This window comes from Candidatus Villigracilis affinis (genome assembly GCF_016705895.1).
In the GTDB taxonomy this organism is placed as follows: domain Bacteria; phylum Chloroflexota; class Anaerolineae; order Anaerolineales; family Villigracilaceae; genus Villigracilis; species Villigracilis affinis.
Map to the genome: position 1 here is coordinate 1 of NZ_JADJKT010000018.1, position 57,671 is coordinate 57,671.

Sequence of the window (57,671 nt, forward strand, 5' to 3'; positions counted from 1 at the left end):
AGTGACAATCTCATCGCGGCTCATGGGTCCCAGTTTTTGTTGCTCATGCTGTATTTCATCCCGGTCAATATGTACCGATCCTGTTTGCTTGAACGTCAGCAAGTGCAGTCCCATCATCATCAGCGACGCTGCAATACCGGGGACAGCCATATACTTTGCCCAATCCAGCCAGCTCACGCTTAATCCGCTGAAGCCAACGGTGGCAATATTTAACGTCGAGTCGCCAGTCAATAAGATTGTAGAAGTGGCAGTGGTGGCGACAAAAACGGAAAGTCCCAGCGACGCTGCGTCTACTTTGTTCATCCTGGCCCTTTGGATGATGGCGCGTATGAGTGACATCATCAACAGCGCTCGCGGAAAAGGGTGCGGGATGAGAAAACTCAACACGAAGCCGAGTACATAGGTCAAGATAATTAGGCTGCGATATGAAGTAGCATAACGAATCATAAAGAAATACGCCACACGTTGCGCCAATCCTGATTTGGTAACGGCGGCTGCGATCAGAAATGCGCTAATAATGAGCCACATCAACGGCAGAGACCAGATATGGAAAACTACATCCGGTTCAGCCAAACCAAGCAACAAATAGCCTAACAGCATAAGCAGTGTTGAATATGCCGGGGGTACAACATTGAATACCCACCATATCACCGTAAAAAGGGTGACGACAAGCATTTTGCGCCCCGCTAGACTCAGGTCACCGGGAAGCGGCACGAACCACAAGCTGATCGCCAATAAAATGGAGAGGGCCACTCCAATCAGTTTGCGATCCAAATGAAAACCGCGCAAAAAATCCACGCTACGGGCGAAGAATTGAGTCAAGGAAGTCCAACACTTTCTTTACGTTTTGTGGGGTTTCAAATGCAAGGTCAGCATGTCGGGCAGTGGGAAGAAGTTCCAGTGTCACTTTGTCAGCGCCAATCACATCCACCAGTCTGGCAGCCATATTGACTGACTGCTGGTGAGGCACAATATCATCATGTGTTCCGTGTTGAATGAAGAATGGCGGCGCAATGGAGCGGATATAAGTTTCGGGGTTTGCATTGTGTACCAGTTCTGGAATTTTAGTGATCTGCGCACCAAGCAAAAGAGACTCAGGAGAGTTCGCGCTGTTGTGCAAAAATTCCTCTGGCGGCGCAAAACCTGATTCAGTCAATTGCTCATCCATTTTGAGAAAATCTGTCGGACCGAACCAATCCACCACCGCTTGAACATGGCTGGGTTGTTCAGGATTACCCAACGATAGATCTTCCAACTCAGTTGCCCATGCAGAGACGCCCATCATCAGCGAGAGGTAGCCGCCTGCGGATCCACCCCAGGTTGCAATGCGCTGCGGGTCGAATAAATAATTTTTGGCATTCGCGCGAATCCAGCGGATGGCTGCTTTGACATCATGGATCAATGCAGGGAATTTCGCTTCATTGCTCATACGGTAATTAACGCCAACTAAAACATAGTCGTGCTTTAAGCACTCAAGCATGGGAGTCAGTTGAATATCGCGCTTATCGCCGCCCATGAATGCTCCTCCATGAATGGAGATGATCACAGGAAACGGTCCATCGCCTTCTTCGGGCCAATAGACATCCAGCTTTTGAGTTGGGGAAGAATCAGCGTATGCAAGATCAAACATCTTGCGCTTTATATGATCGGTCTTGGCTGGTGGAATTTCAAATGGCAGCGCATAATGTGGTTCGCTCATGGTATATACCTCGATCATTTTATTTACATTGTTATGAAGTGAAAGCTGCGGAAAAACTCAAAATTTTATGCAGCCACTTTCGCGACTGTTTCTTTAGCCTTGCGGTTTTTCTGATAGACATCAAAGGCGACTGCGATCAAAAGAACAGAGCCTTTTACCACTGTTTGCGAAAAATCAGGGAAGGTGGCCAATTGCATAGCATTGTTCAGCACACCAATGATAATGATACCAACCATCAAACCAAAAACGTTGCCTTCACCGCCCTTGAAGCTGACGCCACCCAAAAGTGCAGCAGTGAGGCAGTCAAATTCGAGGCCCTGACCGGTAATGGTCTGGCCGGCAAATACTCTTGACAGCAGCAGAACCGTTGTGATCGATGAGATAAAACCGCAGATCATGAACAAAAGTACTTTCATTCCATTGATATTTACACCTGCAAGGCGGGCTGCCTCTTCATTGCCACCCAACGCAAATACCCGTCGACCAAAGTAAGTCCTGGTCAAGATGAAAGACCCGATCAATGCCACAACGACCATGACGATGACAGGTACAGGGATTCCCCAAACATATCCCTGGCCGAACCAGCGGAAGGAATCAGGGAAACCCATGATATTCCTTGATTGATTGATGATGTAGCCCATGCCCTTAAATATTGCGGAGGTACCCAAAGTAATAATCAGCGGGTGGATCTTTAGTTTAATGCAGAGGAACCCATTGATCGCACCCAACCCGGTTCCGACAAGCAGAATCAGGGGAATTGCGACTGCAGGCTGCAGCTTCCAATCAACCATCATGATTGCCAAAAGGACATTACTAAACACGATCTGGGAGCCGATGGAGAGATCAATACCGCCACTGATCATCACAAACATAAGGCCGACAGCGCTAATTCCTGAAAAGGATACCTGGCGAATCAAGGTCCGAAGATTTCCAAAAGTCATAAAATTTGGAGCCACAAACGAGAAAAGAACCAACAAAAAGACCAGGATCAGAAAAGGCACATTCTTTTTCATGATCGATCCTAATTGACCGCCAAAGTTATTGAAAAAAGTAGATTGATTGTTCATCACTTATTCCTCCAAAAGTTAATGGATCCCCGATGCGAGGTCGAGAAGATAATGCTGATTGAAATTCTCTTTTTGGACTTCTCCAGCCAATTCACCCTCACATAAGACAATGATCCGGTCCGACATACCCAATAATTCTTCCATATCAGAAGAGATCATCAAAATTGCAATTCCATTCTCAGCCAATTCAGTCATCAGATGATAAATTTCCTGTTTGGCACCAACGTCAATTCCGCGGGTGGGTTCATCAAAGATCAATATGTCAGACTCGGCTGCCAAAGATTTGGCAAGCACCACTTTTTGTTGATTACCACCGCTCAGATTGATCACCTGCTGTAATAAGCTGGGAGTTTTAATATTAATACGTTCTTTGTATTTCTGCGCGATCTCATCTTCCTTTTTCGTATTAACCACACCATAATTTGAGATCCGTCGAATGATCGGGAAGCTAATGTTCCATTTGACAGCCATCTCAAGGAACAGCCCCTGGCCCTTGCGATCTTCTGTCAACAATCCAATTTTATGTTGAATTGCATCCAATGGAGAATGTATATTGGCAGGACGTCCGTTGATCAAGATCTCACCGCTTTCCATTGGAGCAGCGCCAAAGAGAAGTTGAGCCAATTCTGTTCGACCGGCACCAACCAATCCGGAGATTCCTAATATTTCACCCTTGCGGACTGAAAATGAGATATTTCGATCGCCATTCCCGGTGAGGTTTTTTACTTCCAAAGCAACTTCACCAGGTGACTTTTTCCGTTGAGGATAACTTTCCTTTAATTCACGTCCAACCATCAGCGTGATCAATTCCTGGCGGTTGGTCTCTGTCGTGTTTTTTGTGGTTACGTAAGCCCCATCACGCATGACACTCACACGATCAGAGATGCGGAAGACTTCTTCCAAACGATGTGAAATATAAATAATTGTCACACCTTTTTGTTTTAACTGGTTAATGATCTTGAACATCAACTCTACTTCTGAAACACTTAATGGAGCAGAGGGTTCGTCCATGATCAATATTTTCACATTCTTCGAGACTGCTTTAGCGATTTCAATGATCTGTTGCTCAGCAATGGATAGATCCTGCACCAGGATACGTGGATCAATTTTTACCCCAAACTGGTCCAGCACCTTGACTGCCTTTTTCTCAATTTCCCTGGCGTTAAATAATGCCGATTTTTCACTTCTTTCACACAAATAAATGTTCTCAGCACATGACAAGGTGGGAACTAAATTGAATTCCTGATAGATCACTTCAACACCAAGGCTCCTGGAAAGCGAAGGTGTCATCTTGGAATATTCATGTCCATTGATTTTAATAAATCCTGAATCGATATCGATAGCTCCTGCCACCGCTTTAATCAACGTCGATTTACCGGCGCCGTTCTCACCTAACAAGGCATGCACCTCACCTTCTTGAAAACTGATCGAGACATTGTTCAGAGCCAGAACACCGGGATATCTTTTGGTGATATTTTCCAGGGATAATACAACCTTGGCATCCATTCGTTTTCACCTCTATCTATGAATGAAGGGCCCCCTACCCTTCATCTTATTTACAAAATGCTTCTTGTTACGGTGCGAGCGTGGTGAAATCGCAGTTGATCGGTTCCAATGCATCATTGATGATATTGGGATATTCGACACCTTGCAGCATCTTCTTGATCTGTTCGTAGGTAGCTACATCAAGAGCGGTTCCACCGATGGCGACAAAACCCTTGTAAGGATCTGCGCAGCTAGTGACGGTTGGGATCATGGAAGGATCCATATCGCCTGCGAAAACGCCGTATTCAGAAATGTCAACGCCTGGCAGCGCCTTGATGGCATTGGCAATACCCTGAGCATGGGCAGCGGATTGGCCGATGAACACTTTGATGTTTGGATTCGCGGTTAATGCATTCTCAGCGGCAGCCTGACCGGCAGGAATGCTGTCCGTTGAAATATCAACATGTGCGACAAGTTTGACCTTGGGGCAGATGTCAGTGATCGTGGAATAACCCTGATCGCGCAAATGCATGCCAACGGAGGAACTCGCGCCACCAATAATGGCGGTTTCAACACTGCCATCGGCAGCAGTTGGGTACCTGGCTTCAATGAAATCGCAAGCCATCTTGGCGACCTTTTGGCCGTCTTCGAGTTGGCTGGTGTGCATAATGGCATCAAAGGGCGCCAGTTTTTGAGGAGGAACACCCATGATCATAATTCCAGCGGCCTTGGCTTCTTCAATAGCTGGCAGCAGCTGATCAATTTCTCCAGCGGCCATGACATACATGAAATCAACTTTCATGGAAATACAGTTCTCGATCTGATCGAACTGTTGGTTCAAACCACCTTCATCAGCGCCGTAGACATTCACAGTCACGCCATCTGCCTTGAATTGTTCTGTAACGGAAGTGGCAACACCGTTCAAAAAAGGATTGGCGAGTGAAGGGATGATATAGCAGACTACTTTGCCATTGATATCAAAGGGTGCTCCGGATTTTGCAGGAACCATGGAAACAACTGTGTCCTCAGCAGGGGCTTCGGTTGCGGCGGACGCATCGGTAGTAACTGCATCAGCAGCGGGCGCAGCGGTCGGGGCAACAGACTTGGCGCCGCAGGCTGTCAACATGATGCTCGCAATCATGAAAACTGCCAGAAGGATGGAAAGTGACTTTTTCATTTGGTTCTTCTCCTTGTTCATTTGAGGGTGATTATGACCATTCAGTTTTTGGTCGTTGTGCCAAGCATACGTTTTCAGTTACGTTAAAGCAATTCAATTTTTGATACAATGTATTCCAAAATGGAATAGGTGCATGAGGTTAATAATATGGAAATGAAAGTGGTTAATTTCTTTCTGACAGTAGCAGAGCTCGGTAGTTTTTCTGCTGCTGCTGATCATCTTTACATTTCGCAATCCTCCCTTTCCAAACAGATCATAGCGTTGGAAAAAGAATTAGGGGTAACGCTTTTTGATCGCAGCAAACGTAGCATTGCACTCACCGAAGCGGGGAAAACATTTAGAAAGCACGCTTATCAGATTAATGAAGAATACAAAGTGATGCTTACTAATCTCAAGGAATACAAGCGCGCGCCCTCACTCTCCATTGTTGCAATTCCGGTAATTGCCCAATATGGAATCACTTCGTATATTGCTCAATTCCAGAGCACTTATCCCAACATCCAGCTTGTAATGGAGGAGCGCGAAGCTTCAACTATTTTGCCCGCATTGAGCGCTCATCAATTTGATCTTGCCTTTATACGCAACAACTATCTTGATATGATGCATTATGAATTACTCGAAGTAAATAGTGATAAGTTCGTGGTTGCGTTGTCTACCAAACATCATTTGGCTGCGCGAACCTCAATCTCCCTGCCTGAACTCACCAACGAAAACTTCATCATGTTCGACAAAGGCACCATTGTCCATGAGCTGGCGGTGGAAGCTTGCCGCAAAGCTGGTTTTGAGCCACGTAACTTTTATGCCAGCCTGCGTGTGGAGAGTATTCTCGGGCTGGTTGCATCCCAGTCTGGTGTTGCACTTATTATGGAAAAAAATTTTCAATATCATAAGCATCCGGATGTGATTGCAATCCCCCTCGTAGAAATTATAGAAAGCAAAATCGTTCTGGCTTACCCGAAAGAAAAAAAACTCTCTGCCCAGGCAAATAATTTTTGGGAGTTTATTCGGGATTATCCGCGATAAAGTGAAGTCAGATACTACATAACATATGGCAGTATGGTGTCAGAAGATGTGAGATAAAAAATAATAGACTGTCTTGACCGATTTATGTTTATGCAGTAACGATATGAGTTGTAAGATCGCGGGTTCATAAAAAGATGGAACTCGCGGTGCGTAATTTTTTTTCACCCCTGTTTTTACGCAAAAATTGGCAAAAAGACAACAAAAAACCGCCTTTTTAGGGCGGTTTTTTCATAAACTCTTGGCGGTCCCGACGGGGAAAGAACCCGTGAAGTGTAACTATTTACCTACTGACTATGAGTTGATTTTGCGTCTCTTTAGGTGCTTTTCCTGTAAAGACTTGCTGATTTTACGTACGGCACTGAGACTGTCAAGCAATTGATGGGGGATTTTGTTAAAGTCGAGACAAATATCCACTCATGTCCACTCGTGTTCAAGAGGAACACTTTTATTACAGGCGAGACGAATACACCCTTGATCCATAAACCTTGTCTAAAAACTTCAGCAATAGATTGGCGAAATTCCCGTCAAAAACTTGGCGGATGAATTAAGTAGCCAGCACAGGTTAAGGAATACACGGCATACTTCAATCAAGAACGACCGCATCAGGGGATTGAACAGCGGATCCCCGATCGGTATGATCAGACAAGATCAAAGCCAACGAAAGGACAGGTCACATCGAAGGCAATCCTTGGGGGACTGCATCATAGCTATTCGCGTGCGACATATCTGAACTGACCTATATCTTTGCAAGTTAAGAAGTAAACGAACAAGGGTGAATACTGTTATCGAAGATCAAGATATGAAATCAAATTGTATTTTGCTGCTTGTGATCGGCCTGTTTTCCTAAAAACGATCGTCCAAATGACCCCAGTGTGTATTCAGAAGATAAACCGAGCCCACCTTGGGTGAAAAGGGGAAATTGACTGACGAAATTTCTGCCTAAAATTCCAAAAAAATCAGATGGATGAGTCAAGTAGCCAGCACAGGCACGCGCGAACACAGCCTCTTTTCCGAAAACTCTCCGAGATAATCAAAAAAGCACAAGCCAAATACCTGTGCCTTTTTGATTCAAACTTATACCGTTTCATATTTCTTCAACCCGTCACGTGCGATCTCTGCCAGTTCTTTCAATGGATGGAGCATTGCCAGCGCGTAGAACACAAACGCAATGCCATAGACAATTCCCTCGGCAGTTCCGCTGAAGATGCTGACCCAAACGAGGACGCTGCCAAGGTTTGCGGTGACCAGGCTGCCCCAGCATCCGCCTAACTGCGGCTTCTCATCTTTTAGGAAGAAGCGGCGGGCAATGTATGGGATGAGGGCAATGCCAAATTGCAGCACCCAGCCATAAATTAAGGCTTGAGGCGCGGTTGATTCGATGGGGCCTGCTTCAAGGATGCCGAGCAGCAAAAATGGTGCCATCATCACGGGCAGCAAAATCCAAATATAGGAAGAGACGAGATGCCATCCGCCCGCGCTGTTCAGGTTTCCGCTTTGCTTTAAGGTGCGGATCATCGACACGAGCAGCACAACGGTGGCAGAGATGTGCAAGACCAAACCCGCCACGGTGGGAGGTAGACTTCCGCCCAGCCACGGGCCAAGGACAAGCCCGAACGCGCCGAGGGTCATACCCCAGAAAATGTATGCGGTTGCATTTTTTGAGGCGAGCGGTTTGCCAGTGACCATTGGGATAAAGTCCACGAGCAAGCCAGCAAAGACCAGTGACATGAAGCCCCATGAGTTAGCATGGATGTGCGCTTCAAGCGGCACCTTGATGTACAGCGCATCGCTCCAGTTGAGGAACAAGCCTGTGCCGATGATGATACCGACCATCAGATAAAAAATACCCGTGATATAAAACTTGAGGCTGACGGGCGCATCGCCGCCGCGAATGTTCCAGAGTTGAAGCATCAGCAAGAGTGCAGCAATAAAGATCAGCGTGCCGCCTGTGAAGATCATCGGGTGGTTCATGCCGCCAAAGCCTGCCACCAACGCCACCAGACCCGCATTGAGCGTGAGCCAAATATCCCAGCGCATGGATGGGCGTACTTTTTTGGAAAGCGAAGCCGTGAGCAATGGCAGCAAACCAAAGACCACCTGCGAGAGAATCCCCAATGTAATGAAGTGAACACGAACCCAGCGCAAGGCAGGGAAGGCGCTAAAAACGCTCATGCTGACGAGTGAAGCATCTGCCGCCGCAAGCAAGGCGACGAAGGTATAAAGCAAAGTAGTGAGTAAGTATGGGATTGGCATTTTTATCCTTTGGTTTCGTTTTTCATTTGTACCACTGCCACGCCCAGCAACACCGTGGCAAGGAATATCGAAAGACCGCCGACCAGCACAAAGTAATAAGGCAAGCCCAGGTACACTTCGCCTAAAATGCCAAGCGGCATGAGCAAGCCCGCCAGCGCCAGCCACGAAGCCCATTTGGCGAGGTTGTCTTTCAATTGCAGTTTCATCAGCAAAAAGCCGAAGACAATGTTAAGCAGCGAGAACAGATTACCATGCACATGCGCGAGCCGTGCTTCAAAATGGACGCCCGTGTTGTAGGATTCGATCCAGGCTTCCTTGCCGGGGGCAAAATCCCGCAGGTAGATCAAGACAAAGCCATAGATCATGAAGGATGCCATCACCCACAGTCCCACGCCGATATTCCACTTGCCAATAGTTGTTTTCATTTTTTCTCCTTTGTAATTATTTTCCGTACCACATGCGGGCGAGCAGGTTATCTTTCAGCATGAATTGATGATAGAGCGCTGCGCCGACATGTAAAAAGACGAGCAGCAATAAAGCAGGCACAATGAAGCCGTGCAACATCCGCGCCGTGAAATCGAAGAAGTCTGCGGGAAGCGGGGAGCTTGAGCTGCCGAAAACAATTGGCACCAGCCCAGCCTGCATCGAAAGAGACATGCCGCTGACCGCCGTCAGAAAGACTAGCAGATACAAGGCATAATGTACCAACTTGCCGATCCGATCGAAGAAGGCATTGCCCGCTGTGGCATGTTCAGGTTTGGGGAGTTTCATGCGTGTGATGAAACGAGTCACGATCACAACCAGTGAGAAAATCCCAACACTCATGTGCAATGCCAGCGACATGAGTTTGTTCGCATCATTCGGCAGCCCGCTCATGGATTTGCCCATCACGAACGCGGCAACTACCAGAAGCACAACCAGCCAATGCAGTGTCACTTGTATGGGATGATATTTTTTAGGGGATGTTTTTGTCATGTTGTTCTCCTTGAAAACTTATTTTGTCTTTTGCGCCGAAGCACGAATCATTGCAAGAATGACCAGCCAGACTGCGAGCCGAAAAATCATTGCCAAAAGGCTTTGAGTTGCCACAACATCACGAAATGCCAGCAACAACAAAACAGTTGCACCCGCATGGACTCCGAAGAAGATCAGCGCAGAAGCCCTCGCATGGCGGCTCTCCCTCCAAAGCAAAATAGCTGGAATGAAAACCGTCAGCGCGCCCATCACAAAGTTATAAACAGGCAGCCAGCCCAGCACAGAGTAGCCGGGATTCCAGCCGCGCATTGCCATGCCGCCCGCAAAGATCGAGAGAGCGCCAACCACAAAAGCAAGCACGCCTGCGGTTTTCAGTTTGGAGATCACGCTTCACCCTTCGCGCCCAAAAACACCACGCGCGTTTTTGCGTTCATGCCACGTTTCGCGCCGCTTGGCACCACCACCGTCACGCCAGGTTTGATCGCAAAAGTTTCATCGCCCACCGTCATCAAACCTTCGCCTTCGAGAAAGTGATACATCGCCGCCTCGCCAGGGTGAACGGGAATTTGCCCGCCTGCCTCCAGCCCAACGACCAGTGACTTGAACTTTGGCGTGTCAATTAAAAACTGCGGCTTGGGTCCATCTGCCGCAAAGACCGCTTTTGATTTTATTTCTGCAAAATAAATTTGACTTGTCTCAGACATATCGTCTCCTTTGATATGCCTGACTTTACTGGAAACCCCCGATTCATACCCCGACTTTTGTCGGGTTTTTCAACCCAATCTTATTCCGCTCTGAATCATTGTCCGTTTCGCCAAACCAACAGCATTCCATAAACCCATCGCCGAAAAATCCCCATTACAATCAGTTTACTTCATAAAATTGGACATATACTGAAGTTACTTCTTATCAATACAATGGATAAACCATGAATCGTAAACCACGTAGCCATATTACGACCTCCCATCACTCAGAATTGGCTGTACTTATTGAACTAATTTCGACGACTCATACATGGCCCGATACACAGAATGTCTTATTCACGGCATTGGAACAAGCTGCAAAACTAGTGAGGGCGGATGGGGCGGAATGCCATCTGGTCAATCTCTCTGGAGAGTTACAATTCACAACACAGTACGATCTGGATCCTGACTTCATGTCTGGCTCTTTGGAGATTAGGTTTCCCCCTGGAACAGGCATTCCTGGTCTGGTATATGCAAGCCAAAGGGCTTTCTTCATCCCTGATATCGAAACCGAAGAAAATTATCAACGGCAGCACTTGGCACAGCAAGCGCGCTATTGCTCTCTGATTTGTATCCCGCTTTCCGGCATGGATTCACTTCTGGGTACATTCATACTGTATTTTAAAAAAGGCATCCAACCAGCTGCGGGTCTCCAAGAAACACTTACCGCCATCGGAAAACAGCTGGGCATTTCAATTGAGCGGGCGCGCCTCTTTCAGCAAACGACAGAACAATTAAAAGAGTTACAGATCCTACAGACCGTGGCAAATGCCTTGAATCGTTCCGCCAACATTCAAGAAGCTTTGGAACGAAGTTTGGAGGCAGTCATCACTGCCATGAACATGCGCTGCGGCTGGGTCGTATTGTTGGATAGCTTCCAAAAAAACCGGCTGGCAGCATCTTACAATCTGCCGCCTGAATTGGATCCTGCCGACTGGTCCGCCATGCGGACCCATTGTCATTGTATTGAGTTACTCCAACTTGGAAAACTGGATGCTGCCATAAAAATTGTTGAATGCCAACAGCTGAAGAGAGTGACAAGTCCCGATTACCCATACCATTCCCACGCCAGTATTCCCATCCGTGCCGGAACCATGCTTTTGGGGAATCTCAATATTGTGCCTCCATCCGGTTCCGCCATTACGATTGAAAATTATCGACTCTTCAATTCCGTTGGTGATCAGATTGGTGTGGCGATAGAACGCGCCCGCCTGTATGAGCAGGCAAAGGAACAGCGTACTCACGAACAGCAAATCCTGCTAGCGCATGGGCAAATGCTCCTGGGAGAACACAATCTGCAAACCCTCCTAGACCAGACCATAAAAGTAGTGTCTGAAGTGTTGCAGGTTGAATATGCGGTGCTGGCTTTGGTTGCCCTGGATGGCAAAATATATTCCTTGAAAACTGGTTTGGGCTTCCCGATCCAAAAAATACAAGCGGCTGTTGACATTCCTCTTGCCGGGAATTCCGCAATATCCCAGTCGATCCGCGCGAAAATACCCGTCGTTATTTCAGATATAAATCTGGAAAAAAGATTGAAAACATACACAGCAGGTCACAATATAAAACTAACATCATCATTGATCGTTCCAATGTTGATAGGCGAAGAAGCTCTTGGCGGTATCGCTGTGTATTCGCAATCGCCGCGACAATGGGGTGAGGATGAAATTCGCCTGCTCTCCCTGCTTGCCAACCAGACAGCCATTGCAATTGAAAATACCCGCTTACTCGAAGCTGAACACACTGCCCGCAGCCATGCAGAAATTCTGCATAGGCAAACAATACAACAGGCTCAGGATCTTATCCTCGCGTATGATACAACCATCGAAGGCTGGTCTCGCGCGCTCGATCTGCGCGACAAAGAGACCGAAGAACATACCCTGCGCGTCACAAACCTGACCCTGAAATTGGCGCGAGCGTTCGGAGTAAACGACGCCGAAATAAAACATATACGGCATGGTGCATTGCTCCATGATATTGGAAAAATGGGCATACCCGATATTATTCTGCGTAAATCAGGAACATTAAATGATGAAGAATGGTCAATGATGCGCCAGCACCCGCAACTTGCCTACGAAATGCTGTTTCCTATTGCTTATTTATTGCCCGCGCTGGATATTCCCTATTGTCATCATGAAAAATGGGATGGCACTGGGTATCCGCGCGGACTACAAGGGGAGGAAATTCCATTGGCAGCGCGTATCTTTGCGGTAGTTGATGTCTTTGACGCGCTGACCAGTGATCGTCCATATCGTCCTGCATGGTCAACGAAAAAAGCCATCAAGCATATCCGTCAACAGGCTGGCTCGCATTTTGACCCAAAAGTTGTGGATGTGTTTTTAAGATTGATCGGAAAGAAATAACAGGTGTTGCGCTTTGCCCGAAGCAATTTCCAATGAATTGGATATGAACTGACACCCATCCCCGCCTCATACCTCGACTGTTATCTGGTTTCTGAACCCAATCTTTATCCATCCCGAAGCATTGCCCGCTCCGCCAAACCTGCGCGATCCAAAATACGGATGTGTTGTTTATCCACCTCGATCAACCTCGCCTTTGTCAACTCACGGATGACACGGCTCAAAACGTCTGGCACAGTCCCAAGACGAGCGGCAAGTTCAGTCTGATTTGTCCAACGGCGGCGTTCGATCGTATCTCCTTCAACAGATTCCAGCAAAAGTTTGGCGAAGCGCGCCTCCACCGTTTTCAACGATAAGTCCGCAGCGAGCGTGACTAACTCGATAATTTTGTCCGCCATGTTCTCGATGATATGCAACGCGGTCTGCGGATGTGCCAGCACAACTTCCTCCAATGACTGGCGGGGAATCAACCAGATACCCGATTCCTCTAATGCCATTGCCGTCGCGGGATTAGGTCGCTTTGCCAGCACGCCGATTTCATTGAATACTTCGCCCGCGTCGATGAACCGTAACACCTGCTCGCGCCCATCGGGGGAAGTCTTCAACACTTTCAACGAACCATATTGCAAATAAAACAAATTTGACTCAACATCCCCTTCCCAGAACACTACCGCTTCAGACGGAAAAACTTTCCATATTGCGCTCTCTGCCAGGCGCTCAAGCGACTCGTCGTCCAGTCCACGCAGGAAGTCAAAGGCTTGGAGTCTTTTGAAGAGAATGCCGGCTTGAGGGGAGTTTTCATTCATTACGAATCTTCCATTCCATCGCGATGCGAAAATTCATGTATATCTCGCAGTGTTGATACTACAACACGCCATGAGGTTTGACACGCCGCCACAATCCGGCGGCAAAAACGATTCCGGCGCCGACTTCGAAGACGCGTCCAGTCAGAAGTGCAATGGGAAACCAAAATTGAAGAATGCCGATTAATATTCCCACATTGATCAATGCAAACGATATCCAGATCAATGGTTTGTTTCCCCTTGATTGACCAATGCTAAAGCGAGGAAAAACCCAAAATGCGACACCCATTGCCAGTTGAACAAGCCAGCCCACCAGCAGAAATTCCATGTGCAGAGGGAATAGATACCAAACGGGCGAATAGAAAGAAATTCCCTTTTGGGCAAGTAGCAGCGCGCCAAATAAGAACCCCAATAAAAGATAGAGCAATGAAGCACGTATGAACCAGACACTTAATCGCGGCATTACTTTTCCTTGACACGTCCCCAACTGTTGGCCACAAACAACAATCCTGCCATGAATTGGATTACTGCTGAAATTACCAGTAGCCATCCGCCGAATGGATTGGGTTGCATAGATTGAATGGGTTCAGCAATCGCTCGCACGAGAAGACCGATATTGAGCAGTGCATACGTCCACCAGCCAAGCGCTTCACTGCCGCGCGGTTTTTCGACCGAATGTTTTGGAAACATCCAAAAGGTCACGCCAAAGATCAATTGCGTCAGCCAGCCAAAGACAAGCAAATGAATGTACACTGGAAATAGACCATTCGTCATGCCCGATGCCAATAGAATGCCAAGTACGAGCGCGAATGCGAGACAGATCATGGCGGTTTTGATAAAAATACGCGTGAGCAATGGCATGGTTATTTTCCTGAGACACTCTTGCGAAGAGAATAGACCGTCATGCCGATGAATAGCAGGATCGCAACCTCGTTCAACAATCCGCCCCACATGCGCAGGGTGTGCATGTTTGCATAATCGGCAATGACACGCAACGCAAGTGATACGTGCAACAAAATCAAATGGATGTAAAACGCAGGCTGGAAATTGATTGGCACGCCGAGAATGGCGGGAAAGATAATGGGGGCGTGACCGAAGATCATGGAGATGACGAATCCGACAAAAACCGCATGAAGAACCGCATCGTATCTTGGACCTGCAACCTGCGCGCCAAACCCCAGGCTTAATCCTCCGCTGATGCCGAGCCAGAGAAAGCCGAACGCGAGACACCAGGCAATGTAACGTGTGAGCGGAAGTTTATGCCGAACATTGCGCCAGGCAATATCATTACGCAGCGACCAAAGTGGGATAAGAAGCAAGCCCAACCCACTAAGGCGTGTGCCAAGTTGCAGGTTGAACAGGGCGAGGATAATGCCTGCCAGAAAAACAGTAACGATGAAGCCAAATAGAATCTGTTGCATTTGTGTAGGACGCAGAACGCGGCTTAGTTCGAGTCTTTCGCCTGCAATGGTCAGCACGAGGAATGCCATCCAGAAAAAGACGACTTGATAGATTTGCCAGCCGAACATCCACAAAAGATTTCCTGTCAGCCACGCAACTGCGCCGAGGAACATGGTGATGGTATGCAATGCAAATTCACGGCGGACGATTTCCGTCAGAATGGCAACTCCGCCGAGGCTGGCGAGCGTTAGGAGGATCACGCCAAAGGGTAGATTTGGAAAAATGATGGCGACCAGCCAACCCAGTCCAGAAAGAAGCGGGGGCAGGTACATCCACTTTTGTTTCATCGCCACGGCACGTTCTAAGGTGATGAGAGTCCCTAAAAATCCAGAGATCATCACGGGACCATGCAGCATGGCAAGTGACGGGGTAAGGGAAGGCAGCTGCCAGCCAAGGCGCATGAGTCCCGCCCATAGCGCAGCGAGCAAACCAAGGATGGCAAGGATGAGAAATGGCAGAGGGTGACGGTTGGGAAATGCTTTCATGGGGTTATTCTACCCCGTGTTTTTGAGCTATTTTCAGGATTGGCGATGTGTCAAGCCTGAGGGGTATAATTTCAAGGCAATGATGTACCAAAAAGGATTTACATGTTGAAGAGTCTTCAAGGCAGGTTAGGCGCCTTGTTTTTTGCTTTTGTTCTGCTTGTGCTTACTTCGGTGGGCGCAACTTTTTGGGGTGTAAAGACTCAGCAGAAGGACGCTCTTATCATTAACCTTGCAGGGCGACAGCGGATGCTCATTCAACTGATGGTCAGGCTTGCAGGCGATGAGTTGGAGAATGGGGCGGCGAGTGCAATGATGATGGATGCCGAGAATACATTCGAGCAGACGCTCATGGCGCTTGAACATGGCGGGTCAACACTCTATTTGCCAGATAATTTTGTCTTGATCCCTGAAACGAATAATCTTGAGATATTGGAAGCTTTACGCGATGTGCGCCAAAGCTGGGGGAAATTCCGCACAACGATTGATGCAGTGGAAGCCATGCCGGCGGCTGAGATTGGTTATTCTGCAGCTATTGAAGAACTTGAAACACAATCTACAATTCTTGCCCGCCAGACGGATACGGTTGTGCAATTGTATGAAGCAGACTCAACTGCAAAATTGAATCTGTTACGCAATATTCAATTGGGATTTTTATTTTTTGCACTGATGTTGCTTGCCGGTGGGGCATGGGTAACACGTCAATCTTTGCTTAAGCCGCTGGCTGAGTTGGGGGTGGCCGCTGCACACTTGGGTGGAAATGATTTGGAAACGCCCGTGCAGGTGCAGGGTCCCGAAGAGATAAGGAAGTTATCTCAATCATTTGATGGGATGCGCCTTGGGTTGAAATCTGCCCAGCGGGAGTTGATTGACTTGAATAATACGCTGGAGAAAAGGGTCTTTCAACGCACGCGGGAATTGGAAGCGCTCAATGTCGTCAGCCAGGAAATTACTTCGCGCCTTGATATTCAGCAGGTCTTAAGTTCAGTGACGGGGAAAACCAGCGAACTATTGAATGGGGATATTTCGTTTTTGTGTTTGTTGGATGCCAGTGAGCCTTTGCTTAAACTTCAAACTTTTAGCGGGGCCAGGGATGCAGCCGTTGGCGATACAACCATCATAAAAAAACATGACCTAACGGAAACCATTATAAACAGCAGTAAGGCAGTGGTATGCGGCATTGATACCTGCCGTGAAGGCTGTGCGATTCTTTCTAAAAAATATCGCCGCAGTCATATGGCGGCTCCCTTGCGGAGCAATGATCAGATCATTGGCGCGTTATGTGTGGGCAGTACCAGCACGCAAAAGTTTAGTGATGAATCCATTGATCTGCTCACCAAACTTGCAAATACCGCCGCAATTGCCCTTGAAAATGCCCGTTTATATGAGCAGGCAGAGCGAATTGCCACCCTTGAGGAGCGCCGCCGTATCGCGGCGGACATGCACGATGGGTTGGGGCAGACCTTTAGTTATCTGGGATTGATGACCGACCAGGTGGTTGAATTGCTTTCCAACGGAAAAAATCAGGCTGCACTGGAAAGGTTGCATCTGACTCGGGAGACTATTGAAAAAGCCACAGGTAATGTACGCAAAGCCATTAATCGGCTGATGGATGAAAATCCGATCAACTCTGATCTTTGCGGACAATTGCAGGATGTGGCAAAGGAGTTTTCTGCCCAACATAATGCCATCATCGAGTGGCGGTGTGATGTCGTATCTCCATGCAATTGTCCACCTCATGTAAACGAACAGGTTATTCATGTGGCGCGTGAAGCGTTAACTAATGCAATTACTCATGCTCATCCAACCCGGATCATTGTGCAATTTACTAAAAGAGATCATGCTCATGAGTTGCTGGTTGCAGACAACGGAAAAGGGTTTGACTCTTCCCAACCCAGTCCAAATGGACATTTTGGCTTGCAGATCATGAAAGCAAGAGCGATGCAAATCGATGGACATCTTGAGGTCAAGTCAATGTCTGAGACAGGGACGCAGATTGTTTTATCATTCCCTTCGAGCAGTAAGGATTAAATTTCAGATGAAGAAAATTCGCGTAATGCTGGTAGACGATCATGCTTTGTTCCGCGAAGGGCTGGCTGTAATCATTGGATCTCAGCCTGATATGGAGGTTGTGGGGAATGCGAACGATGGATTGGAAGCAGTTATTAAATCACAAGAGTTGAAACCAGACCTGATCCTGATGGATATTCAAATGTCAACTATGGATGGGTTGGAGGCAACCCGCCAGATCAAACAGCTTCTCCCTGATACAACCATTGTAGTGCTCACCGTCCGTGATGATGATGAAAAATTGTTCGAGGCGTTAAAAAGCGGCGCACAGGGATATTTGTTGAAAGACATCCGTTCGCATAAGATGGTCGAAATGCTGCATAACGCCATAAATGGTGAAGCCGCCATCACACCATCACTGGCAGGGCGGGTTCTTGCCGAATTTCGGCGCATGAGTTTGAATCAAAAAAGCGATACTGATCTTCCAAACGAAGATAACTCGTTAACCGATCGTGAATTGGAGGTTCTATCTCTGGTCGCAAAAGGCGCGTCAGACAGGGATGTGGCCGAGAAGCTAACCGTGAGTCTAAATACAGTGAAGACTCACATCCGCAATATCCTTTCCAAGCTGCGGGTAAATTCCCGCAGGGAGGCTGCCAAGCTGGCACAAAGCAAAGGCTTGTTGTAATTTTAAAGAACTAATTCTTTTTTTAAAAAAGAGTGATGTAAAAATCACTCTTTTTTCATTCCAATTGTTACATATAACAAATACGCTAATCGGGGTAATTACAGTAACATGAGCGCTGAAATCTTATGCTTTTGTATCTATCTTTCATGAGGAGAATCGCCATGTCCGACAAGAAAAAGGAAGAACCGCAACACCCAGGTCAAAAGATTTTTGACAACATCTGGCTGTTGTTTTTGCTGTCCTTGCTGATCAGTACCTTGCTCTACAACGTGTGGGGAATTATCGACCTGTTAAATGTGCCACTGGCCCCATATTAAGAAACTGGAGAATGGATTATGTTAGCACCTGAAAAAAATTGGTGGAAACCCATGGGCCGTATGGAAAAGAGCTGGCTCACCGTTGCATTTGTCTGGTGTATCTTTCTTACGTTAATGATGCCCCTTTGGTATTTCTTTGGCAAGCAAAACGTACCCACTGAAACCTACAGAACCACACCCGCCGATTATGGAGCGAAGGTAAATGCTTTCGTGGAGCAATACACTATCGGCAAGGATGAAGCGAGTGGATTCCCCATCGTCGCGGCTCCTCCCGGCAGCGATGTTTATATCCGCGCCAGTACCTGGCAATGGTATCCGATCTTGCAGCTTGAAGAAGGACAGGAATATCGCCTGCACATCTCATCCATGGATTTGCAGCACGGGTTTTCTCTTCAGCCGGTCAATATCAATCTTCAGGTTATTCCTGGGTATGACTATGTCGCAACCATTACGCCCACCAGCTCGGGTGAATTCACCATCGTTTGCAATGAATACTGCTTTGTCGGCCATCACACAATGGTTGGTAAAGTGATCGTGAAATAGGAGATACAAATATGGCATCACTTGCACCTACAACTGCATGGACAAATGGCGCAAAGGACGACTATCGCGACTGCCCGGTAACCACCCTCAAAGTGGATATGCACACCGAACGCCTCATCATCGCCAATGCGGTGATGGCTGTCGTTTGTCTGGCGCTTGGCGGCATTGCTGCATTGTTGATCGCGCTCACCCGCTGGCAGGCGATTCATCTTCTCCCTGCGGCATGGTTCTACCGCCTGCTCACACTGCACGGCATTGACATGTTGATCGCGTGGATCGTTTTCTTTGAAATGGCTGGTCTGCATTTCGGCTCCACCATTCTTCTCAATGCGCGGCACGCGGCCCCCAAACTTGCCTGGACAGGTTTTATCATGATGACCGTTGGCGGTTTGATGGCGAATGCCGTTGTCTTGATCGACCCGAACTCCAATGTCATGTTCTCTGCCTATGTTCCGCTCAAGGCACATCCACTTTTTTACCTCAGCTATATTCTGTTTGCTGTCGGCGCGTTGATCACAGTCATTACCTTCTTCATCAATATCGTGGTCGCCAAACGCGAAGGACGTTTTTCAGGCTCCCTGCCTTTGGTGGTCTTTGGTTTGATGACCGCCGCCATTTTGGCAACTTACACCCTGCTTGAAGGCGCCGCCGCAATTGTGCCAGCCTTCTTCTGGTCACTGGGCATTCTCAAAACCTACGACCCCGGAATCTATCGCAACTTCTTCTGGGGTTTCGGACATCCCGCGCAGCAGGTCAATCTTGCGGCGATGGTTTCCATCTGGTACGCGCTCGCGCAAATGACCGTTGGCATTCGTCCGGTTAACGAAAAGTTCTCGCGCCTTGCCTTCATCTTGTATCTGTTCTTCATCAATCTTGGTTCAGCGCATCACCTGCTGGTTGACCCCGGTCTTTCATTTGCATGGAAAGCAGTCAACACATCCTACGCGATGTACCTCGCGGTGCTTGGTTCCATGATGCACGCCTTCTCCATCCCTGCCGCTTTGGAAATTGCCCTGCGCTCCAAAGGCTATAGAAAAGGTTTGTTCGGATGGCTTCGCAACGCTCCGTGGGCTGAGCCTGGTTTCAGTTCATTGGTTCTTTCCATGTTCCTCTTTGGCTGGATCGGCGGCGTGACTGGCGTAACTATCGGTACCGAACAGATCAACATGCTCGTTCATAACACCCTGCGCCTGCCCGGTCACTTCCATGCGACCGTGGTCAGCGGCACAACCCTTGCCTTCATGGGCTTCACCTATTACGTCATTCCGCTCATCTTCCGCAAGGAACTCAAGCTCAAGAATTGGGCAAAATGGCAGCCTTATGTTTTCGGCACCGGCATGTTGTTGACCTCAATGGGCATGATCGTCAGCGGTTTGCAAGGCGTTGCCCGCCGCAACTGGGATATTACTTTCGCAGGCGTCGTTCCCGGCACCGTTGAAATCTCTCTGGCTGTCTTTGGTATCGGCGCGATCCTCGCAGTGGTTGGCGGCATCATGTATGTGACCATCGTTCTCACATCCATTTTGACCGGCCCACGTCTCGAAGCATCCAATCTTTTGCTCCTCACCGGTACACACAACCCGATCATTGACTCCACAAAATTAACCGATCATCAAATGGAAGACAAGCAGAATCAACCGAAGGGCGCTCTTGTACTCGTCTTCGCCTTCCTTGTCTGGTTCGCGATTTATTACTTCACCAACTGGTGGTTATTGGGCCGTACCTGGTTCATAAACTAGTCGGACATTCTCCCCTTTGAAAGCCTGCCCGGGGTTTCGCCACTTCGGGCAGGCACAAAGTTCCAAGGCTTGTAACTCAATAAAATGACAGCATCTTTTTTACTCGGTTTACTTGGAAGTCTTGGGCATTGTGTGGGCATGTGCAGTGTGGTCATCATTCTTTTTGATCGCCAGCCGATCTTCCGAAATAAACTTGCCTGGGTTCTTGCACACGCCGGGCGCATCACCACCTATTCAATTCTCGGGCTTATCTTCGGCGCGTTTGGTCAAACTCTCTGGGCTTTCGACAGCCTTCAATCTATTCTCTCCATTCTTTTTGCACTCATCGCCTTTTACATGGCATCCGCATTTATTGGATTAACTCCCTCGCCTGAATCATTATTTCCGAATTTGGTTCGACACTGGGGAAATGCCATCCGCACATTCAAATCCGCTTCACTCCTAACCTCCTACCTGCTCGGCCTACTTTGGGGACTCCTACCCTGTGGCCTGGTTTTGACCGCGCTTCTCACAGCGGTCACTTCCACAGACGCATTTCAAGGGATGTTGAATATGTCCGTCTTTGGCATTGCCACCATCCCAAGCCTGATCGCCGTCAAATGGCTGACTGCAAAATCAATCCCACGCTTCTGGTCACGAAGCCTTGCTTCCATCGTTATGATGTTCTTCGGTTTCCAATTTGCCATGCGCGGATTTGCCTCTCTCGGACTCATTGACCACTTCATGCTGGGTTCAATTATGTTTTGGTAATCATCAAGTTGTAAATATGAATCTTGCTTCTGCTTCCACTGCGAATGTCAAAACGCTTACCGCTTGCTCGCTCTGCGGATTGACTACTTTACATCCCCTGTCCAATGACAATGGGGATGTGTTTTGCTGTCCATCATGCAGGGAGGTGGCGGCGCTTCTAGCGGAGAGTCCAGCCGTTGAGCAGAATCAGGTCACAGCCGGGGGAAGAAGCGAGGAAGTCATCCTCTCACTCGGCGGCATGTGGTGCTCATCCTGTGCGTGGTTGGTTAGTGAAAACCTCAAGCGCACAAAGGGCGTGGTCGGCGCGGAGGTGAGTTTCATCCAGCAGCAAGCCAATATCACTTTTGATTCAACAATTACCAATCACCGATCACTGAAAAAGCGCGTGCGTTCGCTTGGGTATCAAGCCACGCTTCCAAATGAAAAGCCGCGTGACGAAGAAGAATCTTTTTTTACGCGGTTGTTGATCGGCGGCGTGATGGTCTTACATGACATGATCGTGGGCGGCGGAATTTATGTGCGTGAGTTAATGGGCTGGGCAACCCCAGAGACGGCGTGGCTCGTGCATTTCTTTCAGATCATGATGTTGGTTTCGAGCCTTCCTGTATTGATTTTGCTGGGTCTGCCGATTTTGCGCGCGGGGTTTGCAAGTCTCTTGCGCGGACAACCTAACATTCATACGTTGATCATGATCGGAACATTTTCCGCATTTGGGTTATCGGTTCGCAATTTAATAATCGGGCATGGCGGTTTATATTTTGACACCGCCACCATGCTCATCTTCCTTGTTTCCATTGGACGATGGCTCGAAATGCAGGCGCACAAATCCAGCAACAAAGCCGTTTCGCGTTTGCTTGAACAAATTCCCGATAAAGCAACCGTGGTCACAGACGCACAGGATCGCATAGTGAATGTCTCGGAACTCAAGCCCGGTATGCGCGTGCGGGTTCGCCCCGGCGAAAGATTCCCTGTGGATGGATTGATCGCCATCGGTGAAGGCGATGTGGATGAATCATTGTTGACAGGCGAACCCAAGCCAGTGACACATCACGAAGGCGATAAGGTTCAAGCGGGAACGATCAACCTTGACGGCAGTTTTGAAGTGATCGCAACGGCTGTTGGCGCATCCACCACGGCGGGGCAGATCGGGCGTTTACTTCATGAGGCGCTGTGGGCGCGTTCTCCGCTCGAAAGAATGGTGGATAAACTCTCTGCATGGATGACGCCGCTTGCGCTGGCATTGGCAACCATTGCGTTCCTGATTTGGTATTCCATCGCCGGGCTTGAAACGGGTTTGATGGTGGCGCTGTCTGTCTTGTTGATCGCGTGCCCATGTGCTTTGGGGCTTGCTACGCCGCTGACGTTATGGCTGTCGCTGGAACGCGCTGCCGCGTCTGGTGTAATTTTGCGAAGCACAGGCGCGTTGGAACGGCTCGCCAAAGTGGAAAGAATCTTCTTCGATAAAACGGGCACGCTCAGTCAGTTGCCAATGAAAGTGCAGGGCATTTTCATCGAAGGGAATGGGGCAAAGAAAGCTGGATGTAGAAATAAATTTCTTCAAATCATCGCTTCGGTGGAAGATGGATCTGAACATCCGCTTGCAAAGGCAATTGTGGAACATGCCAAAGCAAATCAAGTTGAACTCATAAAACCTACATCTTTCAAAGCCCTTCCTGCCCTCGGTGTCGTTGGTCAATTACCGATCTCCAATCTCCAATTACCAATTCACATCGGCTCCGCTCGTCTCATGTCTGCTGAAGGATTGAGCATGTCAACGGATATCAGCCAGCAGGCGGAGGCGTGGAAAGAGGCGGGACACATCGTCGTGTATGCGGGTTGGGATGGGCAGGTGACGGGTATCCTTGCGCTCGGCGAAAATATCCGCGCAGAAGCGAAAGAGACGGTTCAGCAATTGCAATTACGCGGATTTGAACTTGGCGTATTGACGGGTGATGAAGCCAGCGCGGGCGCGCGTTGGCAAAAGGTGTTGGGCATTCCTGTCAGCGCCGCGCTTAGCCCGGATGAAAAGATGAAACGCCTGAGCGAAAATTCTGCGATGGTCGGCGACGGCATCAACGATGGCCCCGCGCTCGCTGCCGCAACGATTGGCCTTGCGATGAATCACGGAACGGATGTAGCGCGTACTGCCGCCGATGTTGTGCTCGTGCGCGATGACCTGCGCGTCATCCCGTGGCTGGTGGATTTATCGCGTGAGTCTATGAAGCGAGTAAAACAAAACCTTGGCTGGGCTGTGATCTACAACCTACTCGGTGTTGGGCTTGCCATGGCGGGTCTGCTGCAACCGGTTTTCTCCGCCTTTGCGATGGTGGCAAGCAGCATCTTTGTCACGACCAATGCAATGAAGATGAATAAATTTCCATTGTTGGATGAAGAAAATAGTGAACAGTTGTCAGTGAACAGTGGACAGTAAACTGTCGATACACCAATTACCAATAACTTAATTACTAACCTCAGGAATCTCAATGACTCATTACAACCCCTACGCTCAACGCAAACTCCTCCGCGCCCTTGAAAAACTTTGGGCAAAGTTCGAAGGCTTTATCAATCGTTTCACCAAATCGGATTTCAATCCTTTTTATCACCTCGGCACGTTGACCATTTTTATGCTGATCGTGCTGATCGCAACAGGCGTTTATCTCACCATCCTTTATCGTCCCGGTTTGGATGTCGCCTATCAAACCGTTCAGAAAATCGACTCCACATGGTTTGGTTCGCTCATGCGCAGTGTGCATCGTTACGCGTCGGATGGCATGATTGTGCTGATCGTTTTGCATATGTTCAAGATTTTGATCAGTGACCGTTTTTCAGGTCAACGCTGGCTGGCGTGGACAAGCGGCTGGATCATGCTCGCAATGGCATGGCTGACAGGCACAATGGGCTATTGGCTCATCTGGGATCAACGCGCTCAATGGATGACCGAATACATGATGGAATATCTAGGCGGTTCTTCGGGCCTTACCTATGTCGCGACTGATCTTGCCTCGCGCACATTTTCCAACTTTGTCATCATCATTTTTTTGCATGTCTTCATTCCGCTCATCGGCTTCCTCGGCATTTACATCCACAGCCTCAGACTCTCGCGTGAACGCTGGTGGTCGCCGCGCTGGGTCAGCATTCAAGCGGTGGTGGGGCTGGTGGTTCTTTCGCTTCTCAAACCTGCTCAATCTGCCATGCCCGCCGATCTCTCGCAATTGATTCATTCCGTGCCAATGGACGCATTCTATCTGGGTTTTTTGCCTTTGATCGACTTGTGGGGTAATTTGATTTTTTGGGGACTGGCGATTCTCGTTGGCGGAAGTTTATTCCTGCTCCCCTGGCTCGCCTCTGGACGTAACCCCGGGCCTGCTTCTGTTACCGATCCAAAGTGTACTGGCTGTAACATTTGCTACGCCGAATGTCCGTTCGACGCGATCCGTATGAATGATCGCAATGATTCTTCCGGCTATCATAAGCTGGCGATCATCAATAGCGCTCAATGCACAGGCTGCGGAATCTGTGTGGGCGCATGTCCTGCGGACGCAATCGACTTGAAAGGCGGCTACAACGGAGAACAAGTTTTTGGAATGGTCAAAGGCGCGTTATCTCAAGAGAAACAGAGCGGCAGTCCCGTGACCGTTTTGTTTGCGAGTCACAGGGATGAAGCGCTGGGCGGCTTGCCAGCCGAATTAAACGTCAGCAAGGAGAATGCTCCTGTGGCTGTGGCAACTGTCGGTGGGGAAGAGGCGGCGCGCGTCATCACGGCAATATTGCCAAGCATCAGCGCAGTCAATATCGAATGGATCAAATCCCTGCATGGTGCAGGCGCGCGCGATGTTGTCCTGCTTTCGCATCCGTATGATGACGGCGTGTACCGTGAAGACGCACATTGGATATTGAACCGCCTGCACTCGCGCCGCGCATTGATTACAAAGGAAGTGCATTGGCTGGAGACAACGCCAGGAAATGCAAAGACCGTTTTGAATTTTCTGAATGACCTGCATCGCAATGAGACACAGGCAAAAAGGAGTGTGCCCGTTTTGCCGCCTGTGAAGGATCGCGATAAACTTTTTCCAACCATCATCAGCGCGGTGATCGGAACGCTTTTGCTGTTTGGTATTTTTGCCATTGCCCTCCCGTTGGATGTTCCAGCAAGTATGGCTGCGTCTGAAGGCTCTGCCATTCGCATTGCATTGGATATTAAAGGAAAGATTTCGGTTGCTGCAATTCCAGAAGGCATGACCCTGCCCGAAGGCGCGGATGTCGAAAAGATTTTTGGCGGCGAGCATTATCCCGTCAGCATTATTTTAGTGGTGGATGGTGAAACGGTTTTGGATGAGACCTATCAACCTTCGGGCATCGGTGGAAATGGACGTATTTCAACGCTTGAATTCCTGCCCATTCCATCGGGCTCGCATCGAGTTGAAATGCGGTTGAAAGATGACGAGAATGATTATCGCGTGGTGTATTTAGATACACTTGTGTTGGAAGTGGGGCAGGTTGTGGTGTTTAGTTACGATGATAAAAGTGACATGGTGATCGTGCGATAGTCACTAAAACAAAAAGAGCGCTCGGCATTTGCCGAGCGCTCTTTTTGTTTTCACTGTTGGGGTTTGGGTTTCATTTGGTACGCTACAAAAAAGCCGATCAACAAGGCGGCAAGTACCGCGAAGGGAATCCATGTGAGCCTTGCATCTTCCGCGAGGATGGCACGGAATGGTTCTTCAATATCGGGGTTGGCGATATACCATTTGCCGCCATCCTCCGAAAAGCCGTTGACAATTCCGTCATAGTACACATATCTAGTGTATGGATAGTAATGCAGTTGATCGTAGGGAATGCCTTTACTTCCCTCGGCATGCATTCGCACGATTTGATAGCCCTGACCGGGGTCTGTGGGTGGGTTGACGCTTCCTTTGGAAAAATCGGCAAAGGTGTAGATATCTGCGGTGAATAAAGGGCTGGACACATTAATGTCACCTGTAATGCCGGGGCCTTTGACTACGATATAGTCAAATTCGCCAGCAGCGAGTGCGACGGTACCGGGAATAACCAGAGCCAGCATCAAAAAGAGGAAGTATATTTTTTTCATTTTTCTCCTGAGCGTTTTATTTGATTATCCCAGAAACATTGGATATTTTCTTTGATCTAGAGCAAATAGGAATTGCAGGAGTGCCTCTTCATAATTTTTTGAAAAATGTTGAAGTGAAACCACCGACGGCGGTATAAAATTTCGACGCTTTAGGCCAAATCTGTAATCACATGCCATAACTTCAGGATGTAATAATAGGTAAGCGCTGGTGTAATGCCTCGGGCTATTTTATTTAGATGGACTTACCAATGGCATTACTCACTAAAAAAATGAGATTTCCCTGGATAGAGTAAAAGGGTCGTTCACTGCTCATTACTTCCCGCCAAAGTTTCCAGTTTTTCACGATCCAGAAACGCGAGTTCCATGCGGCTGATTTGGATCAACCCTTCGTCGGCGAAGCGATGCAGAGTGCGACTGACCAGCTCTCGGGTAGTCCCGACCGTGTCTGCCATCTGATCAAGGGTCAGGTCGCGTGGGGTAGATTTTCCATCCACGCTGGAGTAGTGCGATAACAATAACCTGGCTAATCTCCCCGCGACAGGGTGAAAAGCAAAGCCGTAGACCACTTCTCGTACACGGCGCATATAGTGAATCAAAATATGCGAAACATCCCAAGCGGCTTGTGCGTTGCGAAAAATGACGGGCATGATGTCGTCGCGTTCCCAAAGGTAGAGCAGCGTATCTTCGCCGACTTCGAGCGAGGCGGGCATGGGCTGACCATCCACCACAGAATGACCCCAGACTACATCGCACGGATTGAGTTTGAAGACCACCTGACGGCGTCCTTCGGGCGAGAGCATTGCCCATTCCAGCCGACCTGTGGCAATGTATGCCACCTTCGACCAGGTTTCCCCCTGCCAGCAGACGTATTCATCTTTTTGAAATTTTTTCTCGACTGCGCGTTCCAGCAATTCCTGGCGTTCGCGTTCGGTCAGTTTCGAGAAGACGGGGGCTTTCGAGAGACAGTCGAGAATTTTTTGCAAGGGGATTCTCCAGAGAATTTATAAAAACGCAAAGACAGGGCGGCCGCTTCGTGATATTTTGTACACATGATACCCTGCTTTGGCAGGCGAATTATATCCAACATTTAGGAGAAGAAAATGGTAAACGAAACCACAAAGACCCAACGCATCCTGATGGCGGTCGTGGCAGTCATCGGCGGATTGTATTTGATGCTGTGGGCGCCGACCCAATCCATGCAGACTTTGAAGGTCAGCCTGGATCAAGTGCTGCTGCGCCTCGTGCCGCATGATGCAGATTTCTACCCCGCTGTGCCCGTCCTTTCGGTCACTTTCTCGGTGTGGATTATCGCCTTTGTTTTCGCTGGCGCATTTTTGTTGATGCTGTCGAAGAAGTTGTACGAAGGTGTAAAGTGGGCGCGCGCCGCCGCGTTGGGCATGTTTGCCATCCCTTCGGTTGGCGGGATGACCATGCTCATCCCATGGTTTGTGTTAGTGCTGGCTGAATACCCTGAGAAGGGCGTGCCGCCGCATACCATCAGCGGGATGCCGCCCGTCATGTTCGTGCTGTTCATCAACCTGCTGTTCTATTTCATCATCCTGTTTTCCGATATGGATACGCTCAAGAACAAGGCGTTGAAACTTGTTCCATACACAGGCTTGGGCGTTGTTTCGGGCATGGTCTTCATGAACGGACAACACGGCGTCCGCTATTTCATCCACATCCCTGGCGAGTTTGTCACTGGCGCAGATGGCTTGATCACTGCCAATCCCACCCCGCCTCCATTTACCTCCTCGCTGGCGCATTACATCACCAACCTCGACCATTTGGATTGGAAAACCTTTGACATGGTCTCCGATCAGGCAGTTTACAGTCCACAAACTCTGGCGCTGCTGCTGGGTGGATTCCTGCTCTATGCTGCCTCTGTGCTGTTGATTGTTTCCATTCCGATGCTGGCGATGAAGAATAAAACTGGCTGGTATATGGCAACGACTGCGGCGCTGGCGACGGCTGTTGTCAGTTTCCAGGGCTTCATTGTCCGCAGTTCAACCGAGTGGCTGCAAGGTGGTGTTTTATCCTTGGGATTGTTTGCAATCTTGCTCATTCCCGCTTTCAAAAATTTGCTCATCGAAAAGGGTGAGGGGTAGTCTTATAGAAGGGTGCTGCACTATCTGCACATGAAAATTTGTGGAGTCCATCAGAAAACTGATGGACTCCAATATCGTAATTTATATAGTTTCAGTGAGAAAAATGAATAAATCTTTGAATATGTGGTTTCGCCGAATTCATCGTTGGATTGCGGTGCCAACAGCCTTGTTGATTCCTGTGGCATTGATCATAAAGCTGGTAGGCAGCCAAGCGATTGTTGATTTTTGGGAAAAGTGGGACAAGATCCCATCTATTTTGATGCTGTTTATGGCAATTACAGGCGCTTATCTTTTTCTGCTTCCTTACATTGTAAAAAGCCGTCGAAACAAATCGCTGCAAGCCTGATTGCAATTCCAATTTTCTGTTGGAAAAAGGCGAACAAATAAAAAAATACACGTGACTCCTGTTGTGGCCATGTGCATTCTCCTTTGCAAATCCGAGGTTCGGGCAGACTTCGGATTTGCCCGTTTTTATAAACTGTGATTTGTGTCACAGTATTTTGAAAGGGTTTGTGCAATAATTCACTAGAGTTGCAGATTTTCAAAGTCTGACATCAAAAAGGAGAATGCACAAATGGCACCAATTAAAGACATCATCTTCCTGCTCTTAACTGGCGGACTCGCCGCCTACCTCTGCTGGTATTTCTACCAGAGGTACACCCTCCATAAAGCCCTGCACAACATCTACTATCTAATGGGATTTGCAGTGCTATTGGTTTCAGGGCTTTTGCTGATATTCCTTGGTATGGGAATTTTGGCTTCGCCCTACGTGTTGACCGTTGCCAGCCTGATTCCGCTGGGTATTTCGATGGGACTGGCTGAAGAATATTTCCCGAAGTGGAAGACTTACTTCAAGTGGTTCGCTGCGATTGGTTTCCTCGCCATTGCCATCACCAGTATTGGCGGCATGGATTCGCTCAAGAAGATCGCTGTTCCGCTCTTCCACGGCGTCGCAGGTCTGGTCATCTTCCTTGGCCCATTCTATGCAAAAGGTGCGCCCAAGGGCTTCTTCTGGGCCGGCATCGGCGGCGTGTTGATCGGCCTTGGAGGTATTGCTCTTGCTTTCATTTCCCTCGGCAAACAATTGCTGTTCTTCAGCCCTGATTTCGTTATGTTGATTCTCACTCCCCTGCTCTTTCTGATGGCAGGTGCATTTACGCTCGGTTTTACGAAAAAAGGTTGATCAATTTGTAGGTCGCGCTTCAAGCGTGACCTACTTTGTCATTATTTGTCTTTTGTCAAAGACGCACCAGCTGATTTGTGATATTTTTTTGGCAGGTTAAATCTACTTTGGAGTATTTCCTATGCAATTTGTCAAAGACCGTTTCAATTATCTTTTCAACTCCACCAAGGGGCTGATCCTTGTGGCAATTGCCATGATCGGCATCGTCACCGCCATTTGGGGCATGTTATCAGGCCCAATGGCTGAGATGGGCGTGCGCGAAGTCGTCATCAAGACCCTCGGCATGGACATTGTCCAAGCGGAACGCGAAGGACGCATCATCATTTTGTATCACTCGCTTGCCATGGCAATTGTCGCCATTGAGACCTACATGGTGACTGGCTTGTTGAAGATGAAATCCTTCTTCAAAACTGCCATCAACGCCATTATCACCGTCGGCTACATCCTGACCATGATCTTCGGCATGGGCTTCGCTTATTTCGGTCACAATTGGGCATTCCACGGGATTTACATCTTCGGATTGTCGCTGATCTTCTTCGCAGGTGTTCTGCTGGTCATTGCTCTCTGGCCTTGGAACCCCGAATACTACATCACCGACAAAGACTATGCCCATACCAAAAGCGGATTTGACCTGGAGCGCGCCGCGTTCTTCGCCACTGCTGTCACCACTGTGCTTTCAGCATTGTTCGGCGCTGTGCCAGGCTCGTTCTTCGGCAACGGATTTGAAGCCTTCCTTGCTGAAAACATCATCCGTCTGCCTGAAAAATCTACGATGGAATATTCGGTCATCGGTCACCTGCACATCATGCTGGCGCTGATCGGAATCATGATTACCCTCATCATAGGGCGCTGGCTCAACTTCAAGGGCATCCTGCACAAAGTTTCCATGCCGCTCATGATCTTGGGAACCATTGTCCTCAACCTTGGCGTGTGGGGCGTGGTCACTCCGCTTGAACCCATCGCGCACATGGTCATCTATGTCGGCGCAACACCTTCTATGTTTGCGGCTCTGCTCCTGCTCATTTGGGACTGGGACAAGCTCATCAAGGACGGCACTTCCAACATCCAGAAGCCCAATTTAGGTCACAAACTCAGCGCCCTCGTGCGTGACCCGCTCAAGTTTGGCCCCACATGGCAAATGCTCTTCATGAACTTCACCACCAGCGGAATCGGCATCTTCATGGCAATTCGGCTCGAACAAATCTTCCGCGTTTGGCCGGCCCGTGAAGAACGCATCGAGTTGACGGGGCACTGGCATGTACTCTCCGCCATCATCGCCACCATCATTCTGCTTTACTACGGCGACATGAACGGCTTCAAAGGCAAGCTGCGCCAATGGTACGGCTGGAGCATCATCATCCTTTCAGATATCGCCTTCGGCGCTGTGACCGTCTTCGAAATGAAACGCCTCTTTATCACCGAAGCCGAACAACAGCCGCTGGTCAACGGCCTGATGTATGCAATTGACTTTGGGCTTGGCATGTTACTGGTTATCCTCGCCATCCTTTTGGTGTACCGCCTGACTGACCTCTTCAAAAACAAGGGACGCTGGGTTGAGGAACTTGAACACGAACTCGTACAGGAAGTAAACAAATGAAACGCATCATCCTTCCCCTCATCCTGTTGACCGTTTTCCTGGCATCTTGTGCCCCTGTAGATTTGAACGCTCCCATCCCCACCTTTGACACAGGCGTAGACTCAAATGCCTGGGCACAAATCCCCGCGGGTGAATTTCACTTCGGACAACACGAAGATATCGAAACCACCGAAGCCTATGAGATCATGATTACCGATGTGACCTCCTCCCAATATGCGGATTTTCTCAATACGGCGTTTGCAGATGGCTACATAAAAATTGACGGTGAAAAAATCGTCGGCTTTTACCCGGGCGATGAATTCCACGCAGTCAAACACGAAGAAGAGATTGAAGCGGGCGATTGGGTTTACATCCCGCTTGATGACCCATCCCAAAGAATAAAATTTGACGGAACAACTTTTACGGCTCAGGAAGGGTATGCAAATCACCCGATGACCAATGTGACCTGGTTCGGCGCATGGGGCTACTGTGAATACTACGACAGCCGCCTGCCCACCGAAATGGAATGGGAAAAAGCAGGGCGCGGCACAGATGAACGCCCCTTCCCGTGGGGTGATGAAATCCTGCGCGAAAATGCCAACTTCTACTCCAGCCGTGATCCATTTGAAGATATGAGTTCCTTCGGCTCGCGCACCAGCCCCGTCGGCTTCTTCAACGGAAAAATGTACGATGGCTTTCAAACCATCAACTCCGCATCTCCCTACGGCTTGTACGACATGTCTGGCAACGTCTGGCAATGGACAGGCGATGTCTATGAAGGAATGCACTATCGCTTCATGCGCGGCGGCTCCAAAGACACCTATGACATGGACTTAAGACTCTGGGTTCGCAACAATGCCACCCCAACCTACTTCAGCCCGGGTGTCGGCTTCCGTTGTGCGCGGTGATCCTGAATGATTGCTAATTTGGGGGCAGGCTTTAGGCCTGCCCCCAAATTAATTCCGATGGAGTAATAATTATGAAATCCTTCTTCTCCAAACTACTTCACTACCTGCCGCTTATCAAAGGTTTGCAAACCGGGTTGCTGGTTGCCACTGGCCTGGCTGGTTACCTGAGCGCCCGTTGTCCGATCTTTAACATGGGGACGATTGCAGGGCTATTCGTCAGCCTCTTTCTGTCAATTAGTGGGAGCACCGTTCTTAACATGTGGTATGACCGCGACATTGACGCCAAAATGGGTCGCACAAAAAAACGTCCGCTTTCCAGCGGCATCGTCAGCGATGGCGAAGTCCTACGGCTTGGATTGACGCTTTCCCTGCTTGGGGTTGGTCTGGCCGCAGCAATGGATGCACTTTACGGACTGATCATCTTTGCGGGTCTGTTTTTTGACGTGGTGGTATACACCATCTGGCTCAAACGCAAAACCTGCTGGAGCATCGTCTGGGGTGGCATTTCAGGTGGAATGCCAATTCTCGCGGGCCGCGTGTTGGGGTTGGGCGGCTTTGATTGGATTGGAATTATTCTCTCTCTTGGCATTCTCTTCTGGATTCCCACGCACATCCTAACTTTCAGCATGAAGTACTATGACGATTACAAGGCAGCGGGCGTGCCAACCTTCCCATCCACGTATGGATTTGATGTCACCCGCGCGGTAATTGCGATTTCAAGTGTGATTGCAGCGTTTGCGATGGGGATCGCAGGCTGGGGCATCGGCATGACCTTTGGATATTTACGCATCTTGATCGTACTTTCGGCTGGGTTGCTCACCCTTGCAGTTGCCACGCTGCTGCGTCCCTCAGAGCAGGTGAATTTCGGATTATTCAAATACGCCTCGCTCTATATGCTTAGTTCGATGATTCTGATCATGGCTTAAATCAAATGAAAATATCAATCCTTGATCGTGTTCTGCTTCTTATCACTTGCTTGCTGGCAGCCTATCAGATCGGCTTCGTGATAGACGGTTTTTCCACTCTGCCGATGATTGCATACACCATTGCATTCGGTGTCCTGCTTGTCTCGGGGTTGCTAATCATCCTGCTCGGTATTGAAGTTTTGGAAAGTCCAGTTGTTGTCATTGTTGCAACGATGATCCCCTTAACCCTTTCCCTGGGGCTTGTCTGGCAGCATCTTGAATCATTCAAGGTCTTATACCTTGTCTTTGCCATTATCGGATTTTTCGCAATACTCGTCACACGCTCATTTCCCATGCCTGGACGCCTGCCGACCATTGTGCTTGCCCTCGTTCATGGCATTGCCGGCATGACCATCTTTCTGCTGCCGATTTTTCTTTCGATTCAAGGACTGACCAGACCGCTATTCTCCCTGGTCGGTATCGGCGGCGCGTTGATCGGCATTGGCGGCCTGGCGCTTTCCTTTCTCAAAGCAGGCAAACCTATTCTCTCGAAAGAGATCATTCTCAAAATTCTGCCCGTCATTTTATTCTCGATGACATTGTGTTTCGTGGCGGGATTCAAATATGGATAAAATTTTCGCCCTTCTCAAATCCTTTCGCGGCGAGATGAAAAAAAGCCGCTTCAAAATCTGGCTGCGCGCCTTTTTGTTCATTCAATTCTCTGCGCTATTCGGTTTTTATTTCTTTCGTGATATTGGAAATGGATATTTCAGTTGGATGTGGGTCGCGCTTTTGTTCACGCTTTTTATCCCTGTGGGCTTTCTAATGAGCCTGATTGTTCCCATGAAAGCAGATCTCAAACGTAGGGCAGTCATCCTTTCGTTTGACCGTGTCTATCTCTTTTTGATTTGGCTGTTGGTTATCGCCAAACTCATTATCGGGCGCATCCCCCCGTTCACACTCGAAGCAGATTTCATCATGTGTGCCATTATGGGAATTATGTTCGGACGGTTGGGTGGCATTGGACTGCGCGTGCGTTATCTCAAAGTTCAGTACGGCTTTATTTTGGAATCACAAACATAATGGTTATGCCTTGGGCGTGACCATATTTTTAAAAGGAGAATGTTATGTCCACAAACAGTTTCTTCGCAAAGTTTCTACGGTTCATCGGTATCGCTCTCATGGGATTGACCGCTGCGTTCACGCTCCTGGGAGGTGCGGGTACCACCTGCGTAGCCATCAACCCGACTGGCTTTGGCGAAAGTATGGCTCCACTGGCAAAATTCCAATGGCTGTACGTGCTCTTTGTTTTGGCAGGGATTGCCATCGGTATATGGGGTATCCGCGCCACCATCAAACTCGTGCGAGGCACGTCCGATTCGTATTTGACTAGTATTAAGGCGTTGGTTGCAGGTGCGGTTGTTGGCGGTCTCCACATCTACATGTCACGCATGTTGCGCGGAAAGTCCATGCCTGTGGATGCGGTCGTGTACACAACAATTCTGACTCTTGTCATATTCCTGATTTTTCGCATCCCTGGAATTTGGCGGGGTGTGAATTTTGACAAAGGTTTAAATAGCGGCGACACCGGCAGATTAGCGGCATCCATAACCCTCATTCTGGTTGGAGTCTCTGTACTTGCTATGCCTTTCATGATGACTAAAACACATACCTTTGTTGCGGGTGGGATCAACTGGGCAGCCACCTGGTCTCTGCCTCTGAACCTGATTGGCTTTCTTCTCATTGTGGGTGGGCTTGGCTGGCTGACCTTGTTACTCTGGCCAAACAGAAGAATTGCCACTGAACTATTGCCAGCATAAACTACCTGGACTGGCTTGTGGCGCATCTGAATGTAAACAGCGAGCCTGTGTTGAATTAGTTTCAAGTCACTAATGACAAAGCGTTTCAATACATATGCGTTCGTTCCAAGTTCATTTCTTGCAGATTATCATGTTTTTTAGAACGCCATCTTTGTCTCAAAAACCGTAGTCCGATAAAACGATAGACTTTTCAATGATAAGCAAGACGCCCCTGCTGAAGCAGGGGCGTCTTGCTTATCAGCACTTAACCCTTTCCGACCACCATATTTGGGCAACACCAACCAGTAGACACCAAATATTATGTTCCCTTGAGATTACATCGCCAAGGGGATGTTTGGACGACCACTTTTGATTTTGGCATAGTAAAATTGCCACATGACCTCTTACTGCGATTATTGCAATTCTCATGCCGAAAATACATTTAATCAGATTTATCACGAGGCACAATATGGTTTTCCTCTTCAAAACGATAATTTATTATTTGAGCTATGCTGGCTACTTGGTTTATCCGCCCGGATTTGATCGGCAAAACTTGACCGATTTGGGTTTGTACAGTAGCGATATGAGTTATAAGATCGCGGGTTCGTACAAAGATACCCGATAGACGAACTCGCGGAGCGTAACTATTTTTCGACCCTGTTTTTTACGCGAAAATGGCAAATAACAAAAAAAAACCGCCTTTTTAGGGCGGTTTTTCCATTTACACTTGGCGGTCCCGACGGGGATAGAAACCGCGATCTTAATTGAACACTTAGAAAAGGTAATCTACTTTCAAAGACGATTTGGTACTAGCAAGACATCTGGCAATCTAAGGTGAAGTTATGGCCTGAGATACATCCAAATACTATTCATTTCATCGAGGTCATTACCAGTTAAACCTTTCCAAGCAAGTGGGAGTTCAAGATCAAAGAGAATGCCACTATTAAGAATAGAAAATTCAAAGGCAGCAGCATTTCGAGGAAGCAGTAAAAGTGGGTTTCCATCTATTATCTGCAATAATCGATTTTTTTTTGCTCGCTTCAAAGCTTTAATTTCCGTAGGAGAAAAAGAAGTAAAAACAACATTTGTACCGTCATTTTGGGAATTACAAAGTAGCGCATGGGGATTCTCAAAGACTTCAACTACTTTGAGATTTAGATCCTGCCCATAAACTCTGGTCACAACTTTATTTACCCAATTAATTGGATCAGGAACTTGCACGGTCTGAGCCAGGTGTTCGCGCTTAATCTTCAGATCCTGCACCGCCCAAAGCACGACCTGTTCCCGCAGGCCGTCAATTGCTCTTCTCTGCCGTTCATTGCCCATACTAATCAAAGCGCCAAAAAATATCACTGCAGATGCCATTACAACAGCAAGAATTATTTCCATTTTTTAAATATCCTTTTCTATCTTCCTAAAATTGTTTGTTGTCGAACGAATTATCTTTTGCCTGAGACATTACCCGGAACGTCTCACCTAAACGATCTAATGCCTTGGGACGGGGATCCACCACGCTGGCAGACGTAATCGCCACGAATAAACCGAACAAGCCAATGATCTGCCAAAGCGGAAAGGAGGATTGATCCTGATCAGATATTTCTTCTGGTATTGGTGTGTACGGCACAAAAGTCGGCATCGGCACTATTTGTGTTGCCGCCGGCGTTTTCGAAGGCACCAAAGTGCCGGGTGCTGTTGGAGATGGTGTCAAGGTGGCAGTTGAGGTCGCTATCTCTGGGATTATGATCCTGCCAGCATCCTGGCCACATAAACCATTCACATCACACGCCACTGCAAGAACCGGATACTCCCCTGCTGGAGCCAGCATCCCATCGGCAAAGCGCCGATCCCATTTCACGGTATAAGAATTCTTTCCAGGATCAAAATCCAGCATAACTTCCTTCCAGCGCTTTTGCGGATCACGGATCGTCACCTGGATGGTTGCAATCGGGAAGTGACTGGGAGATACCTTCAATGTTCCCGTCTCCCATATCCACCATCGTTCCGTGATGGACACGGCCGGCGGGGCATTGTCCACGGAAAGTGAAATGGACGAGGTAGCGCTTTCATTACCAGCACGATCCGATCCACGAAACTGGATGGTGTAATTACCATTAGGTACTTCGCCAGATTGCCAAATGAAAGACCAGCTACCTGCATGTAGCGAAACAGGCTGCCAGGTGGTACCACCATCAACGGAAATCTCGCCTTCCTTTGGACCAGATGTTGCATCTTCCAAACTTCCGGATAACCGCACATCACCCTGCACTACATCCCCATCGGCATGAGATGTAATTTGCACATCCGGAGATACCGTATCCACACGAATCTTTCTGGATACAGTGACCTCATTCCCCGCCACATCCCTGGCATGAATCAACGCCTGATGATCCCCATCCGTAAAGTGAATTGGGAAGGACATCCAGGTTGCTCCATCATTGATACTTCCATTCAGGATGGAGAGTCCGGAGATCGCATCCGTAGCAGATGCCGATAAGTCCACTTGCGAGGCATACCAGCCATTCCTGCCATCCACATGTGGGAGTCTAACTACCAACTCCGGTGGCGTAACGTCTCGTTTCCAGTTGGAATTCCCATTGGCAGTCCGCCCGCTTGTGGAGGTCACTGTGTAATTGGCGGTTCCAGTTCCCTCCGGCAAAGGTACATCACAGGAATTGCCACAGGTAAATGGAACCCCATTCAAATCTCCACTGATCGTTACATCAAAGCCCTGCGGATCGCTGGCGGTGAGTTCCAGAGTCTCATCCCCTCTGCACCAACCGGCATCGCCCCACTGATCGCAGACCACCACGCCAATAATCTGCGGTGGCAGGGGTGTTGGCGTCGGGGAAGGCGTATTGGTATATGTCGAGGTTGGCGTAAAGGTGGAAGTTGCCGTGGCTGTTTTCGTAGGGGTGAAGGTTGGAGTAAACGTCAGCGTTGGTGTTTTTGTGATGGTAGGCGTAAAGGTCGCCGTCGGGGTGCGCGTTAGTGTGGCAGTAAATGTGGGAATCAGTGTTGCGGTTGGTGTGGGAGTGGATGGCGGGCCGATATATCCAACCTCCACTGCACGAAAATCCACATATCCACCCGATGCTGAAAGAGACCAGGACCTGCATCCGGCAGGTACTGACACTGGCATACTCACGAACCCGGGCAGACTTCCACCCGTGTTATATAAATACCATGTGGTAACAGCGCCACAAGCCCACAGTGTTGCAGTTCCCACACCGCCATCGCGGGTGAAAGCCACCATTGCCTCGAAATAGGAGGCATCGCGGTCAAAGGAACCACTTGCAATGCCGCCATTACCGATCCTGGTCACCCATTCCGTACAGCCCGAACCGCAATTGGTTCCTCCCTCTTCCGGAGGGAGGCTGGTACCATCCTTATGAGTCAGGTACACATACTGCACAGAGCCGCCCCAATCGATATATCCCGAATTATGAACCTGATCATGCACGCGTCCCTCCGGCAGCACAAATGCAAGTTGTGGAGCCGCATTGGTCAACACAGTAGGAATCAGGATAAAAAGGACAAGAGAAGCGAGAAGAAATGATTTCAAACGAGACATGGTTATTCCTGAAAGTCGCGTAATCCAAGGTGAAAAAGGATGAATAACAAAAAAGCTCCAAACAGAAGAAAGACACTTGCGATAAAGAAAAACTCCACAGGAATGACCTGTCCCAGCAGATAACCAACAAAAGCACCCGCCATAAACCCAACGATATATTTCATAAGATCATTCCTTCACTTTTTCCGCTGACCGCAAGGCAGGATGGGAAGGATCCACATCCCGCCACCAGACGATCTCATCCAGAATCAAGCGATACTCCCAAAGCAATCCACTGACGGGCAGGGACTGGAACCAAGCGTTTAATTTCAACTGCATTTGTTCCCTGCTGGACATCAAGGTCAGGGGTTCTCCATTCCCGCGCACCTTGCTGCTGTGGGAAACCAGCCATTCCATGAACCGTTCCAATCTGACCTGCTCCAATACACAAGCCTTGGCGGTGATGTCGGCTGCCATCTGCCGGATCAGAATTTGAAGATCGCTCATCGATCCCACCCGTTATCCGGCCTGGACATTTTCCAGGCCAGATACACCGCGCCGATCATCAGCAATCCAAAGGCGCAGGAAACCGTGCCGAATAAAAGAAGAGTTTGAATCAGCATTAGAAGCCCAGCCTGCGATCATCTTCCTGAGGAGCAGGCTGATGGATCTGGGTGTTGTTCTGTTCCTCGATACGCACCGCCAGGAATTCATCCAGAAGTTTTGCAAGCGCTGCCGGCAGCATGTCCTCCAGCATCTTCGACGCATTTTCCTGCCAGCCATCGGCGGGCAGATAATCATTGGGATGAGCAATGATCACTTCCTCGATCAAGGCTCTGACTCGCAAAGCATCCGCACGCGGCAATGGCTTGATCTGCGTCAACGTCGGCGGCTGCCAGCGTCCACTAATACGCGCGCGCAACCAGCACTGCAGAGAAGGCAGATCGAGAGTCATGTTCCCGTAACGCACGGTGGAACTCAGTGTGGCACGGATCAAGTCGGCATCTTCCGGGTCTGGGGAGAAGAACATCTGGGTGGAAGTATTGGCGAGCATGGCCTGCACGACCGGTTCCATGCCTTCCACTTTGCGCATCATGGATAAGGACTGAGCCAGCACGAACATGCGCGCGCCGAACTTGGCACCTTCTGCCAGCATCGACTCCAGGCGCATGCCCGATCCGATCTCCTGCGCTTCATCCACAATGAAATAGAAAGGTACAGGTTTCTCCAATGTCGCTTTGCGATAGGCGGCATCGAAGACGTTATACAAAACGCCGGCAGTCAGTCTCGCACCTTCGCGCCCCATCTCACCAGAAGGCAGGCGTAACACGATCCAGGCGCGTTCATCAATCCACTGATTCAAATCCACGAAGCGTTCCTGATGCATGGCGGAAAATAACCACGGCGATAACTCCAATGCCATGACCTTCGAGAGCACCGGACTGATCACTTCCGTGACCCAGCCTTGACTCCATTTATCGCCTTCGCCGGTCTGTCCCAGTAGGGCATCCAGCGCCAACGCACCCATGCGATCCCCTGGAGGTAATAGTGCCATTGCCTTATGTCGCCAGGGTTTATTGAAGGCCATGAAGACCACATGCAGAAGTCCCAACCCTGCTTCAGGATGATGCTGGTTCCAGACATGCGCGAGACGAAACAATCCAAGCAATGCCGCCTGCATACGCGGTCCCCAGTAGTCATCCCAGATACGCCGCCCGACCTGCACGATGGCATTGCCTGCCCAGGTGAAATCGGGAACAGCCAGCAGGTTCAAGGGAATGACTTGCGGTTGATCCGGGGTGATGACTCTTAATCGCTTGATTGCTTTTTGCTTTTGTTCCTCCGGTAATTGAGCAATCGCATCGAGGAAGGCATCTGCCAATGAAACATGCGGATCGACCAAAAATATGCCAGGTGCATCATCGCCTTTGGCAATCAACTGCTCCAACATGGAATACACAAAGGAGGATTTACCCGAACGACTACCTCCTGTCGCAAGACCATGTCCATCCGGATCGACACCGACCAGCGCGCCGGTCGCGACACTCTGACCGATCTTGAAACCAGCTTCCAATAACGGCTGGGAAGGTGGCGGTGCCGGGACTTCCTGCCAGACGGCGCGATCCAATAAACCTGATCCTTCACCGAGTTGAAGCGGGGCGATCAGCCCAGCGAGTTCACCAGCTGGCAACGGGAAGGTGTGTTTCTGGATTGCAGTCCAGACTGATTCAATGGGTTGCCACGATTGTTCACCAGCCAATAACGGAAGTTGGATCGGTTCAGTCATGGAAAAGGCAACTTTCAATAACGGCTGTTGTATGCGCAGTTCCACGACTTCCTTGGGAATGGATCTCCACGCAAGCCAATCCCGAATACCAAGTGCGGAGGCAACACAGATCGTGATACCGGCAACCACGAACATGGAGACCCCAAAGGGATTAAACCAACCCGCAAACAGAATCCCGCCGCTGATACCTGCCATGATCATCCCGAGGAACAAGCCTGCCCGCAGGAAATCCAATTGCAAGCCCCAGGAATTGGGTGTGTCATTGCCGACGCCGCCTTCGGTTCCATATGAGTAAGAAGACAGGCTGCGCAACTTTTCCTGCAGATGATCTTCATTCCCGAGCAGCCAAAGACGTAGACTCGCCTCCTTTCCTTCACGCGCTACACTGATCAACCGGCTGCCAATGGCAAGCAAAGGATCGCTATCTTTGGCAGAGGCGATCAAGGATGGCAAACGATTCGATGTTTGCAGGGCATATCCATCTGTCTGAATCTTTACCATGCCTAAACTGCGCCATCTGGAATGCTGCCCGGTCATGGCAGACCAGGACTGTACGACTCCTTCTGCAATATGCGGAGGCAGATACAACCTGACACGCAACCCTTTGGGAGAGGCGATCCATTCCATGATTGTGGGAAACGGCAGTTGTGCGATCCAACCCATAACCTGCGCACGCAGGTCATCCAGAGCATGTGGAGCGAATAGCAATTCCCAACCTTGCCATTCACCTTTGCACATAAGACATTGATCTGGAGCCGTGGCATGTTCATAACCGCAATGGATGCATACATACCCACCATCAGGATGCATGTACCCGTTCTTTGAGTACGTCATCGCGCCACTCCCGTTGCACCCAGCTGCTTCCAGAACTGGATCCATGTCGGAGGAATAGATACAAGGACAGGAAACAAAGCACCGCGTCCTGCAGACGGAGCTGCGAGAAAGACTCGCGGGGGCAAACGTGACGTGATTTCGGCATTCTTGCGTGCTTCACTTTCGGGGACGCCCAGCGAGCGATAAAAGGCAAAGGCTTCATCCGGTCCGAGCCGACCGATGAATGCGGTGGATGCCAGACTCAAGGAAGTGGGATTTTTCATCAGGTCGGCAGGCAAATGCGTGATGAGAGTCACGCCGACGCCACGTTTGCGTGCGCGACGGCCAAGTTCATCCAACAAGTCTGTGAACGGACCGCTACGTAATAAACGCCAGCCTTCATCGATGAAGATGTCCATCGGTTGTTTGCCGACCGTGACCGCATGATACAAAAACCAAGCCAACACTGAATGCACGATGGCACGATTCTCTTCACGTAAGGAAGACAGATCGAAGTTCCACCATTGACCGGCGGGAAAGTGAGGCGATAGCAGCGCTTTAGGTCTATCGAAGAATCCTTCAAATAACCCACCGCGCATAAAAGGACGTAACAACGCCAAAGGCATGGCGGCTTCGGGAACGTTGATCGTTCCCAATGTCTCCACGAATTCCGCAATAGACATCGCACCAGGTTTGCGATCCCAACGTCGCTTCACGGCTTCATGCAGGGCAGCTTGTACACCAGGGGATAAAACAGATTCACCGGCAAGTGATGCGATCAGGAAACGGACTGCCAGTAACAACTCTGCCGGGTTCTCGCCTTGTAGAGGATGAATGAGGCAGGTTTCCGTGTCTTCGGGAATACCAGCCGGTACGACTCTGCCGCCCACGGCTTCACAGAGTTTGTTGTTCTCGCCCTCGGGGTCGATGGAAATAACCGTGCGTCCCTGTAACAAGCGTTGCAACATGATCCAGCGCAAGAGGCTGGTCTTGCCTGCACCGGGTTCTCCAAGAATAAGAGTTGTTGCATGTGGAGGTGGTGGAACAGCCGGATCGAGTCCTTTGGTGAAGGAGAAGTGAATATCGCGTCCATCCCGGGCGTGTGTTCCGATCCAGACCGAATCCTCAACCGGCATAACCTGCCTGGAAGGTGCGGGCAATAAGGGAAGTGTTTCTTCCAGAAATAGTGTCGGCTCATCCAATCCTGGGAACAACTTTCCTCCGGGTTGGAAATGATGCAGAGCGCGTTCTGCGATGTAGAAGAGTCTCTGTGCCGTGAGTCCACGTGCGCGTAAATTCGATTCAATGACTCTGCGTGCGGCTTCCGCTTCCTCAAAGCGATTGCGCTCGACAAAGAGCGCCGACATCAAAGCGATCTTGAAGGCAGGCTTGCCAAAGGTCAGTTCTGACTCGGCGGCATCCATTGCATGATCAGCGGAGCGTTCTGCCATCGAAGGTCGGCGACCGGTCTTCTCTGCCAACGCCATCATGAAGCCTTCGAAGAGTGTTCGTCTTGCCCGCAGGGAACCACGCAGGACATCCGGTGGTTCCCTGCGCATGGATAAGGAATACATGACCGGCAGGTTGGGATAAAAAACATCCGCAGAAAAGCGCGACCAGGGACGGTCTGCCATACCAGGGACACCGGTGCCACGCGCGGAAAGTGGTAACAGGTAGCCACCTGGAAAGAGCAGATGATCTTCCAGTACTTCCACGGCTTCAGAGGCTGTCGATGCAACGAATTGGTCTTGAGGTTCAGGCATGGACGGCATGATACAAAAAGACACGGACGGGTGTTCCGTCCGTGTCGCTAAAGTGATTCTCCTAATATTTATTCAAGGACAAAAAGATTGCTGATAAAAACTCGCGTAGGATCATTGATAATTAGCAATTTAACCCCTTAATTTCTCCTTTTCTTATAGGTGATGAATATCATGTAGTTTTTGTGATAAATTCGATTGAAATTGAACGAATATTTTTGTATTCTAAAAACGCAAAAGAATTAATGCACTTTTTTCCCAGGGGACTGGGGGGTTTGAGAATAATTTGCTCAGCCCAAATAAAAATAACAAAAATAAAAAGCCAAAACGGACTTTTGTCTACATTTAGGAGGCGTATTATGGTGCACATTAAATTGACATTTGAAAAAATTTTACGTGTTCTGCTCGTTTTTTTTGTATTGTTTAATGCAGTAATTCCTTCGTCTTTGGCCAAGGCGCGATCAAAAGATATTTTCAATCTTCCCAAGCTTACTAAGCAGGATAGCAGTCTTTGGAGTGAGTTATTCAAAGGACTTTTTCAAACCTCCTGTCTTCCAAGTGGGGATCTAATAATTGTATCTGGAGAAACCTGCAGCTTAACTGCAGGCACTTATTCATACACCAGTATCACTGTTCAAACTGGTGGTACTTTATTGATTCTGGGTAATGCAACACTAAATCAAGGTGTGATTATTAATGCGAATGAGATTATTATAGAGAGTGGCGGAAGAATTGACGCAACCGGACAAGGGTATCCAAGCGGCGGCCCAGGCGCTGGTCAGGGGCCGAATCCGATCTGGACTGGCGGCGGCGCTGGTTATGGTGGAAAGGGAGAAAGTGGAGATGGCGCCGGGGGAAATGGTTATGGAATCGTAAAATTGCCAGTGGATCTTGGGTCTGCTGGCGGGGTTGGGCGATGTGGGTTGATTTCCATTTGCCCAGGAGGATATGGAGGAGGCGCTGTCAGATTAGTCATTGCTACCACCCTGACAATTGATGGTGAAATTATAGCAGATGGAGTTTCAGGCGGTGGACGATCTGGTGGTGGGTCTGGTGGCAGCATTCTGATCGAGACTGGAACAATCTCTGGAACGGGCACTATTCATTCAAATGGAGGTCCTGGAATGGACGGTGGCGGAGATGGCGCTGGCGGACGCATTGCAGTGTATTACAACACAAGCACATTTCCACTAGATGCACAGCATCTTCAAGCTCGTGGAAAATTCCAGGGAGGAAATGGGGGTGGACCAGGAACGGTTTACCTTGAAGAAACAGGAAGTTCATTGGACAAGCTGGTTGTGGATAACGGTGGAAACAGCGTTACAAATTACGCAGTTCACCCTGCGGGTGGGTATGCCTACGATCAAATTGAAATGTCTGGAAATGGAAAGTTGCGACTGGTTGGTACTTCTTCGCAATTCACATTAACAGGTAACGATGTGCTAACAGGAGATGGTACTGGTTATTTGGAAGTTGAAGGAACGCTTATCACTTCTTCTAATCTATTATTGTCTGATGTTTCCGTAACCATTCTTGGAAACCTTCAAGGGGCTGAAAATATAACATTGCAATCCCCTTCTGTCCTGGAGCTATATGCGACATCGCCTTTGCATACAGGGATTTACACGTTTACAAATTTAACAATTGAAAATGGCGCGACCCTCAAGCTGGTTACAAATGGAAATGGGGATACAAGTTACACAAATGATCCAGGTTTACAAGTCAACCTAACTAATTTAAGTATAGCTAGCGGTGGCAGAATATCTGCTGATGGAACCGGGTACCCCGGCGCTCATGAATCAGGAACAGGTCCTGGGGCGGGTATAAGCGCATGGAATACAGGTGGTGGTGGTGGACATGGTGGGGTTGGACAAAGTGCCAGTGGAAGCGGTGGAATCATTTATGATTCATTGAACCACCCCACTCTGCCTGGTAGTTCTGGTGGCGCTGGACAGGATATTTATCATAGTACTGCACCAGGTGGGGCTGGAGGCGGGGCCATTTGGCTGGTTGTTGGGGATACGGCAAACATAAATGGCGTGATCTCAGCCGATGGTGTTGTTGGAGCTGGAAACTCGGGTGGTGGGTCAGGCGGCAGTATTATCATTGAGGCAGATACATTATTGGGTACTGGATCCATTCATGCAAATGGTGGTCCGCAAAATGGTGGAGGCAATGGAGCTGGTGGAAGGGTTGCAATTTATGCCACAACCTCAAATCATACAATTTTGACCACAGCAAATGGTGCAACTGGGTATGAGATACCGGGGAAAGGGACTGTGTATTTTGATATTTTGGGTCTTGCAAATTCTACAGTAGAGATAACTCCCGCGCAAGTTATAGCTGATGGAGCCGACCAAGGCACCATCATAGTTACTCTGAAGAATGTGGATGGCTATCCCATGCCAAACAAGCCAGTGGAAATCGCTGTCATTCAGGGGCCTGGAGTAAAAATTAATGGGCAGCCTGTTAGCCCAAACCAGTTTGTCTCTATTGGGACAACGGATGAGAACGGCATCATATCCTCAACGCTTTCGACTGGACAGGCGGGGATAAGGGTTTTTCAGGTGCGAAGCAATCAGGAAACGATCCTGAATACAGCATCGGTTGAGTTTACCCAACCATTGAACGGGCCAATCGTGGAAGAGCAATCCGTGGTTTCTTCGGCCTCCGCAGGTGATGAATGTGCCGATTGTATTGGTTGTTCGGTCAATAATACCCAAGGTAGTGCAGGTGGTCCCATCAACACTCGTACCGGCGGATATGATTATACAAACACCGATATTTCATTTGTAACCTCTGCCGGAGAATTAAGCTTTGTACGCACCTATTCTTCATTGGTTTTAAGTCAGACTACCAACCTTTCACTTGGCTGGACCCACAACCATGATATGCGTCTCATCTTCCCGAGTGATCCGGGGGGACAGGAAGACGTAGTACTGCTCAAGTCCCGTTCGGCAAATGAATATAGCTTTTATGAGAACCAAAATGGTACATATGAAGCCGCGCCTGGAATTCGCGCAACCTTAGTTCGCAATTCGGGATCACCAGTTACCTTTACCGTTACCGATAGCAACCAAAATATCTACGTTTTCAATGTAGATGGACAATTAACCACCTTTGAAAATCCACAGGGAAATGGGTGGTCTTATACATACAATGCAAACGATGATCTGGATCGGGTAAGCGGAAATGACGGTATATCCTTTCTGGAGTTTGATTACGATACTCAGGAAAGAGTGACAACCATTACAGATCACACCGGGCGAATAGTAGCCTTTGCCTACGATACTTACGGTGATCTGATTAGCGTCACGGATATTTTAGGGCAGATATGGACTTATGAATATGATGAAGCTCATCGAATCACAAAAGCAAGCGCGCCGGATCTGACCATAATTGAGAGAACCGAATACGATTCACAAGGGCGTGCTGTGCGTCAATACGACGGCGAAAATAACCTTGTGGTTGAGATGATTTACCATGCAGATGGAACGACTACCGTTAAGGATGGGTTGGGATATGAACAAACCCATACTTATGATGGACGTGGGACTCTGGTTGGTGAAACAAATGGAGTAGGCGCTGAAACGACTACGGTCTATGGAGATAATTTCCAACCGACAAGTGTGTCTAATGCGGCCGGCCACACCCTGGAAATGACCTGGAGCACAGATGGTGTAAATCTGCTTAACAAAACCGATCCGGCCGGTAATACGACTTCCAATACATATGATGCCCTCAACAACCTGACCTCCACGACGAATCCGTTGGGGAATACAACCAGTTATACATACGCAGGAAAATTATTGACGAGCACGACCGACTCCTTGGGTGGAGTAACATCCTACACGTACACTTCCGCCGGTTATTTATCTTCGGTTACAGATTCCCAGGATAGGATTACTACTTACACCTACACTGCATCTGGGCAGCGCGCTTCCATGACAGATTCAAGCGGAAACACCTGGCAATATACCTATGATGCGCTTGGGAGATTGACGGACACGATTGACCCGCGTGGACGGGTATCTCATACGGAATACAACCCGGCTGGGCAGATTGTCCGATCTGTGCAAAACTATTCCCCCACCCGTCCGCAGAATGATCAAAACCTGTATAACATTGTTACGGATATACATACAATCCACGTGGAAAACAGATTTCAGTAACCGATACTTATGGGCGTACGACAAGTTATGTGTATGATAATGCGGGTCGCCTGATCCAGACGATTGATGCTCTCGGAAACACAACTACCAATGAGTACAATCCCGCTGGGCAAGTGCTTTCCACTACCGATGCCCTGGGGAATGAAACTACTTATACATATGATGGCACCGGACGATTGCTTAGCACCACGAATGCGTTGGGAATATCCTCCGGTACAACAGCCTTCGATATTCCTACCAACACCTCCACTGTAACGATTATTGCTGGCGCGTCATCACCTTTTACTACGATGAAATGGGGCGTGTGATTCGCGTAGTAGACGCATTGGGGAATTCCATCTATACCAGCTATGATGTAAATGGAAATGTGGACACCCGAACTGACCCGTTTGGCAGAGTGACGCAATATGAATATGACGAACTAAATCGATTCGTCCGTACAATTGACGCAAATGGCGGCATTGTAGAGACGGTCTACAATGAAAATGGACAAAGAGTTGCTACAATTGACGCAATGGGGAACCAAACAACTTACACGTATGACTCTCAGGGGCGGTTAGTTGCAACAACCGACCCATTAGGACGGGTAAATCAAACGGAATATGATCTATATGGACGGCGTACTGCCAGCATTGATGCAATGGGGAATCGAACTGAATACACCTACGATCTAATGGATCGAGTTATTGCTGTGGAAGATGCTCTTGGACAGATTACTACCACTACATACAATGCCTTGGGGAACGTGATTTCCCGGATAGATGCGAATGGGCATGCGATAACGTATGCGTATGATAATCTTAACCGTACCATCACGATAACCGATCCAAATGGCAGTACCACTGCGAATACGTACGATTCCGCAGGAAATCTTGTGGCTGTGATAAACGACCTTGGTGAGATAACCACTTACACGTATGATGCCTTGAATCGCCAGGTGGCCATGACTGACCCATTGGGAAATACCACCCAAACTATTTTTAACTCGCTTGGCCAGGTCTCGAGCGTAATTGACCCCAATGGAGTTGTAACGCACTTTGAGTATGATGTTCTCGGCAGGCAAATCGCTGTCGTTTTAAATTATAGACCCACGGTCCAGCCAGATGCGGAGACCAATGTCCGTTACGAGTATGTGTATAATGCAGCGGGGAATCGCACTTCGGTGGTGGATCCAGATGGCAATATCACAACCTATGCCTATGACGCACTTAACCGTGTAACAGGCAAGACAGATCCACTTGGCAATACCTGGACATATACCTACGATGCAGCAGGCAACCAAGTCTCCATAATGGACGGTAAGGGGCAGGTGACAAATTATGTGTACGACAATGCACGACAGTTGACCACAATTGATTATCCAGGCACTGAACCGGATGTTAACCTTGCCTACAACTTGAATGGGCAGCGTCTCTCAACATGACCGATGGCCTCGGTGAGACAACCTGGAGCTACGATGTCCTCAATCGCCCGCTAACTATCACTGATTCTAATAACGCAACAATTGGTTATGAATACGATGCCGTTGGCAATCGCACAGAATTGACCTACCCAAATGGTAATGCAGTTACATATGGGTATGATTCTACAAATCAACTGTCGTCTGTGACCGATTGGAACAATGCCACTACCAGCTATGACTATGATGATGCCGGACGTTTGATTTCTGTTTCGCGACCAAATGGCGTAAACTCCAATTATGGATACGATGCAGCTGGGCAAATTACCCAATTAGAGCATGCATTTGGAACTTCTTCAATTGCCTCTTATTCGTACAATTATGATCCCGCAGGTAATTTAGTGCAGGCGATTGAAAACATCACCCAGCCAGTTCCTCCAACGCCCATACCCACTTTCACAGAGACTCCTTCGGAAACCCCAACAGAAACACCTACATTTACTCCAACAATTACGGATACTCCTACAGAGACACAAACACTCACTCCGACAGCGACAAGTGCTCCTACTACTGTTTATACGCTTATTCTCCAGCCGAACGGCTCGGATGGCGTGGACAATTACATTCTAAAGAGTTCAGCCTCTACAAATTACGGTACCTCTGCAGATATGGGGGTCGGGGAGAAAAACAATGCAACCAATAGTGTGGCGCGCAGCTTGGTGAAGTTTGACCTTTCCTCCCTGCCTTCCGATGCCACCATCCTTTCTGCCACCCTTTCCCTATGGACATCACAGGATTTATCAGATAATGACACTACAGTCAATGTGTATCGTCTAAAAGTTCCTTATAACGAGACCCAATCCAATTGGAACCGATCAGCCACCGGGGTAACCTGGCAAACCGCCGGAGCATCGGGGGCAAATGATCATGAAGGCATGTCCATTGGATCAATGCAATTGCTCGCAAATGAGCCGCTGAATATAGAGAAGCAAATCCCTCTTGATGCAGCAAAAATTCAGGAATTAGCGAATGGAACTTTCACCAACAATGGCTTCTTCCTGTCTACCAGCAGCGAATTGAATGACCGTTTCATGTTCAAGTCGTCGGATACCTCCACGGCCTCTCAAAGACCTAAACTTGTGATTGAATATACATCACCCTCCACCACGCCTACCCCCACTGCCATGCCAGGCTTCATCTTTGCGGATGGATTCGAGAGCGGAAATTTCTCTGCCTGGTCTGAGGCCAATACTGATGGTGGTGATCTGTTTGTTTCCCACGAGGCTGCCGCCATAGGTAATTACGGAATGGAGGCGTTTATCGATGACATTTCTCAGATCGAAGTAGATGATGATAGACCAAATGGCGCTACCCACTACAGTGCGCGGTTTTATCTGAATCCAAATACGGTGTACATGCCAAATAATAATTCCATGTATGTTTTTGTTGGTGATACCGACCCGGATGGATGGGCTTTTTGTCTGGGAATGAAACGTATGGCTGACTATTATTCCCTGGCCATGTGTGGTCTGGACGATACCAACCAATGGCTAGATGGGAAGGAGATCTATATCTCCGACGAATGGCAAGCGGTTGAAATGGAGTGGAAGGCGGCTACAACCAGTGGCGCAAACGACGGTTATATGAAGTTATGGATTAATGGTGTACTGGTGGACACTATTAGTAACATAGACAGTGATGCCTCACGAATAACCGATGTTTCACTTGGATTCGACAGCGATGTCTCTGCAAGTTCCAGTGGATCAGTATATTTTGATGCATTTGAATCGCGGCAAGGTCAGTATATTGGGTTAGCCCCGAACGGTCCTGTATTATCGCCTCCCAACACTGATTTGTTATTAAAGGATAATTTTGAAGGTAACGATTTTTCCCTATGGAGATCCAATCCCTTGGTGGGAAACGGCGACCTGAGTATTTCAACAAACGCCGCCATAGCTGGGGCATATGGACTGCAAGCATTGATCAATGACACAACTGCAATCTACCTGGTAGAAGATGATTTTCTATTCAACGAGCCGCAATATCACGCACGTTTCTATTTCGATCCAAACTCGATTGCCATCCCGGGTAACAATGCATTCTCAATCTTTAGCGGAGGCAATAGCACAGGTACAGCCTTCCGTATAATGTTGTATGGAAACGGGGGGACTTATAAATTACAAGCACAGCCTCGTAACGATACCACCGCATACATTCAAGGCCAGCAAATTACTATGGCAGATTCGCCGCACTTGATTGAAATTACATTCAAAGCATCCAGCGCGGCAGGTTTAAGCGATGGTTATTTTGAACTTTGGCTGGATGACATGCTTGTAGATACTATTGTCAATTTAGATAATGACACTCGCAAAATTTCATATACCGAACTTGGCGCAACGGGCAGTCTGGATGTGGGTACAAATGGAACCATCTATTTCGATGAATTCGAATCGCGCCGCACTGCGCATATTGGGGCGGCTTCAGGTATTCCACTCCCTTCAGCTACACCCACAGCAACTCCAACAAACACTTCTGATCCAAATATTACGCACCTGAATATCCCAATTGTTTCCAATAATGATGATGCAGAAGAAGATACTACTGGTTGGGTGAACCGAACAAGCAGCGACCTCGAATTGGTGCATGATGCTGATAATCAGCAAGTTGGAATGCGCTTTACTGGTGTCAATATTCCACAAGGAGCTACAATCCTGAATGCCTATATACAGTTTACAGTCGATGAAACAACCTCTTCCGAGGCAACCTCACTTATCATTCAGGCAGAGGCGAATGACAACCCAATCACGTTCGGGTCCGCAAATAAAGTATCCACCCGTCCCCGAACAACAGCTTCAGTAGCTTGGGAGCCTTTGCCTTGGCTTACCGCTGGTGAAAGCGGTGTGAATCAACGCACCCCAGACCTCGCATCCATTATTCAAGAGACTGTTAACCGCACAGGTTGGACAAGCAATAACGCCATTGCATTCATTATTACCGGCACAGGGCACCGTGTAGCCGTAGCCTATGATGGGAGTGCAAGTGGCGCACCACATCTTTATATTGAATACATTATGACTGCCGCTACAACTGAGCCTACGCTTACAGAGACTACTCCCCCCACGCTCACATCGACTCCCGCCGAAACATCAACGCCAACCCAAATTGGCGCAGTGCTTCCCTCTGGTGGCGGAGGAGCGCTCTTTGCCATGCTTCCGCTTCAATTGGATTTAACCGCCACACCCACACTAACGCCCGATCTCTTGATACCTGATACATTAACTCCTACATCGATTCCCTTGCCTTCGGCGACAATACAGCCTTCAGGACCATTAACCATCAACTATACCTACGACGCCCTACACCGTTTAACCGCTGCAAACTACAGTGACAGCAGAAATTTCGCTTACACCTACGATGCCAATGGCAACACTTTGACTGCCAGCGATCCGACTGCGACAACGGCTTATACCTATGATGCAGCTAATCAATTGGTGACAGCCCAGGCGGATGCAACTATTTGGCATTACGAATACGATGCCAATGGCAGCCTCGTAGAAGTTTTGCCAGATGGTAACGCAGCCAGCGGCGCGAAACGCTACACCTACAACACAGCAGGATATCTGACGGAAGTGGAATCCCATAATGGATCAGGTTGGAACTCCCAGGCTGAAATGACCTACAATGGTTTTGGTACGCGCATGACCTCCAGTGCGTTTGGCGTTACCACGCAGTATGTTTCCGATGGACAAATGCCCCTGACCATCACCTCCACCGACAAGACCACAACCGTTCTGTATGGATTGGGACCGATTGCCGAACAGACCGCTGAATGGAATTACGTGCTGAATGACGGCGTGAACATCCCACGCCAATTGACCGATATTGGCGGGGATGTCACAATGTCTGTGCGATACAATCCCTGGGGAAAACCCCTCGAAACGAGTGGCACGGGCAATTTCGACGCCAGTTACATCGGGACATTGATTGACGCCACTACTGGCTTGATTTACATTGGCAATGGGCAATATTATGATCCTGAGACGGGAAGATTCCTGACGCGCGGGGTAAACCCGAACCGTACGAATCCCTATGTTCCATGGAATCCGATAGGGGCGGTGTTTGGTCCGCTGGTTTTGACCTCAATTTATTATTCACGCAAGAAAGGGAAAAAATCCCCTTGGTTGGCTTTAATCTTCCTTGGGTTGTTTTTGGCGGGATGTTACTGCCCAATTCCTGGAACTCCGTGGTCTGCGCCAGAAGTACCTAATGGTGTTGAGGATAATAGCGGCTCTGGAACAGTTACACCTGATCCAACCCAAACTCAACCGCCGACCGAAATACCGATTACACCGGCACCGTGCACGGATTGTAGTACATCAACGCCAACACCGACGCCTGCACCTATTCCTAATGAGACAGAGATCGCGGCTACCATTGAGGAATTGGTATCCTACATTATTGAGAATAACACTAAATCACCCGACTATGCCAGAGTTAGAAATTACCTAAGATGGCTTATGGATGAATCTGGACGTCAAAACCTTAACACGAATCATTTAGCTTATATATATGCAACCTCTCATATCGAAAGTAAGTGGATTGATTTTACCGAGCAATATGATGGTGATCCAAGAGAATACTTCAAAAGGTATGATGGCATCCTTGGAAATGTATACGAGGGGGACGGCGAGAGATACATGGGACGCGGCTTTATACACCTAACTGGTAGAGAAAATTACAGAAATGCTAGTAAAAGTCTCGGTTTATGGGTTACAGATGCTAATGGAACCTCATTGCCAAAACTGGAGGAATATCCGTTTTACGCACAATGTGGGGCTGATACAAGCGGTTGTGATGGTTATGATTATGTTACCAATGTCGCAGTCAAAGGTATGGCCGGAGGTTGGTTCACGGGCAAGAAGTTATCTGACTATGATAATGCAGATGGTAGCTATGGGTTTTATGACGCCCGAACAATTATTAATTGGCCTGGTGCAACACCAGATGCAACAGAGAAGGCGAAGAATTTGGGGATAGGTTTTGCAGAAATTCTTGGTCGGCAATGTCCATTAGGTGGAACGTCAACAGGTATAGTATGCCGCCCTGTGCCATAGGAAAGGAATTGCTATGACAAGACTAATTGCACACCCCCCCACCAAGTTCGCTTTCATGTTGTTCATTTTGCTTACAGGTTGTATACCTGCGAGCAAAATCTCGACCGAACCTGTTTTATCGACATTGGATATTACAGGCGAAGCAGTCTATAGTGTGTTTGTAAATAGCCAAACATCTGCTGAAAAAATTCTTCTAACAAACCTTGACACAAATGAAACTGTTGAATTAACGGATTCGGGCAGTAATAGTGCTCCTAAATGGTCATCAGACGGCAATCAAATCCTGTATTTATCTTGGACCTCTGAAAACTACTTTGATATATATATTATGAACAAGGATGGTAGTAACAAGAGATCTGTGTTGAGTACTCCTGCTAATGAAAGGATGGCTGATTGGTCGCCTGACCAGAGGAAAATTGTGTTCATTTCGGATAAAGATGGTTCTAGTGAAATTTATACGATTGATCTGGAAACTCAAATTGTTTCAAGGTTGACATATAGCCCGGCAGATAAAGCCTTTCCAAGTTGGTCTTCTGATGGAAAAAACATAGCCTTTGTCTCGAGCGTTGAAGGAGATGGCAGATTGCAGGTTTTCACTATGGATGTGGATGGTGCAAACATTAAGCAGGTTACTGATTACAATCCTGATTATTTTAACAGAGATCCAATTTGGTGTCCGGATGATGATTGTATTGTTTTTACCAGATTGGCAGGATCTGCCAAATTAATGTTGCTTGACTTCCACACTATGGAAATAGCACCCTTCGTTGGTGATTTCGTCCAACCAGAGCAAGGTGAAGTAATTGATCAAGGAAAGCCAACTCGATCTCCGGTGAGAGGTTTTGTTACTTTTTCTGTTGGCGGAACTTTTTATGCAATGGATATAAAAAGGAGAGAAATTTATCCACTAGGTATCCATGCACTTGATTTATCACTTTATCCATAGTGCATAAGAATCGTTTGAATTGAAAAATTAACTTTGGTTAGGTTTAGAAGATGAAAGCCCGTCCGCAAGCTGCCTGGCTACTTATGTGCAAGCGCAGAAAGCTACGCTTGCACATAAGTAGATTGATATAAAATAAAAAATAATCTCTTGAGCAAAGCGAATACCGCCATTCAGGAATTGGTGTATGGGAAGATCAATTCCACGATCAACCAGTTAGGCGCCTTCATGAATGATGCCTCTGCTCAACGTGGCAAGAAGATTACGAAAGCCGCTGCAGATGACTCAATTATGTAAGCACAAATCATAATCGTTCTACTTTCCGTTGCACCAACTCCTGACATGACCATGACGCCGACGAAAGGAAATTCTACATCGGCAAAAACGGAGAACTTATTTCAAAAAAATGGGCATTGCTAGGTGCTCAACGTCGAGTGCTGAAATCCAAGGTTGAGTTTGCGAGAGAAGCTGGCATGCTTCTCTCGCAAATAAAGTAGGGAGGAGTCTATCTAGCCCTTACGCCTCCAATGATCGAAACGACGGTTTTGCTTGCCACAACGATGCCTTTCATATCGGACAACGGGAGGTGAAAAGGCACAGGCACTGCATCTTTGAAATTAACAGTGAAGGTCATTTCAAGAGGCGAGTGATCTGAGGTAATAGGATGTGAGGTGTAACCATTACTGCCGATATCCAACCGTGATTTGAATATAAATGATGTGTAATTTTTACTTATATTCCAAATTTGGATTATGCACCCAGCGGGTCAAGCCTTCAATGGAAGTATGATCCAGATACCGAATCCGTAATCCAAAGCTGGCACACAATCCACTCACTCCCTCCCACCAAGCAATTCCCTCATCGCCCGGAAGCACAAACTCCAATACAGTTCGCCGTACAAAAGGGAGTGGATACTCCTGTACTGCCAAGGTCAGTCCCTGATGCAATATATCCAAGCCCTCTGTAGCAGGCGTGTTCCATCGTTGAACCTGTTTCTGGAACTCCAACCTCGGTTCCGGGTCGGGCCAGAACAATTGCAACAGGCGTAGTGTCCAGCCCGGTTGCATTGAGGATAGGATCGTCTTGTACGCCTCCTGCGGTCGCACATCGGGACGATCCGGGTCGGCGTACACTTCCGCAAATAAGCGCTTGGTATCATCTTCACCCATCAAAGCCGAGTGATTGCCGACCTGTATAAAGCCCTTTGCCAATACAAAGGTTCTCGTCGAACCAATGGTCTGCTCTGCCATTACAACCCCGCCTTGAAAATAGACTCGGGGATATTCAGATCGTTCGCCCGAAAGCCCGGTCGCATGGGACGGTTGCCTGTTGGCGTCAACCCTTTACCGGCTTCGTGCTTGAATAACGGAGAAAACGAAGGACGGGCGGCGGTACGCTCCACGATGGTGGACACTTCCACGATCTCACGCACGATCTGTCCATGTTGCGGATTGCGTTCGATATATACCGCTGCAGTCACCGCCTCCGCAAAGGATTGGGCGACCTGTATCTCGGACATGCGTGCCGCATCGGGATGAGCCTGCACGACCTGTAGAAAGCGCGGCCAGACATGCTCGGCACTGGTGGCATGGATGGTAAACGCACTGTGTCCATGACCTGTCGCTGCGGCGCGGATCAATTCCCATGCCTCCGCACCACGTGCCTCACCGATGACGACTCCATGCGGACGCGAACGCAAAGCAGAACGGATCAAGTCATACATGGTGACCGGTGGCGGACCGCCACGGATCTCGGGACGGGTTACTGTGTAGATGATGTTGCCTGTATCTGCCTTGCCATCTCCATTCCAGCCGTTCAGGACGATCTCATTGCTGTCCTCCACAATGAACAAACGGATCGCACCACGGGGGTAATAATCCAACATCTCTTGAAGAATTCGTTGACCCACAAAGGTCTTGCCGGAACCAGTTGTGCCGGCGATGACAAGTGTGCCCCCATGCACCATGACACTCAACAAATAATTCGCAGCTTCGGGTGTGAGAATGCCATTGCCGCGTGGAAAATCCTTTGGATCGAATTTAGGTCGCGGGACAGGTGGGAGTCGGTTTTGACATAACAATGCCAGACTTCCCTGAGTGAGGTCAGAGGCCGTGCGATAGTTTGAAATGCGCAAGGTGATCGTATCGCCGTAAGGCGATGCCGGCGGCATAACATAATTGATACGCACACCCTTGCGCCGAACCGTTCCATCCACAAGCGGAACCATGACCTGCAACATGGCATCCGCAATTGGGTAATCGGGAGTTGGCGCGCGTTGCCCGGCACGGTCGATCATGACTCTGAGTGCATCCCCGATCCCATCCGGTGCAGCTCCGGCGTGTTCCCAGCCATTACTTGTGGTGTACACATAGATGTGCCCCAGGTTGATGGCGATGTCTTCGATATCCGAACGGGCGATCAGTTCCAGTAAAGGACCCATCCCGGAGAGTTCACCGATCAGGCGCAGGATGTATTCTCGGGTAAAGAGAC

Annotated in this window: 50 protein-coding genes (1 of these 50 running past the window's edge); 25 read left to right on the forward strand and 25 right to left on the reverse strand. The window is 48.7% G+C overall.

Annotated features, from left to right (window positions below; genetic code table 11):
- The 5 genes from IPI86_RS08595 to IPI86_RS08615 all read right to left on the reverse strand — a co-directional run.
- Positions 1-822: SLC13 family permease (locus IPI86_RS08595; protein ID WP_345297588.1), on the reverse strand; the 822-nt coding region annotated here is incomplete at its 3' end.
- Complete coding sequence (locus IPI86_RS08600) at positions 800-1,699, reverse strand: alpha/beta hydrolase (RefSeq protein WP_345297589.1); 900 nt, start codon at positions 1,697-1,699, stop codon at positions 800-802. The genes IPI86_RS08600 and IPI86_RS08595, both read right to left, overlap by 23 nt.
- Positions 1,700-1,764: 65 nt before the next feature.
- Positions 1,765-2,766, reverse strand: coding sequence for an ABC transporter permease (locus IPI86_RS08605; RefSeq protein WP_345297590.1), 1,002 nt, complete (start codon positions 2,764-2,766; stop codon positions 1,765-1,767).
- Between the two features lie 18 nt (positions 2,767-2,784).
- Complete coding sequence (locus IPI86_RS08610) at positions 2,785-4,272, reverse strand: sugar ABC transporter ATP-binding protein (RefSeq protein WP_345297591.1); 1,488 nt, start codon at positions 4,270-4,272, stop codon at positions 2,785-2,787.
- Between the two features lie 67 nt (positions 4,273-4,339).
- The gene (locus tag IPI86_RS08615; protein WP_345297592.1) at positions 4,340-5,428 is read right to left on the reverse strand and encodes a substrate-binding domain-containing protein; all 1,089 of its coding nucleotides are present in this window, start codon (positions 5,426-5,428) and stop codon (positions 4,340-4,342) included.
- Positions 5,429-5,575: 147 nt separating this feature from the next.
- On the opposite strand from IPI86_RS08615, the gene IPI86_RS08620 reads away from it, so the two are divergent.
- The gene (locus tag IPI86_RS08620) at positions 5,576-6,451 is read left to right on the forward strand and encodes a LysR family transcriptional regulator (RefSeq protein WP_345297593.1); all 876 of its coding nucleotides are present in this window, start codon (positions 5,576-5,578) and stop codon (positions 6,449-6,451) included.
- Positions 6,452-7,525: 1,074 nt separating this feature from the next.
- Here IPI86_RS08620 and IPI86_RS08625 read toward each other — a convergent pair.
- From IPI86_RS08625 to IPI86_RS08645, 5 genes are read right to left on the reverse strand one after another with little or no spacing between them, the layout of a single operon-like run.
- Positions 7,526-8,704: a hypothetical protein gene (locus tag IPI86_RS08625; protein WP_345297594.1), complete on the reverse strand. Its 1,179-nt coding sequence runs from the start codon at positions 8,702-8,704 to the stop codon at positions 7,526-7,528.
- A gap of 2 nt (positions 8,705-8,706) precedes the next feature.
- Positions 8,707-9,129: a hypothetical protein gene (locus tag IPI86_RS08630; protein ID WP_345297595.1), complete on the reverse strand. Its 423-nt coding sequence runs from the start codon at positions 9,127-9,129 to the stop codon at positions 8,707-8,709.
- Positions 9,130-9,145: 16 nt separating this feature from the next.
- Complete coding sequence (locus IPI86_RS08635) at positions 9,146-9,679, reverse strand: cytochrome b/b6 domain-containing protein (RefSeq protein ID WP_345297596.1); 534 nt, start codon at positions 9,677-9,679, stop codon at positions 9,146-9,148.
- Positions 9,680-9,697: 18 nt separating this feature from the next.
- A complete protein-coding gene (locus IPI86_RS08640) occupies positions 9,698-10,066 on the reverse strand; it encodes a hypothetical protein (protein WP_345297597.1) in 369 nt (122 codons plus the stop codon).
- Complete coding sequence (locus IPI86_RS08645; protein ID WP_345297598.1) at positions 10,063-10,383, reverse strand: cupin domain-containing protein; 321 nt, start codon at positions 10,381-10,383, stop codon at positions 10,063-10,065. Before IPI86_RS08645 ends, IPI86_RS08640 begins: the two co-directional genes overlap by 4 nt.
- Positions 10,384-10,607: 224 nt before the next feature.
- Here IPI86_RS08645 and IPI86_RS08650 point away from each other — a divergent pair, with 224 nt between their 5' ends.
- A complete protein-coding gene (locus tag IPI86_RS08650) occupies positions 10,608-12,785 on the forward strand; it encodes an HD domain-containing phosphohydrolase (RefSeq protein ID WP_345297599.1) in 2,178 nt (725 codons plus the stop codon).
- Positions 12,786-12,889: 104 nt separating this feature from the next.
- Here the strand turns inward: IPI86_RS08650 and IPI86_RS08655 are convergent, their stop codons facing one another.
- From IPI86_RS08655 to IPI86_RS08670, 4 genes are read right to left on the reverse strand one after another with little or no spacing between them, the layout of a single operon-like run.
- Positions 12,890-13,588, reverse strand: coding sequence for a Crp/Fnr family transcriptional regulator (locus tag IPI86_RS08655; RefSeq protein WP_345297600.1), 699 nt, complete (start codon positions 13,586-13,588; stop codon positions 12,890-12,892).
- A 58-nt stretch (positions 13,589-13,646) separates the two neighbouring features.
- Complete coding sequence (locus IPI86_RS08660; RefSeq protein ID WP_345297601.1) at positions 13,647-14,048, reverse strand: hypothetical protein; 402 nt, start codon at positions 14,046-14,048, stop codon at positions 13,647-13,649.
- Positions 14,048-14,446, reverse strand: a complete 399-nt coding sequence (locus tag IPI86_RS08665) for a hypothetical protein (RefSeq protein WP_345297602.1) — start codon at positions 14,444-14,446, stop codon at positions 14,048-14,050. Before IPI86_RS08665 ends, IPI86_RS08660 begins: the two co-directional genes overlap by 1 nt.
- Before the next feature lie 2 nt (positions 14,447-14,448).
- On the reverse strand, positions 14,449-15,531 hold the full coding sequence (locus IPI86_RS08670) for a hypothetical protein (protein WP_345297603.1): 1,083 nt from the start codon (positions 15,529-15,531) through the stop codon (positions 14,449-14,451).
- 102 nt (positions 15,532-15,633) lie between these two features.
- Here IPI86_RS08670 and IPI86_RS08675 point away from each other — a divergent pair, with 102 nt between their 5' ends.
- The 8 genes from IPI86_RS08675 (at position 15,634) to IPI86_RS08710 (ending at position 26,122) form a co-directional block, all read left to right on the forward strand.
- Entirely contained in the window at positions 15,634-17,559 is a 1,926-nt protein-coding gene (locus IPI86_RS08675) for a GAF domain-containing protein (protein ID WP_345297604.1), read from the forward strand.
- 7 nt (positions 17,560-17,566) lie between these two features.
- Positions 17,567-18,226 (forward strand): response regulator transcription factor, encoded by a 660-nt coding sequence (locus IPI86_RS08680; protein WP_345297605.1) that lies wholly within the window; start codon positions 17,567-17,569, stop codon positions 18,224-18,226.
- 161 nt (positions 18,227-18,387) lie between these two features.
- Positions 18,388-18,543, forward strand: coding sequence for a hypothetical protein (locus tag IPI86_RS08685; protein WP_345297606.1), 156 nt, complete (start codon positions 18,388-18,390; stop codon positions 18,541-18,543).
- Positions 18,544-18,561: 18 nt separating this feature from the next.
- Complete coding sequence (locus tag IPI86_RS08690) at positions 18,562-19,086, forward strand: cytochrome C oxidase subunit II (RefSeq protein ID WP_345297607.1); 525 nt, start codon at positions 18,562-18,564, stop codon at positions 19,084-19,086.
- A gap of 11 nt (positions 19,087-19,097) precedes the next feature.
- Entirely contained in the window at positions 19,098-20,825 is a 1,728-nt protein-coding gene (locus IPI86_RS08695; protein WP_345297608.1) for a cbb3-type cytochrome c oxidase subunit I, read from the forward strand.
- A gap of 84 nt (positions 20,826-20,909) precedes the next feature.
- Positions 20,910-21,575 (forward strand): sulfite exporter TauE/SafE family protein, encoded by a 666-nt coding sequence (locus IPI86_RS08700; protein ID WP_345297609.1) that lies wholly within the window; start codon positions 20,910-20,912, stop codon positions 21,573-21,575.
- A 16-nt stretch (positions 21,576-21,591) separates the two neighbouring features.
- Positions 21,592-24,006, forward strand: coding sequence for a cation-translocating P-type ATPase (locus IPI86_RS08705; protein WP_345297610.1), 2,415 nt, complete (start codon positions 21,592-21,594; stop codon positions 24,004-24,006).
- Between the two features lie 52 nt (positions 24,007-24,058).
- Positions 24,059-26,122: a 4Fe-4S dicluster domain-containing protein gene (locus IPI86_RS08710; protein ID WP_345297611.1), complete on the forward strand. Its 2,064-nt coding sequence runs from the start codon at positions 24,059-24,061 to the stop codon at positions 26,120-26,122.
- A 50-nt stretch (positions 26,123-26,172) separates the two neighbouring features.
- Here IPI86_RS08710 and IPI86_RS08715 read toward each other — a convergent pair whose 3' ends face one another.
- The gene (locus IPI86_RS08715; protein ID WP_345297612.1) at positions 26,173-26,664 is read right to left on the reverse strand and encodes a hypothetical protein; all 492 of its coding nucleotides are present in this window, start codon (positions 26,662-26,664) and stop codon (positions 26,173-26,175) included.
- Positions 26,665-26,966: 302 nt separating this feature from the next.
- Positions 26,967-27,647 carry a Crp/Fnr family transcriptional regulator gene (locus IPI86_RS08720; protein WP_345297613.1) on the reverse strand — a complete coding sequence of 227 codons (681 nt, stop codon included), beginning with the start codon at positions 27,645-27,647 and terminating at the stop codon, positions 26,967-26,969.
- Positions 27,648-27,764: 117 nt separating this feature from the next.
- Here IPI86_RS08720 and IPI86_RS08725 point away from each other — a divergent pair, with 117 nt between their 5' ends.
- The 9 genes from IPI86_RS08725 (at position 27,765) to IPI86_RS08765 (ending at position 35,164) form a co-directional block, all read left to right on the forward strand.
- Entirely contained in the window at positions 27,765-28,772 is a 1,008-nt protein-coding gene (locus tag IPI86_RS08725; RefSeq protein ID WP_345297614.1) for a hypothetical protein, read from the forward strand.
- Positions 28,773-28,833: 61 nt separating this feature from the next.
- Complete coding sequence (locus IPI86_RS08730) at positions 28,834-29,118, forward strand: hypothetical protein (RefSeq protein ID WP_345297615.1); 285 nt, start codon at positions 28,834-28,836, stop codon at positions 29,116-29,118.
- Between the two features lie 228 nt (positions 29,119-29,346).
- Positions 29,347-29,955 (forward strand): hypothetical protein, encoded by a 609-nt coding sequence (locus tag IPI86_RS08735; protein WP_345297616.1) that lies wholly within the window; start codon positions 29,347-29,349, stop codon positions 29,953-29,955.
- A gap of 121 nt (positions 29,956-30,076) precedes the next feature.
- Complete coding sequence (locus IPI86_RS08740) at positions 30,077-31,552, forward strand: hypothetical protein (protein ID WP_345297617.1); 1,476 nt, start codon at positions 30,077-30,079, stop codon at positions 31,550-31,552.
- Complete coding sequence (locus tag IPI86_RS08745; RefSeq protein WP_345297618.1) at positions 31,549-32,439, forward strand: SUMF1/EgtB/PvdO family nonheme iron enzyme; 891 nt, start codon at positions 31,549-31,551, stop codon at positions 32,437-32,439. The genes IPI86_RS08740 and IPI86_RS08745 overlap by 4 nt, the downstream gene beginning before the upstream one ends.
- A 71-nt stretch (positions 32,440-32,510) precedes the next feature.
- On the forward strand, positions 32,511-33,365 hold the full coding sequence (gene cyoE, locus IPI86_RS08750) for a heme o synthase (RefSeq protein ID WP_345297619.1): 855 nt from the start codon (positions 32,511-32,513) through the stop codon (positions 33,363-33,365).
- A 5-nt stretch (positions 33,366-33,370) separates the two neighbouring features.
- Positions 33,371-33,976, forward strand: coding sequence for a hypothetical protein (locus IPI86_RS08755; RefSeq protein ID WP_345297620.1), 606 nt, complete (start codon positions 33,371-33,373; stop codon positions 33,974-33,976).
- The gene (locus tag IPI86_RS08760; RefSeq protein WP_345297621.1) at positions 33,969-34,427 is read left to right on the forward strand and encodes a hypothetical protein; all 459 of its coding nucleotides are present in this window, start codon (positions 33,969-33,971) and stop codon (positions 34,425-34,427) included. Before IPI86_RS08755 ends, IPI86_RS08760 begins: the two co-directional genes overlap by 8 nt.
- 44 nt (positions 34,428-34,471) lie before the next feature.
- The gene (locus IPI86_RS08765; RefSeq protein WP_345297622.1) at positions 34,472-35,164 is read left to right on the forward strand and encodes a hypothetical protein; all 693 of its coding nucleotides are present in this window, start codon (positions 34,472-34,474) and stop codon (positions 35,162-35,164) included.
- A gap of 819 nt (positions 35,165-35,983) precedes the next feature.
- On the opposite strand, the gene IPI86_RS08770 is transcribed toward IPI86_RS08765, so the two are convergent.
- The 6 genes from IPI86_RS08770 to IPI86_RS08795 all read right to left on the reverse strand — a co-directional run bounded on the left by IPI86_RS08770 (position 35,984) and on the right by IPI86_RS08795 (position 43,556).
- A complete protein-coding gene (locus IPI86_RS08770) occupies positions 35,984-36,532 on the reverse strand; it encodes a hypothetical protein (RefSeq protein WP_345297623.1) in 549 nt (182 codons plus the stop codon).
- Between the two features lie 25 nt (positions 36,533-36,557).
- On the reverse strand, positions 36,558-38,714 hold the full coding sequence (locus tag IPI86_RS08775; protein ID WP_345297624.1) for an Ig-like domain-containing protein: 2,157 nt from the start codon (positions 38,712-38,714) through the stop codon (positions 36,558-36,560).
- Between the two features lie 2 nt (positions 38,715-38,716).
- Complete coding sequence (locus IPI86_RS08780; protein WP_345297625.1) at positions 38,717-38,878, reverse strand: hypothetical protein; 162 nt, start codon at positions 38,876-38,878, stop codon at positions 38,717-38,719.
- A 4-nt stretch (positions 38,879-38,882) separates the two neighbouring features.
- Positions 38,883-39,200, reverse strand: coding sequence for a hypothetical protein (locus tag IPI86_RS08785; RefSeq protein ID WP_345297626.1), 318 nt, complete (start codon positions 39,198-39,200; stop codon positions 38,883-38,885).
- A 115-nt stretch (positions 39,201-39,315) separates the two neighbouring features.
- Positions 39,316-41,814, reverse strand: a complete 2,499-nt coding sequence (locus IPI86_RS08790) for a type IV secretory system conjugative DNA transfer family protein (RefSeq protein WP_345297627.1) — start codon at positions 41,812-41,814, stop codon at positions 39,316-39,318.
- Positions 41,811-43,556, reverse strand: coding sequence for a hypothetical protein (locus IPI86_RS08795; RefSeq protein WP_345297628.1), 1,746 nt, complete (start codon positions 43,554-43,556; stop codon positions 41,811-41,813). Before IPI86_RS08795 ends, IPI86_RS08790 begins: the two co-directional genes overlap by 4 nt.
- 182 nt (positions 43,557-43,738) lie before the next feature.
- Here IPI86_RS08795 and IPI86_RS08800 point away from each other — a divergent pair, with 182 nt between their 5' ends.
- The 6 genes from IPI86_RS08800 (at position 43,739) to IPI86_RS08825 (ending at position 55,478) form a co-directional block, all read left to right on the forward strand.
- Positions 43,739-47,725 carry a DUF6531 domain-containing protein gene (locus tag IPI86_RS08800; protein WP_345297629.1) on the forward strand — a complete coding sequence of 1,329 codons (3,987 nt, stop codon included), beginning with the start codon at positions 43,739-43,741 and terminating at the stop codon, positions 47,723-47,725.
- Between the two features lie 29 nt (positions 47,726-47,754).
- Positions 47,755-48,033, forward strand: coding sequence for an RHS repeat domain-containing protein (locus tag IPI86_RS08805; RefSeq protein WP_345297630.1), 279 nt, complete (start codon positions 47,755-47,757; stop codon positions 48,031-48,033).
- A 365-nt stretch (positions 48,034-48,398) separates the two neighbouring features.
- Positions 48,399-49,148 (forward strand): hypothetical protein, encoded by a 750-nt coding sequence (locus tag IPI86_RS08810; RefSeq protein WP_345297638.1) that lies wholly within the window; start codon positions 48,399-48,401, stop codon positions 49,146-49,148.
- Positions 49,145-54,238, forward strand: a complete 5,094-nt coding sequence (locus IPI86_RS08815) for a DNRLRE domain-containing protein (protein WP_345297631.1) — start codon at positions 49,145-49,147, stop codon at positions 54,236-54,238. Before IPI86_RS08810 ends, IPI86_RS08815 begins: the two co-directional genes overlap by 4 nt.
- Positions 54,239-54,251: 13 nt before the next feature.
- Positions 54,252-55,184 (forward strand): hypothetical protein, encoded by a 933-nt coding sequence (locus IPI86_RS08820; RefSeq protein ID WP_345297632.1) that lies wholly within the window; start codon positions 54,252-54,254, stop codon positions 55,182-55,184.
- Between the two features lie 147 nt (positions 55,185-55,331).
- The gene (locus IPI86_RS08825; protein WP_345297633.1) at positions 55,332-55,478 is read left to right on the forward strand and encodes a hypothetical protein; all 147 of its coding nucleotides are present in this window, start codon (positions 55,332-55,334) and stop codon (positions 55,476-55,478) included.
- Positions 55,479-55,909: 431 nt separating this feature from the next.
- Here the strand turns inward: IPI86_RS08825 and IPI86_RS08830 are convergent, their stop codons facing one another.
- The 3 genes in view from IPI86_RS08830 to IPI86_RS08840 are tightly spaced (at most 17 nt apart) and all read right to left on the reverse strand, a layout consistent with a single transcriptional unit that may run on beyond the window.
- Entirely contained in the window at positions 55,910-56,431 is a 522-nt protein-coding gene (locus IPI86_RS08830; protein ID WP_345297634.1) for a hypothetical protein, read from the reverse strand.
- Positions 56,431-57,621 (reverse strand): ATPase, T2SS/T4P/T4SS family, encoded by a 1,191-nt coding sequence (locus IPI86_RS08835; RefSeq protein WP_345297635.1) that lies wholly within the window; start codon positions 57,619-57,621, stop codon positions 56,431-56,433. The genes IPI86_RS08830 and IPI86_RS08835 overlap by 1 nt, the downstream gene beginning before the upstream one ends.
- A 17-nt stretch (positions 57,622-57,638) precedes the next feature.
- Positions 57,639-57,671, reverse strand: the end of a protein-coding gene (locus tag IPI86_RS08840) for a hypothetical protein (protein ID WP_345297636.1). Its footprint extends 207 nt past the window's final position; 33 of the gene's 240 nt are visible here — the last part of the coding sequence; the start codon falls outside the window, past its right edge; it ends in the stop codon at positions 57,639-57,641.

Coding starts and splice junctions, on each gene's coding strand:
- IPI86_RS08765 (WP_345297622.1), top strand. CDS start 34,472: ATGTCCACAAACAGTTTCTTCGCAAAGTTTCTACGGTTCATCGGTATC.
- IPI86_RS08795 (WP_345297628.1), bottom strand. CDS start 43,556: ATGCCTGAACCTCAAGACCAATTCGTTGCATCGACAGCCTCTGAAGCC.
- IPI86_RS08770 (WP_345297623.1), bottom strand. CDS start 36,532: ATGGAAATAATTCTTGCTGTTGTAATGGCATCTGCAGTGATATTTTTT.
- IPI86_RS08725 (WP_345297614.1), top strand. CDS start 27,765: ATGGTAAACGAAACCACAAAGACCCAACGCATCCTGATGGCGGTCGTG.
- IPI86_RS08785 (WP_345297626.1), bottom strand. CDS start 39,200: ATGAGCGATCTTCAAATTCTGATCCGGCAGATGGCAGCCGACATCACC.
- IPI86_RS08645 (WP_345297598.1), bottom strand. CDS start 10,383: ATGTCTGAGACAAGTCAAATTTATTTTGCAGAAATAAAATCAAAAGCG.
- IPI86_RS08655 (WP_345297600.1), bottom strand. CDS start 13,588: ATGAATGAAAACTCCCCTCAAGCCGGCATTCTCTTCAAAAGACTCCAA.
- IPI86_RS08690 (WP_345297607.1), top strand. CDS start 18,562: ATGTTAGCACCTGAAAAAAATTGGTGGAAACCCATGGGCCGTATGGAA.
- IPI86_RS08760 (WP_345297621.1), top strand. CDS start 33,969: ATGGATAAAATTTTCGCCCTTCTCAAATCCTTTCGCGGCGAGATGAAA.
- IPI86_RS08660 (WP_345297601.1), bottom strand. CDS start 14,048: ATGCCGCGATTAAGTGTCTGGTTCATACGTGCTTCATTGCTCTATCTT.
- IPI86_RS08810 (WP_345297638.1), top strand. CDS start 48,399: ATGGATCGAGTTATTGCTGTGGAAGATGCTCTTGGACAGATTACTACC.
- IPI86_RS08675 (WP_345297604.1), top strand. CDS start 15,634: ATGTTGAAGAGTCTTCAAGGCAGGTTAGGCGCCTTGTTTTTTGCTTTT.
- IPI86_RS08635 (WP_345297596.1), bottom strand. CDS start 9,679: ATGACAAAAACATCCCCTAAAAAATATCATCCCATACAAGTGACACTG.
- IPI86_RS08665 (WP_345297602.1), bottom strand. CDS start 14,446: ATGCCATTGCTCACGCGTATTTTTATCAAAACCGCCATGATCTGTCTC.
- IPI86_RS08835 (WP_345297635.1), bottom strand. CDS start 57,621: ATGGGTCCTTTACTGGAACTGATCGCCCGTTCGGATATCGAAGACATC.
- IPI86_RS08615 (WP_345297592.1), bottom strand. CDS start 5,428: ATGAAAAAGTCACTTTCCATCCTTCTGGCAGTTTTCATGATTGCGAGC.
- IPI86_RS08710 (WP_345297611.1), top strand. CDS start 24,059: ATGACTCATTACAACCCCTACGCTCAACGCAAACTCCTCCGCGCCCTT.
- IPI86_RS08670 (WP_345297603.1), bottom strand. CDS start 15,531: ATGAAAGCATTTCCCAACCGTCACCCTCTGCCATTTCTCATCCTTGCC.
- IPI86_RS08625 (WP_345297594.1), bottom strand. CDS start 8,704: ATGCCAATCCCATACTTACTCACTACTTTGCTTTATACCTTCGTCGCC.
- IPI86_RS08705 (WP_345297610.1), top strand. CDS start 21,592: ATGAATCTTGCTTCTGCTTCCACTGCGAATGTCAAAACGCTTACCGCT.
- IPI86_RS08740 (WP_345297617.1), top strand. CDS start 30,077: ATGCAATTTGTCAAAGACCGTTTCAATTATCTTTTCAACTCCACCAAG.
- IPI86_RS08620 (WP_345297593.1), top strand. CDS start 5,576: ATGGAAATGAAAGTGGTTAATTTCTTTCTGACAGTAGCAGAGCTCGGT.
- IPI86_RS08610 (WP_345297591.1), bottom strand. CDS start 4,272: ATGGATGCCAAGGTTGTATTATCCCTGGAAAATATCACCAAAAGATAT.
- IPI86_RS08680 (WP_345297605.1), top strand. CDS start 17,567: ATGAAGAAAATTCGCGTAATGCTGGTAGACGATCATGCTTTGTTCCGC.
- IPI86_RS08755 (WP_345297620.1), top strand. CDS start 33,371: ATGAAAATATCAATCCTTGATCGTGTTCTGCTTCTTATCACTTGCTTG.
- IPI86_RS08745 (WP_345297618.1), top strand. CDS start 31,549: ATGAAACGCATCATCCTTCCCCTCATCCTGTTGACCGTTTTCCTGGCA.
- IPI86_RS08650 (WP_345297599.1), top strand. CDS start 10,608: ATGAATCGTAAACCACGTAGCCATATTACGACCTCCCATCACTCAGAA.
- IPI86_RS08715 (WP_345297612.1), bottom strand. CDS start 26,664: ATGAAAAAAATATACTTCCTCTTTTTGATGCTGGCTCTGGTTATTCCC.
- IPI86_RS08820 (WP_345297632.1), top strand. CDS start 54,252: ATGACAAGACTAATTGCACACCCCCCCACCAAGTTCGCTTTCATGTTG.
- IPI86_RS08780 (WP_345297625.1), bottom strand. CDS start 38,878: ATGAAATATATCGTTGGGTTTATGGCGGGTGCTTTTGTTGGTTATCTG.
- IPI86_RS08605 (WP_345297590.1), bottom strand. CDS start 2,766: ATGAACAATCAATCTACTTTTTTCAATAACTTTGGCGGTCAATTAGGA.
- IPI86_RS08815 (WP_345297631.1), top strand. CDS start 49,145: ATGACCGATGGCCTCGGTGAGACAACCTGGAGCTACGATGTCCTCAAT.
- IPI86_RS08735 (WP_345297616.1), top strand. CDS start 29,347: ATGGCACCAATTAAAGACATCATCTTCCTGCTCTTAACTGGCGGACTC.
- IPI86_RS08695 (WP_345297608.1), top strand. CDS start 19,098: ATGGCATCACTTGCACCTACAACTGCATGGACAAATGGCGCAAAGGAC.
- IPI86_RS08600 (WP_345297589.1), bottom strand. CDS start 1,699: ATGAGCGAACCACATTATGCGCTGCCATTTGAAATTCCACCAGCCAAG.
- IPI86_RS08730 (WP_345297615.1), top strand. CDS start 28,834: ATGGACTCCAATATCGTAATTTATATAGTTTCAGTGAGAAAAATGAAT.
- IPI86_RS08685 (WP_345297606.1), top strand. CDS start 18,388: ATGTCCGACAAGAAAAAGGAAGAACCGCAACACCCAGGTCAAAAGATT.
- IPI86_RS08700 (WP_345297609.1), top strand. CDS start 20,910: ATGACAGCATCTTTTTTACTCGGTTTACTTGGAAGTCTTGGGCATTGT.
- cyoE (WP_345297619.1), top strand. CDS start 32,511: ATGAAATCCTTCTTCTCCAAACTACTTCACTACCTGCCGCTTATCAAA.
- IPI86_RS08830 (WP_345297634.1), bottom strand. CDS start 56,431: ATGGCAGAGCAGACCATTGGTTCGACGAGAACCTTTGTATTGGCAAAG.
- IPI86_RS08790 (WP_345297627.1), bottom strand. CDS start 41,814: ATGACGTACTCAAAGAACGGGTACATGCATCCTGATGGTGGGTATGTA.
- IPI86_RS08775 (WP_345297624.1), bottom strand. CDS start 38,714: ATGTCTCGTTTGAAATCATTTCTTCTCGCTTCTCTTGTCCTTTTTATC.
- IPI86_RS08630 (WP_345297595.1), bottom strand. CDS start 9,129: ATGAAAACAACTATTGGCAAGTGGAATATCGGCGTGGGACTGTGGGTG.